The following is a 57,671-nucleotide window of genomic DNA, read 5'->3' on the forward strand; positions in this document are numbered from 1 at the left end:
TCTATTACAATAGGCATGGGCGGCTTTTCTAACGCAACTGAACAAACACGAGCTAAAATTGACGTTTTATCTCGTGTGGTAGATAAACAGAAAGAAAAGATTCGAGAACTTCAATCAGCGTATAATCGGGCCAAGGCGGAAGAGGGAGAAGCGAGTCAATCCGCACAGCGATATGCCGAGCAAATTCATCGGGCAACAGCTGAACTGAATCGGTTTGAAACGGAATTACAACAATCAAATCGAGAATTAGAGCAACAAGGCAATCGTCTATTGAACTTTGGAAACCGAATGGAGTCATTGGGTAATGATTTGCAGAATGCCGGTATGCAAATCGGTATGGTGTTTGGCGGAATGACGTATGCAATAGGTCGAGGGCTAAAATCAGCTGTCGAAGAATCGATGAACTTCGAGCAACAGATGGCTAACATAAAGGCAGTATCGGGTGCAACTGGACAAGAAATGAGTAAACTCTCTGAATTAGCTGTGAAGTATGGGGAAGGTACAAAATATTCGTCTGTTGAGGCCGGAAAAGGGATTGAAGAATTAATAAAAGCCGGCGTTAGTTTAACGGACATCATCAATGGTGGATTAGAAGGGGCTCTAAACTTAGCGGCCGCAGGTGAATTAGAACTAGGAGAAGCAGCAGAAATTGCTTCTACCGCCTTAAATGCATTTAAAAAAGATGGTTTAAGTGTTACAGATGCCGCTAACTTACTTGCAGGGGCCGCCAACGCTTCAGCCACTGATGTACATGAATTGAAGTATGGTTTGTCAGCTTCCGCAGCAGTTGCGGCTGGTGCAGGTATGACATTTAAAGATACAGCAACAGCTTTAGCCGTATTCGCTCAGAATGGGTTAAAAGGATCAGATGCAGGTACATCTTTAAAAACGATGCTTATGAGGTTGAATCCATCTACGAAAGAAGCGTATAACAAGATGGCAGATTTAGGTCTTATCACATATAACGCGCAGGCTGGATTTGATTTCCTCGTGAAAAATGGTGTTACGCCAGCATCTAGAAGTGTAGGAGACATCGAGGTTGCACTAGAAAAATATGTCATGCAAACGGAAGGTGTAACGAAATGGAATGATAAGTGTGATACAACATTCCGAGAGTTAGCTACCAGTTCCGCTTTCTTATCGTCAAAATTCTATGATCAACAAGGGAAAATTCAAAGCTTAGAACATATATCTGGCATTCTGAAAGAATCCATGAAAGATTTAACAGATCAGCAAAGAAGTATGGCGTTAGAAACATTATTCGGATCAGACGCAGTTCGTGGCGCAACGATTCTGTTTAATGAAGGATCACAAGGTGTAAATAAAATGTATACCGAGATGTCCAAAGTTACTGCTTTAGAGACCGCTAATACGAAAATGAACACGCTGAAAGGTCGTATCGAACAATTAAGTGGAGCGTTTGACACAATGAAAAAAACAATTGGTGATGCACTCGCTCCTGTGGTTAGTGCTTTTGTTGCTGGATTACAAAAGCTTGTGGATGGATTTAACTCATTACCAGGGCCAGTACAAAAGGCCATTGCCATTACAGGTGGTATTGTTCTTGCGATAACCGCTATTGTAACAGCGATAGGAGTATTTCTTGGAGTAGTGGGGATGGTTGTTTCAGGAATTGGAGCTTTATCTTTAGCCTTAGCGCCAATTGGTGGAATTGCTGGAGCGGCAGCTGGAGCAATTGGATTTTTAGGAAGTGCAATAGGGCTATTACTTGGTCCGGTTGGATTGGTAGCAGCCGCTCTCATTGGAACTGGAGTTGTCGCATATAAAGCATATCAGAAAGCGACTGAAGACAGTATTGCTTCAGTAGATCGCTTTGCTACGAATACCGAGGGGAAAGTAAGTTCTTCCACAAAGAAAGTGCTTGATGAGTATTTCAAGCTGTCTGATGGCATTAGACAAAAGTTAACTGAAATTAGATTGAACCATGAAGTGATAACGGAGGAGCAGTCACAGAAGTTAATTGGTCAATATGACAAGTTAGGTAACACGATTATAGAAAAAACAAATGCAAGACAACAAAAAGAAGTTGAGGGACTGAAAAAATTCTTTGCGGATTCTTATGTGTTAACCGCGGAAGAAGAAAATAAGCGGATGGAACAAATGAATCAACATTACGAACAAGAAAAGTTAAAAACACAAGAAAAAGAAAATAAAATCAAAGAAATCATTCAAACAGCAGCAAATGAAAAGCGTGATTTTACTACATCTGAAAGAATTTCTTTACAGGCTTTACAAGATGAAATGGATCGGACTGCTATCCAACATATGTCTAAAAATCAAATGGAACAAAAAGTTATTTATGAGAATATGCGTGTACAAGCGAGTGAAATTACAGCTAGACAAGCAGCAGAAGTTGTTGAAAATAGTGCAAAAGCAAGAGATAAAGTGATTGAAGATGCGAAAAAGACTCGTGATGATAAAATTGCGTATGCGATACGCTTGCGAGATGAATCAGGAACACTGAACAAAGAAGAAGCGAACGCAGCGATTGCGGAAGCGAATCGTCAATATGAAAGCACCGTTTCTACAGCGCGAGACAAACATAGAGAAATTGTGAGTGAAGCAAAAGCACAAGCTGGGGAACATGCAAATCAAGTGGATTGGGAAACGGGTCAGATAAAATCCAAATACCAAGTCATGAAAGATGATGTCGTTCAAAAGATGAAAGAAACCTGGTCAGGTATAACAAAATGGTGGGAAGAAACAAAAACTTCAGCCGACAACAAGGTAGAAGAAATAAAAAATACAGTTTCAAGAAAATTCGAGGAACAGAAAAAAGCTGTTAAAGATAAAATGTCAGAAATAAAACATGACATTGAAGAGAAATGGAATACAGTTGAAAAATTCTTCAGCACGATAAATCTACGTTCCATCGGTAAATCCATTATAGAAGGACTTGAAAAAGGGTTGGATGATGCGACAGGTGGTTTATATAGTAAGGCGAAAAGCATTGCTGGTGAGATTAAAAAGACTATTTCTGGAGCACTAGAAATTAACAGTCCGTCTAAAGTGATGATTCCAGTCGGCAGCGCAGTTCCAGAAGGCGTTGGAGTTGGTATGGATAAGGGGAAACGTTTCGTTGTGGATGCAGCGGAAAATGTAGTTGGAACTGTAAAAAAACAAATAAGTAATATGCCATCTGTTTTTGATTTTGGATTCCAAACTTCGCATTATAGTATCCCGCATAGTATACTGGGTGATTTCAATGGGTATACGCAACCACAATCACAATCACCTTATAACAACACACCTACAGCAAGAACTATGTTCTCGGATAGATTAGGTAGAGAACAAGAACTGAATGTAACGGTAAATATGACAAACGTTTTAGATGGAAAAGAATTAGCGAACGGAAGTTATGCATATACGACAAAACTTCAAGATCGTGAACAAAAAAGAAGAGCGGAATTTTAAGGGTGGTGAGCACGTTGGGGAAACTCAGTTTTACTTTTAATAAGATCAGAAAAGATTATATTCAAATGCTAGTTGGAAGAAAACGCCCTTCCTGGGCTCCAGTAAAAAGAAAGTTAGTAAGGGTCCCTCATCGCGCAGGGGCTCTTTTTCTTCATACAGAAACGGAGGAACGTCGTATTGATGTTCCTCTTGTCATTAAGGCAGCAAAAAATATGGCTGATTTGCAAAAGGTAAAAGAAGATTTAGCGGATTGGCTGTATACAGAGCAACCAGCTGAACTTATTTTTGATGATGAGTTAGACAGGACTTATTTAGCATTCATTGATGGTTCTGTTGATTTGGACGAAATAGTCAATAGAGGTAGAGGTGTTATTACTTTTGTTTGTCCAATGCCATATAAATTAGGAAAACAAAATACTCATGCGTTCTCTCAAAATGGTTCTACTGAAGTCACTGCTTCTTTTGTCAATCAAGGGAATATAGAAGCGCCTCCAATTATTGAAATCGAAGCACAGAAACCAAGTACATTTTTAGATGTGTGGTTTGGGGAGTATCCGTATAATCGAGATTACTTCAGAATGGGTTATCCTTTGAAAACAGAGCAACTACCTGTTGAAAGAAATCAAAGGCTTATATGGGATGAAATGGCTACCACTGTAGGTTGGAATAAAGTCAGTGCAATGGAAGATGGCAATCCAGTCGGTGAAATGAAATCAGACGGTTATCAATTCTATTGTTCTAATTATGGTACAGGTACAGGAAAAGGCTGGAATGGTGCAGCTGTTAAAAAAAATATACCTAATGGGCCCGTACAAGACTTTATTATGCAGGCTTATGTTACATGTAAAAGTAAACGAATTAATGAGATGGGCCGAGTGGAAATAGCGATATTAGATGAAAACAGTAAAGTGCTTTCGAAAATAGCTATGACTGATGTGTTTTGGCAAGCTGAACAAAACCTTGGAACAATGGTAATCGGTTATGATAATAAACCAGGAAGAAGAAGTTTAATTTATGAGAGTGGAGATTACCCAAACACTTGGAATCAATATAAAGGGCGATTGTGGATAGCTAGAACAGGAAATGTATGGGAAGCGTATATTTCGAAATTCCTTCCGGGGACGGAAAAAGATGATTCAGAACGATTTGTGCGGTGGACGGATGAAAATAACGATCACATGGAAAAAGCAGCACAAATCCAGATTAGTATGATGCAATGGCAAGATGTACCGCCAGTAGAAGCGATGACCGTTTCAGATTTGAAATTCTGGAAAGTGAATGTAAATACGCAAAATAATCCGCCTTACATTTTTGATACGGGAGATAAGGTTATAATTGATACAGAAAAAAGTCTTGTAACCATTAACGGTAAAAATGCGATTCATGTAAAAGACATTTTTAGTAATTTTCCCACTGTCATACGTGGTGAGAATCGTATCGATATCATGCCACCAGACGTGAAAGCGACCGTTCGTTATAGGGAGAGATATAGATGAGAACACCCAGCGGCATTTTGCATGTTGTGGATTTTAAAACAGATCAAATTGTTGCAGCTATTCAGCCGCAGGACTATTGGGATGATAAAAGGCAGTGGGAAATCAAAAACAATGTTGATATATTGGATTTTACTGTTTTTGATGGAACAACTCATTCGGCTACGCTACAACAACAAAATCTTGTTTTAAAAGAAGTTCGTGACGGAAGAATTGTACCATATGTTATTAGAGAAACAGAAAAGAATTCAGACAACCGATCCATTACCACATATGCTTCAGGAGCTTGGGTTCAAATTGCTAAGTCAGGTATTATAAAACCGCAAAGAATAGAAGGGGAAACGGTAAACAAATATATTGATATGGCCCTAGTAGGCATGAAATGGAAACGTGGGAAAACGGATTATGCAGGATTCCATACGATGACCATTGATGAATTTATGGATCCACTAACATTTTTAAAGAAAATAGCTTCTTTATTCAAATTAGAAATTCAGTACCGTGTTGAGGTTCAAGGATCACAAATCATTGGATGGTATGTTGATATGATTCAAAGACGTGGTCGAGACACAGGCAAAGAAATAGAGCTCGGAAAAGATTTGATAGGCGTTACACGTATTGAACATTCAAGAGATATTTGTACAGCACTAGTTGGATTTGTGAAAGGTGAAGGCGACAATGTAATTACCATCGAAAGTATCAACAGAGGACTTCCGTATATTGTTGATCATGATGCATTTCAACGATGGAACGAACGTGGTAAGCATAAGTTTGGTTTTTATACGCCAGAAACAGAAGAGTTACATATGACGCCACAACGTTTAATGACGTTAATGGAAATAGAATTAAAAAAACGTGTCAATTCTTCAGTCGCATATGAAGTTGAAGCGCAATCGATAGGACGTATTTTCGGACTAGCACATGAACTCATTAACGAGGGCGATACGATCCGAATTAAAGATACGGGCTTCACACCTAAGTTATACCTGGAAGCACGTGTAATTGCCGGTGATGAATCTTTTACGGATCCTACACAAGATAAATATGTGTTTGGTGATTATCGTGAAATTACGGATCCGAACGAGGAATTACGAAAGATTTACAATCGAATCCTTAGTAAATTCGGTGAAAAACAAGAAATGCTGGATCAGCTAGATAAATTGGTGAAAGAAGCGAATGAAACAGCAAGTAGCGCTAAGAAAGAATCAGAAGCAGCGAAAACATTGGCTGAAAAGGTACAAGAGAATATGAAAAACAATACTGTTGAAATGATAGAAGCTAAGAATTCGCCAACCACAGGGCTTAAACCTAATAAAACGCTTTGGCGTGATACGAGTAACGGAAAGCCCGGCATTTTAAAAATATGGACAGGTACAGCTTGGGAATCGGTTGTACCAGATGTTGAATCAGTTAAGAAAGAAACACTAACACAGGTTAATAAAGATATTGAGTCCACAAAAACAGAATTAAACCAAAAGGTACAAGAAGCACAGAATCAAGCTATAGGACAATTCAATAAAGTACAGGAAGGTTTACAAGGTGTCAGTCGTACCATTTCTACTATCGAAAATAAACAAGGTGAAATTGATAAAAAAGTAACTCAGTTTGAACAGGATTCTAATAGTTTTAAAACTTCTATTGAATCGTTAACGAAAAAAGATACTGACATTAGCAATAAATTACATACAGTTGAATCTACTGTAGAAGGTACAAAGAAGACTATTTCTGATGTGCAGCAAACAACAAGTGAGCTTAAGAAAACAACAACTGAAATGAAAGAAGAAGCAGGAAAAGTCACCGAGAAGTTAAGTAGTGTGGAGAAAAAGTTTGATGATATGAAGATTGGCGGACGTAACATTCTGTTAAGTACAGGTGACACACTTAAATCTGACACAGGAACAACAGTGTCTAATATAGTAAATAAGTCATTTAAAATTGTGCCGGATGGTTTATCGATGCTACAAGGGCAGCAGTTTACTATTAGTTTTAAAGCTAGAACTATTGGATATGAAAAGGGAACGCCGAATCCATGGGCTGGGGTAGAAGTGTGGATAAAGTATAAAGATGGTGAACAATTATGGCCTGGTGTTCGTTGCGAAAGTGATGTTAACGCAAATCAAGAATGGAAAACATATTCCTTTACTTATAATCTTAAAGATAAAGCAATTGAGGTTTTCAATCCACAAACGCTATTACGTAATGTTAAAGGCATGATCGAATTAAAAGAATGGCAAATTGAAATTGGAAATAAAGCAACAGACTATAAACCAGCGGCAGAAGATCAAGTAACAACCGATGAATTCACCAAGAAAACCACTGAAATTACAAAAAGTGTAGATGGTATCAAAGAAACAATAACAAAAGTGGAAAATAATCAAAGTGGATTTGATAAGCGTGTTGCGACTGTAGAAAAAGATGCAACTACTATTAAACAAAATGTCTCTTTCATACAAAATACGCAGACAGAACAAGGAAGACAATTACAAGAGGCGAAAGCTGGATGGGAAAATACTGCGAAAGCACTGCAAGGTAAAGTTGAGCTGAAACAAGTAGAGAATTATATTGCTGGGTTTAAAATCCCTGAGTTGAATCAAACAGTTGATAAAAATAAACAAGACTTGTTGGGCGAATTAGCTAACAAGCTAGCAACTGAACAATTTAACCAGAAGATGACTTTAATCGATAACCGTTTCACTATCAATGAACAGGGTATCAATGCAGCAGCAAAAAAGACAGAGGTATATACAATAGAGCAAGCAAATGGGCAATTTGCAAAAGATTCTTATGTAAGAGATATGGAAACCCGTCTTCAATTAACTGAAAAGGGCGTTAGTATATCCGTAAAAGAAAATGATGTAATTGCAGCATTCAATATGAGTAAAGAAAACATTACTTTGAATGCGAACAGGATTAACTTAAAAGGTTTTATTACAGCGAGTCATATTAAAGGACAGGTGTTAGAAGGAGTAACACTTAAAACGAGTGGAAATAGATTTGTTGAAATAAATAAGCAAGACATGAAGATTTTCGATTCGGATAAGCCACGTGGCTATCTAGGATTTATGGAAACAAATGATGGAAGTATTCAACCTTCACTCGTCCTTGGTTCTGACAATATTAAATACAGGGGTACAGGATCGTTTTATATTTATCAAGTCATGCCACGAATGAATGGAGTCGATCAACCTTCTAAAGCGTATGCAAAATTTGGAGTTTCTAAAGGAGAAAATGCAGAAGGGACTAATATTTGGTCAAATTATATTCAAATGCAGAATGACGGTGGACATCTGAGCGTTTATTCAGATGGACAATTTCGTTTTAAAAACTTGAATGATATTATTTTTGAATCTGAAGGATGGGCTTCAGGATATGGTCACTTCTTTGTAACGACAACTGAACCACATTCTTTTACAAATAATTGGGGGCAGTTTACTTTCAGAAGAAAAGGTAGTGACTATGAAATACATTTCGTAAACGGCGCCACCGATCATGATTTAATCATGGGTAATGCAATGATAAGATCCAGTTTTGTACAAGGTTATAACAACGGCTTACAGATTAAAGATATGATGGGCAAAGGATGGAAGGATATAGAGTTAAGAACCCTACGCGCACAAGAAAATATAAATGCCAATGGCCAAATGTGGGCAAAAGCATTTAATCCTACATCAGCTAGAAATATGAAAGAAAATATAAAAGATATTCCTTTCTCGGCTCTTGATAAAATTATGAGTTTAGCTATTAAACAGTACAACTTCAAAGACGATATGTATGATCTGTATCAAATGCGTGTGAACAAGCCGGAAGAACAAACAGAACCATATACAATGAAAGATATCGAAACGTATTTCGGCATGATTGCAGACGATACGGACGGTATATTTACAGATAAAGAGAAACGGGCCATTAATTTATATAATACTGTTTCTATTCTTATTGCAGCCTTCCAACAGCAGTATCAAGCATGTAACGAAGCGTTAACTACTGTTAAAGGTGAGAATAAACAACTAAAAGAGCAAGTTGCGACCCTAGCAAAAGATGTGTCCACATTAAAAGATGTAGTTCAAAATTTAATAAGTGAGAAACCGAAGCAGCTATAAGCTGTTTTTATTTGGCGCAACATACAGCAAGGGCATAAAAATGGCTACCATGCATTCACTATGAAAAAGGTTGTCTCATAGTATATAGAGATTGTCTTATTAAGATTTCAAAAAGGACGTGAATGCATTGGAAGATGTATATGCAAAAATCGATAGCTTAAAAGCAGAACAAAAAGAAATCATGCGAGATATACGAAATTTAGAGACGCGTACAACGATAAATGAAAAAGATATTTCAACGATTAATCAGCAACTAGAGAAAATTAGCATGAACACAACGTGGATTTTGCGTATTGTAATTGGTGCAGTTGTTATGGCAATTTTAGGATTGATACTAAAAGGTGGCATGTAAAATGTAAGATAGCTGTATGAGTGAAAGAGAGACAAGCGTCTCTCTTTTTCTTTTGGAAAGGAGTTGAAAAACATGACAATTGAAATAGGCGTGTTGATTGCAGTGCTATCACTCGCCATCAGCTATTTTGGCTACGCCCTGAATAAATCTAAATCCATCAAGGCAGATGGACAACAAAGTGCCGAGGTCAAAGCAGAACTTGGTTATATTCGAAAAGGTGTGGATGATATCCGGATTGATTTAAAGGCAAGTGAAAAACAAATGGTCGCACTAGGAGAACGAGTCACAAGGGTAGAGGAAAGTACCAAACAAGCGCATAAACGCTTGGATACAATCGAAAAGGAGAATGATTAGACATGACAAAAGAAAACATGCAAAAACGCTTACGTAACTGGAAAACATGGGTGGCACTCGCCTCCCTGTTGGGATTCATTTGTGCGAAGACTGGATTACTGGAGACAAAAAGTTTTATTGATGAGGTACTACCCTATATTTTCACAATTGGTGTCGCCTTAGGAATCTGGACCGACCACGAAGGAATGGTACAAACAGACAAATAAAAAACAAAGAGAACGCATCGCCAACCGGTGGTGCGTTTTTCTATGGGAGGAGAAACAAACATGAAACGATTACTAGGGATAATTGCAACATTATGTATAGTATTTTTACTGTCTACAAGCGTTTTCGCAGACAGAGTCCTTTTGATACCGGATGTGCCGAAAACACCCTACAGGGGCGGAATAGGGGCATATGAAGGAGTGGTTGCCCACAGTACCGCAACACCAGAAGCGCCAGCCATTAACATTCAACGTTATGAGACACGTACCTGGAGAAATGCATTCGTTCATTACGCAGTGGACTGGAATGAAACCATTCAGATTGCGGATACAAAATACATGGCGTACGGTGCAGGACCAGGAGCCAATAAACGATTTGTCCATGTAGAGTTATGTGAAACAGCCGATTACGCTAAGTTTAAAAGAAGTTATGAGAAATACGTAAAGCTGTTAGCAAAAATCTTACAAGATAACAATCTGTCAGTTGAAAAAGGATTGTGGACGCATAACGATGTGAGGAAGTATCTTGGCGGTACAGATCATGAAGACCCGATTGATTATTTACGTAGCCATGGTATGTCAGAATCACAGTTTAGAAGTGATGTGCAACGAGCATATAACAATTCTAGTGTTGAAGTTTCTGTTCCGTCTAAACCAGAGGAAGTACCAATAGCAGTAACAGATGAGATTGCTTATATGGAAGGCTACAACGTGAATTTACGTAAAGGACCAGATACGAGCTATTCAGTTATTCGTCAGCTAAACAAACCTGAAGCGTATCAAGTGTGGGGAGAGAAAGATGGATGGTTAAACCTTGGCGGTGACCAATGGGTGAAATATAATCCAGCGTACATCAGGTTTGAAAAGCAAGAATCCGTAAATCCGGTTGTAGGGAAACGTGTGGTTTCGAAAGTAGATAACCTTCGGTTTTATGATACACCGTCATGGCAGGATGAAGATGTAGCGGGTACGCTGGACGCAGGGGAAGGATTCATGATTGATGAGAAGGTAATTGTAGATGGGTCTCCACAAGTTAAGGTGCACAATAGCAAAGGGCGCACATACTATATGACATCAAACGAAGCCTTTGTGTATGTGAAATAGGGAAGAGAAAACAAGGAGGTTTTCGCCTCCTTGTTTTAAAAATATTGAGGTAATTGATTGAGTATTTTTTCAATTTGATTTGCAGTGTTTGTTAAGCTCATATCTTTTTTCGCACGGAAAAACAATGTTCGTAAAAAATTTTTGATATTTCCATATAAAATAGAAAATTGTGTTAGTGTAAGCCTTTCTTTCATTTGAGGAAGACGTTGGATTTTCTTAGTAAGAATTGATAGAAATTGTGTTTGTGGAAATTCATGCTGTAACATTGCTATGATTGGTGTAATGATATATTCGTCTTCGTTGTTATAGTAGAGGTGTTGGTAGTGAAATGCTGTATTCAGTAAGCAATGAACTACTTTTTCATAATGAATAGTTAAAATATTGGGGTTTTGAATCAGGGCATGTAGGGCTGATGAAGCATGTAGTATATGCCGTGTATATCCCTTGTCAGGCACGATCACCCGATAATCTTGTTCTAATTTAAAGTATTGGAGTATTTTTTCTAGAGCGTCTACTAGTTGCTTTTCTGTTAAAAAAGAGTGCTTTGTATCATATTGTATGATTAAAGTGAGCAGTGCAAGTGTGTAGGAACGAGTGAAAATGCCATCTGTTTGCGAAGAAGATATTTCAAAATATAAATAATCTGGATTGAGGCAGGAGGCTAGTAAAACTTCTAATTGTGCAATATCTAAAAGATTATGTTGTATAAAATATTGAAAACATGGATAAATGAGCATTTCTCTTGTGTAGGCATCGATTGTACCTATATGTTGCATCATGGTAGAGGTAAGTTCGTCTAAATTACATGTATACAAGTATAGATAATCATTTTGCTGTAGTTCCTCTAGTTGTTGGTGTAAATCTTGAATATTCAAATTAGCACCTCCTTTGTATAGTGTGTTAGTAAAAGGGTGGCTTTTGTACGCGTTCAGTGAAAAAGTGCATATGGATGAGACGAAAAGATATATTTTGTTGTATGGAATCATTTTAATATATGTAAAAAATGATAGCGCGCGACTAAAAATGAAAAGGCAATCCAGGGTGGTGAGTCTGGATTGCCTTTTCGTATAGAAAGAATCGTGTATAACATAACAGGAGCAGTTTAATATATGTAAAAATTTTTGGAAATATGTTTAAAATATGAGAGTCGCCTTCCCCAGCTGAAGGCGACTCTCACGTGGTGATTCTCTAGATGTCATTTACAGTATATCCAATATAAGCGGAGAATAGAACTTTTTATTGACTGATAATTCTATATGATCTATATTTTATATAGGTTCTCTAATCTATTGCACAACGAGGAATCCGTCTCCTATTGGAGGCGGATTTTTTGTGTTTACATCCAGAAATCATCAAAATCCACTCTATACCCTTTTTTCTTCAAAGCTTTAATAATCTTTTGGCCGTTACTCATCGATGGCTTATGCTCGTTTGATCTTGAAATTCGACTAAGTGTATTTTGATTTACTCCGCTCCATTCCTTCAAATCTGTCTGAGTAATATTATTTCTTCTTAAAAATTTACCGAACTTTGATGATGGTTTCCCTAACCCAAACACTTTAAACACTCCTATTCCTAGAGGTTTTGTTACTCACATTTTTACCAAAGCTTAATTTTTTTAAACAAAAGTGTTAATAAAGTCCAAGCCCTCCCCAATATGATGTACCAAGGTAAGAGAAGTTCCAGTTACCAAAGTAGCTATCAAGGTAGGAACAGGTGATTTTACCGAGTTGGTTACCATGGTAAGTTTTAGGTTTCTACCGTGGTAGCTGCCATGGTTCCTATCAAGGTAACGCTACCATGGTAATGGGTGCGTAAAGCTTTATTTCACTTGCATTTTATATTCTGTTTATAAAGGGGCGAAAGAAATGAACAGCAAGATGGCATCATCATACGAAGAAACTTGTGAGTATTGTAAATGTTTGTTATCCGGTTGGTTGTTTTGGAGGTGGAATGGAAAGAAGTATTGTTCAGAATCTTGTGCGGAATACGATAAAAAATAAATGAGGGAGATGAGCTTATGTGGGAGACAAAACAAATCATTCCCTTTCGTGATTTTATGAGTGGGTCGTACAAAAAGAAAGAGAGACAAATACAAAAATATCATGCAGGGAGTCCGTTGGCTTTTCTTCATATGTCCGATTCCATGATACATATGTATTTTGCGTTAGGAGTAATGGGAACAGTTTTAATCGGGGCAGTTCTGCTAGAAAAATATCTTGTGCAAAATGATTATGTATTAGCAGCTAAATTATTATCTGATGGCATTCATTATGGGGTGAGAATTGGGGGTGTGGGATTCATCGGCTATGTATTTCTTTGCATTGTAATCATGTTCTAGGAGGCTTATCATGGAAATCATAAAAGAATGGATGTATAAAAGGTCTTTAAAACATCAAATGATTAAGGTATTTCAGAAGGCTGGTTTATATATAGAACATCAAACACGTGGAGGGAAAGTGCCAATTTACCCTAAAATTCATGCAGTTACTTCTTTGAACCAATGTGTACAATATGTGTTTACCATTCCAAATGGGTTGGATCCGAAGATAATTGAAAAGAAATGGTTTTGCTTTCAGCAAATATTAGGGCGGAATGTAGTAATTGAAGGTGATATTAAAAGGTTTGTACTCCATGTATTTCATTCTGATGGTGGTTTAAAACCATACAACTACAGTTACAAGCAATGGCAGCCGTTATTAAAAGGATACCGTCTTCCTATTGTAGTAGGACGTGATCAGTTCGGAAAAATGATTACTTACGATATGGTGGATGCAAATACACCGCATCTTCTCATTGCGGGAGAAACAGGTTCAGGAAAAAGTAGTATGGTGCGAGTTATCTTGTCTACATTGATTCAAACCATGTCGCCCGATACTTTGCATTTGTACCTAGGCGATTTGAAAAATTCAGAGTTTCATTTCTTACGGCGAGTCAAACATGTAAAAGAAGTATGTATGGAGGAAATCGAAATGAAAATCATGCTTCAAAAGGTATGGAATGAAATCAGGGAACGCAGAAAGCTCATGGCAACATATGAAGTAGATCATATTGACGAATATAATAAATCACATCCTGACAAACGGAAACCCTATATGCTCCTAGCAATTGATGAAGTAGCGATGCTGCCAGATGAAAAAGAGTGTATGACGATTATAGAAAAAATATCGGCAGTTGGTCGGGCGTTAGGTGTCTTTCTTATGCTATCGATGCAACGTCCAGATGCAAAAGTGTTAGATGGTAAATTGAAACTAAACATGACAGTCAGAATGGGCTTCAGGTGTGCTGATAGCATTAATAGCAAGATCATGGGTACACCTGGGGCAGAACACTTAGAGCAATCTGGTCAGATGATTCTAAAATTACATGGGCTTAAGAAAGTGCAAGCTCCCTATTTAGAATTAAACAAAGCGAAACAAATGATTGAACCGTACCGTGTACCGAAAGATACAGTTGAGCTTCCGAGTCCTGAGCAAGAAAAACTACCTTTGTTTGGAGTGTTGAATCATGAAGAATAGAGATAAGGCAATCGTAAAGGATTTACAGCGATTTCGATGTATGTCCCGTGATGATATTATCGATTTGCATTTTCAAGGACGCAAGAAAGCTGTGACTTGTTGTAATACGGTGATGAAGCGGTTGAGAAGAGACGGAAGTGTGGATGCAAATGTATCACAGCAGCCATACATCTATTTCCCGCAACCGAGTACGATTCGAAAAAAAAGTCAAAAGATTCCGCATTTCCTTGCCATTGTAGACGTATATAAGCAACTTCTCCAGTACGAAAAGCCGAAATTATTTAAAGTTGAGCCAAAATACGGTAAAGCGTATATGGAACCTGATATATTTACCATATGGCGACAGTCTCCGTTTTTCATAGAAGTACAGAATTCAGTCTACAGCAAGAAAGTCATGCAAGAAAAAGTAAATCGTTACGAATTCTACTTTCATAGTTTGGAATGGCAGCAAGAACCATGGCAACCGAAGAAATCCAAATATTTCCCTTCACTACTCATCATTACGGATACACAATATGACAGCTACTCTCCCAATTTTCTCATATTCCAAACAAAGTCTATTCATGATTTCATGAATCAAATGGCGATTTGGAATTAAAATGATTCGCCAATCATCTTTAGAAATAACGTATTACGAGCAGAAATATCTTTCTTACGATTTGCAAGATTATGTATATCTCTAAAGCTATCGATATAGTTGTAGACCATTTGTTTAAACGTACTTGTAAAATAGCCAATCGGATTTTTCATTAATTTCCCGTTATGCTCGTACTTATGTGTTTTAGAGACCAAGACAGAAGAAGCATTCGCAAGAATGTTGTGGAATATATCTGTATCCGCAAGTAAATTAAATTGTTTTGCAGCTTCCTTTGCGATGTTTCTCGCATTTTTGAAAGATTCATTAATTACTTTAGGGTCAAAAGCAATTTGTAATTTCATACGCATAGATTGTGGTACACGGTAATCGATGAAATCTAAATTCTGTTGAAAAGATTGTGCAACGTTCTCTTTACGTTTATTTATATTTTTACTCTTTTGTTTTAAGGTTTTAGTAGTTGTTTTTGGGGTGTGACAAATTTCAGCATTTTTAGCTGGTTCAGGTGTGACAAGTTGTCCGTCTATATGAATAGGTTGAATCACAATAACATTACTCGTTTGTCTCCTATCACTCTTACGTTTCATTTCGAGTTGTTTAATAATACCAAGGGATTCTAAGTATTGGCATACACGAATAACTGTTCTACGGCTAATATGAAGTGCGTCCGCAATGTTATTTTTTGTTTTAAAAGAAACACCAAGGTATTTAGCGGAATAGTGGTGTAAATGATCGAGTACTGCCATTTGGTTTTTATTTAATTTATATTGTTTCTTATACGCTCGCACAGTGTCATTTAATTCCTTGAGAGTTTGAAAGGATGCTAAGTTTTCATATGTTTTTTCACTTGCAATAATTGAAATCACTTGTTTCTTTTTCATAAGGGCTCGTCTCCTTTGAAAATAAAAAAGCAACAGTATGCCACAAAATGTAAGCAAACTGTTGCGGAGGAACCCTTACGTACGGTAAAATGAGGTACATAAAGAGTTACAGCAAGTGTTTGCCTATCTAGGTTAGGCGGACGGTTAATAAAGTGTCTCACCACTTTATTAACACGCTGTGCTCTTTTATTTTTTTAGTTTTTATTTCGATTTTTTCGGTAACGGATTTGGTCACAAATAACCAGAAAGGTGTTGCCATTTATAAAATTAGGTAAAGCACAAAGCAGCGGAATATAGCAGTTTGTTGCGCTTTTAGGCAGTTTAAGTTTTATATATTAATGATTACTCTGATCATTATCCAGTAGAGGCGACTATTTCTATGAAGTAGTTTCAAAAAGTTTCTTCGTAAAGAAGAAACTTTTTTTATTTGCAAACAGGAAAATCACACTTTCTTTCCAATATGTATAAGACATATTGAGAAGAGGAGAGAAAAATGTGGATAGAGGAATTTTTAAAGAAGTTCCATTACCGTGTGCATTTTTGGATGAAATGGCTTTAGATAGAAATATTCAATCGATTATAGAGTTAAGTGGAAATAAAAAGATTCGTATAGCGAGTAAATCGTTACGCTCTGTTCCGATTATGCAAAAGATACTAGCTGCAAATGATCGATTTCAAGGTATTATGTGCTTTTCACCTAGAGAGATTTTATTTTTAATAGAACAAGGATTTAATGATTTATTGCTTGGATATCCTGCTTACGATGAAAGAGCTCTGTATGAAATTAGTTTGTTAACAAAGAAAGGTTTCATTATAACTTGTATGGTGGATTGTGAAGAGCATATTGTGTATTTAGAAAGCATTGCTGAGAAATCTAAAGGATGTTTTCGTGTTTGTTTGGATATTGATATGAGTAGTCGTTTCTTTCAATTTCATTTTGGTGTACAAAGGTCCCCAGTAAAAAATGTGCAGGATGCGTTGAAAGTAGTAGAAAAGGTGAGAAGGTCATCATATTTAATGTTAGATGGTGTAATGGGTTATGAAGCTCAAATTGCTGGGGTGGGAGATCATATACCGAATCAATGGTTGAAAAGTAAAATAATTTCATATTTAAAGCAGAAATCAGTGCTAGAAGTGAAAGAAAGAAGAGAACATATTGTAAAAGCAATACAAAACCTTGGTATTGAGCTAAGGTTTGTAAATGGAGGCGGAACAGGAAGTATAAAAACAACCGAGAAAGATAATTCAGTTTCAGAGATTACAATAGGTTCTGCTTTTTATTCTCCGAAGCTGTTTGATTATTATAAAGAGGTAAAATTTTATCCAGCGGTCGGATTTGCCTTACCAGTTGTGCGTAAACCAGCCCCGTTTATTTACACTTGCCTAGGTGGTGGATATATTGCTTCAGGAGCAGTTGGAAAAGATAAAGAGCCTGAAGTTTGGAGACCGAAGGGTGCAAAACTATTAGCTTTAGAAGGTGCTGGCGAGGTACAAACGCCAATTTTTTATAAAGGTGAGGAACGAGTGGATATAGGAGAGTCCATTTTGTTTCGCCATAGTAAAGCTGGTGAGTTATGTGAGCGTTTTCCCTTTTTGTATCGTGTTAAAAAAGGAGAGATTGTTGGGGAGTATTCAACATATCGGGGGGATGGCCAATGCTTTCTATAGAGGGACAAAAGTGGAGAAATTGGACAGGGAATGTAGAAGGAACGCCGCATTATACGATGTATCCAGAAAGTATACAAGATGTAGTAGAAGTTGTGGGACTTGCGCGAAAAAAGGGGAAGAAAATTCGTGTTGTCGGTTCAGGACATTCGTTTACACCCCTTGTGCAAACGGAAGAAGTTTTAGTTTCTTTAGATGAATTGAAGGGTATTGTGAATATTGATGCAGAGAAGATGGTTGCTGAAGTATGGGCAGGAACAAAGTTATATGATTTAGGGAAGTTACTTGAGGAAAAAGGTTATGCGCAAGAAAATTTAGGGGATATTGATTCGCAATCTATTGCAGGAGCGATTAGTACGGGGACTCATGGAACGGGTATTACCTTTGGGAGCTTATCAACACAAGTTATAGAGATTACGGCAGTTCTATCTAATGGTGAGAGTATAGTTTGTTCGGAAGCTGAGAACGTAGAATATTGGAGAGCGTTTCAGTTGTCACTTGGAATGTTAGGTATCATTGTAAAGATAAAATTGAAGGTTATTCCAGCGTATTCACTCGTTTATGAAAGTGAAAAACAGTCATTATCCACTGTAATGAACAAACTAGAAGAATATAAGAAGCATCGTCATTTTGAATTTTTCGTTTTTCCTTATTCTGATGAAGTACAAGTAAAACTTACGAACGAAACAACGAATCAAGGCAGTGATTTGAAATGGCATAAACTAAAGGTGGAGTTACTTGAAAATAGGATGTTCTCTTTACTATCTAAAGGGTGTAAATGGTTTCCTTCTATAAGTAAAGGAGTGAGTCGATTATCAGCTAAAGCTGTACCAAACACAAAAATAATTGGCCCGAGCTATGAAGTATTTGCTACATCACGTACGGTACCATTTTATGAAATGGAGTATAGCATTCCTTCAAAGTATATGAGGACGGTTGTAGAAGAAATCTCAAATCTTATTGAAAAGAAAAAGTATAAGGTGCACTTCCCGATCGAATGCCGCTATGTAAAAGGGGATGATATATGGCTTAGTCCAGCCTATGGAAGAGATTCAGCGTATATCGCTGTTCATATGTATAAAGGTATGAAATATGCTGCTTACTTTGGCGAAGTGGAAAAAATTTTTCTGAAGTATGAAGGGCGTCCGCATTGGGGGAAAATGCATACATTATCATATGAGCAATTACAAGATATATATCCAGAGTTTCATTCGTTTTTACAGGTGAGGAAATCTCTAGATGAACTTGGAATGTTTTTTAATCCTTATGCAGAAAAGTTATTTATCCCGCTATTTGTCGGGCAGTAAGACCCCCGCTGATTAAGGTTTCACATTATGTATATGAAAAAGCTGACAAATAATTATTTGTCAGCTTTTTTTAGTGTAATTGCATTTCTTGTATGACTAATATGTTCATAAAATAGTAGTTTATCACGGCTAAATACATGCAGTAAAACATGAATAATGAATAGGCCGTTAATGATAAATAGGAATAACAATGTAACGAGTAATACTAAAGGCTCTGTGTGATTTAAAATAGAGCTACTAGAAAGAATATAATTGATTCCGCCTAGCGCAAAATAAAATATACCGTAGCGAATAAATAGTTCTTTTAATGTAATACGATTTGATTTTCCTTTCACGTGAATGCGAAGCAATGCTTTCCCAATTGTTTTTCCATTCGTAAAGTATGGAATAATAATAAAGTAAATAAGGATTGAACACGTAATGAAAATGAGTTCATACATATTGGTGTAAGATTGCATATTAGAAACGAAGAAAGAATTTCCTTTGTTTTTAACGACAGGTACGACGATAGATAAGAAAATCCAATCAATTTGCATCGCGATAAGGCGACGAATGAATCCGACTGGTTTCGTTTCCAAATTAATATGACTATCTAACTCGTTTGTCTTCGGAAGGAAGTACGTAAATATTGGTGCAATGATAAAACCAATTACGCCACCTAATGTATTTAAAAACAAATCATCGATATCAAATAATCGGTATGCACAATTGTATATACCGTATAATCCAGTCACTTGTGTTAGCTCAAAAAATAGTGAAAGGAAAAAGGAAATGCAAATTGTTTGTAAGAAACTACGTCGGAAATAATAACGCAAGTAAATGCCGAATGGAACAGTTAATAGAACATTAAAGGCAACTTGTAAAAACGCAGACTCTTTTAATAAGTAGAAATAAGTAGTTGGTTTCGTTAAAACTGCCGATGTATGACTACTAATCTCTTGTATGAAATAAAATGGTGAGAGTTGCATGTGTTGTGTATTAGCCGGTTGTAGGCTACAAGTATCAAACGTTTGTGGCAACGGCAAAATAACAAGAAAATAGGCATTTAATAAGTAAAGTAATAATGAGTATAAAATAAATGAGCGCCATTTATTTAAATAACCGTATTTTCGATAATTAAATATTAAAAAAGGAATTAAAAGAAACATTGCTAAAAAGGGAAATAAAATAAATGCTGTTTTCACTGGAAATAAATATGCAGTCAAAGTAAAACTCCTTTCAATAAAAATTCGTTTATCATTATAGCGCTAAAACAAAGTTAAAATCTTTCGAAATAGAAATAATTACTAATTTTATAGGAATTAAGTTATAATAAATTTAATATGAGGATATTATGATTATATAAGTTGAGAGAGGGTACAAGAGATGCGATATGAACTTTTTTCTGTAAGTGGGGATCATATTACGACTTTTGAAAGTGCATGGCGTTTTCAGGAGGGAGAACAGATTTTTGTTCATGATGATCAAACAAAACGAAACTTTATTATTATTCGGCTGACGCATGATGTATTTCAACAAAATAAACATGTTATTCGTTTGTATTGTCAAGAGAAGAAAGTGTATGCATAAGAGAAGCCCTCTTACAGTATGAAAAGTAAGAGGGTCCTTACCTCGTTATTTGTGAACAGCCCAATTGATGAGGGCTGATTAAAGTTTCACTGTAACTGCTTAGTCTTTTAATATTGTTGATATTGATGAATTCATAGTTTAGCTTTTGTTAGTTTAGCCCATACTTCTCATAGGAATAGACGAAACGAGAGGTGAGCAGTGGTGACTATGGAACAAATTTGTCAGTCGTATCACATGGGTTTGGAAGCCATACAAAACCTTTTTATGGAGGAACATCTCAAATCAACCGTATACATCCAACAATTAGAAGCGGAAAACAAACAATTAAAGGAAACTGTTGCATCTTTGCAGATGGAAATTCAGAAATTACAAGCAACGTCTCAAAAAAATTCTTCAAATAGCCATAANTTTAGGTTTTCTCACACATGCGGATATTCCATTTGATAATAATGAAGCGGAGCGAGATATTCGAATGGCAAAAGTAAAACAAAAAGTATCAGGTACGTTTCGTACCGAAGATGGAGCGCGAATATTTTGTTTAACGAGAAGCTTCATCCAAACCGCACAAAAACAAGGTAAACCTGTATTCCACACAATAGAACAACTAATTCGTGAAGGAACGATGGATATTGCCTTTATCAACTAATTGGAGGAGAAATGTATAACAGACATTTCTTCTCTTTATCTTGCCTTTTTAAGTAGGCTAAACAGTTACATTTCACTTTATCATTTTGTCCCTCGTAAGGAATAAAAAGAGAAGGGTTAATGCACATAGGTAGCATTTGATTTGGAAGAAAGGATATAGCCTTGTATTTTGTGCTTCAAAGTTTCATTGCCTTCTTTTTGAGAAAGCCATGTATGGTAATCTTGTTGTGTTTTCCATAACATACGAATCATATATTCTGCCTTATCATTTGTACGATGAACATGTGAAAACTCTATGTTAATACAACCGTTCGTTCCAGGGGAAGGATAATATTGTTTAAGCCCATAAAATGGCTCATTTTCATATCCGTACTTAATGTGAATGAGTTTAGTAACTATAAACATATAAACACCTCTTTTACGATAATAGTAGGAAAGATAGAATTACTGTAATAGTGAACTTGAATAATATTATACTATTCAGAAAATTCAAAGTAAATGATAGGTTTTAACTTAATAAAGGTATAAAAAAGCGAGTCATTCTATTACACTAGATGACTCGCTTTCAATTTGTAAGTTTTACTTTATAAGAGGGTGTTGCAAAACTCATAAATATCCAAAAATGAATGCATAAAGAAACCCGTTTTCCTGGAAGAATGATAGTATCCTAAAACTATCTCCAGAAAGGACGGATTTACTAGTATGATAACCAATTTTGATCAAAATCAATCCATTTTACAAATTTTATTTGCCTACGTAGACAGTTTAACCATTGGAGGCGTTCCGCCTATGACAGGCCGCCCACCCATCTGTAGAAAAGCTTTACTCAAATGTTTTTTTATAAAAACGGTATTCCAGATCAATTCATTACGTAAGTTAACTCGTTTTTTACATCAATATCCTTCATTTCGTGTATCTTGTGGCCTTTCGCTTGTTCCTCATATATCTACTTTTTCACGTGTAGGCACTTGGTTTCGCAACGAAGAAATTCCGTTGCTTCATAAACAAATTCTTCAAGAAAAGAATTTAGGGTTAATTCCGTGCGTTTTAATTGATAGTACAGCCTTACGGAGTAGTTTATATGATTCTCAAGCGAAATGGGGAAAATCTACTCGCTATGGTTGGTATAAGGGATATAAAACTCATGTCTGTTCTACACCAGAAGGTGTTATATTGTCGTATGCATTTACAACCGCAAATGTACATGATAGTAAAATAGCTCCTGCATTGCTTCGGGATATACAAAACCAAAATGTGTTATTTTCCGTTGCAGATGCCGCTTATGATAGTCAGCACATTCATGAAATTGCCGGAGCATGTGATATCTTTGCGATCAATCCAATTAACCCGCGTAATAGCGGACCAATCAAAAGTACACATCGTCGTGTAGTGTCTCATTTTCTACAAACTACCTTTGGCAAACAGTTGATGAAAGAGCGTGGAAAAATTGAACAACAGTTTAGTCATCTCAAAGATAAAGGGCTGGAACAGCCACGTTGGTATGGTCAAAATCGCTATCTATTGCATGTTCAGCTAGTTTTTCTGATTCATAACATTGCATATTTATTTTAGTTTTGCAACACCCTCTTATAAGAAAATAAGAGTAAGTACACCTACGATAATACAATAGAAAGAGAAATATTTTAAATTTCCTTTTGCCATAATGTTCATAAACCATTTTAGTGAAATATACGTCATGATAAATGTTGCGATGAATGCAACGACATATGGTACGAATAATGTGTCTAGATTTGGATCATTTGCAATGTCTGTAATGCTTAACAACAAGCCACCTAAGCTAACAGGAATGTATAGTAAGAATGAGAAGCGAAGAGCTGTTTCTTGCTTCATACCAAGTAACATTGCTGCTACGATTGTGGCACCAGATCGGCTTATTCCGGGAATCAGTGCGCAAGCTTGTGCTAATCCGACGATGATTGCATCTTTCATAGAAAGGTCGCCATCATTTTTACGACCGCGTAAATTTCTAATAATCCAAAGGCCGACAGCAGTAATAAGAAGGGAAATCCCAACCATCTTCACACCTTTTAAGTACTGATCGATGTAATCTTTAAATAAAACACCAATAACACCTGCTGGAATGGTTGCAATAACAAGATAAATAATAAAGAAGAAATCTGATTTTGCGTCTTCTGCTCTTGTAAATATATAAGAGAGACCATTCTTCGTTAGACGAATTAAATCATTTCTATAAATAAGTAATACAGCTAATAATGAAGCTGAATTAACAAGTAGTTCGAAGCTAAACCCTTCTATTTTTAGTCCTAGCAAATGTTGTGCTAAAACGAGATGACCACTTGAAGAAATCGGAATTGGTTCTGTTAGTCCTTGGAACAGACCGAGAATTAAATATTTTAAAACGTAGTAAAATTGTTCCATAATAACCTCCTTGTTTATTAGTTGAAAGAAACAACTTTTCCATTATAACAAAGATATGGATGAATATTGAAAAGAAATAAATATTCAAAATAAAATAAAAATCCCTTATAGCAGTATAAGGGATTTTTATTTTTAATTAAGAAGTTACTGTTTCTTGAAGACTTTTAGACAATTGAACATCGACTTTTTCAGCATCATGAATATGATTCATAATAGTAGTATTTAATTTTTGGAACATTTGTTGTGTGTTAGCGAATTCTCGTAATATGTCATCATTACAAGACTTTTGGTTTTCGATAGCCTTAATAACATTTGTAGCACCATTTTGTAACGTTTGAATCATAACTAAAATATTTTCAATTCTAGCATTTGTATCGGCGCTCATTTCTACACCTTCATCGACTAAATGTAAATTATCTTTTGTGTTATCATATGCTTTTTCAATTTCTTCTTGAATTTTTTTCGTTAAGTTGCCGATGTTTTTTGTACTTTCTGCTGTACTTTCCGCTAGTTTTCTTACCTCATTGGCAACGACAGCGAATCCTTTACCGTGCTCCCCAGCACGTGCGGCTTCAATACTCGCATTTAATGCAAGTAAATTTGTTTGTGCTGCAATGTTTTGAATGACTTCTACAATTTGCTCGATTTCCTTTGAGCGTTCGCTTAGATGATTCATACTATTAGACGTGCGTTGAGATTGTTCACCTAATTTATTAATTACAATAAGTAAGCGGTGAACGGATTCTTTTCCTTCATTAGAGCAGTCAATAATTTCTGCAATAGACTGAATTAAGCTTTGTTCCTTTTGTAACATTTCATTATTTAACTCATTGGAATGTGTCGTACGTGTTGAAACATTTTCGAAACATGAACTTAATTGTTGAACTAAATTTTGAAGTGTATTGTGTTGGTTATTTACAAGTTGATGCTCTTGGACAACGCTTTGTACACGATCGTGGATAGTAGAAATAGTCTCTTGCTTTTCAATATCCTTTTGTTTTAATTCTAATTCTAATTCTTGTATACGCTCTTCTAATTGAGCAATTGTATGTTGGAGTGATTTTTTTTGAGTAAACATGTATTTATTTCAACCGCCTTCGAAAGTTATATTTTCTCTATATTTGGATTTTAGCATCTTTTGTATTTTTTAAATATAGGAATTGTTAAATATTTAAGAATCTATTACATTTTATTCATAATTCTCTTTTTTTCGTCACGAAAAATAAACTGTATTTAATCGTTTTGTAAACAAACTGTAAAATAAATCATGTATAACTGTATAAGAAGGGAGTCGGATTATGAACTATTTTAAGCGAATCAGCTGTCTAGTATTAGCAGGAATTATCGGTCTTTCTAGTACAGTCGCTGTTAAAGCAGAGTCAAACGACGAGAAACTTAACAACATGCAACAGCAATTGCAACAAAACGATGCAGAAATGCAAAAGAAAGAGCAAGAAAAGCAAGCTGTTAGTAAAGAAATTAAAGGTATCGAAAACGAACTACATAATTTAAATAATACAATTGCAAAAAATAAAGAGGATCAAGCTGCTATTCAACGTAAAATTGATGAAACACATAAGCAGATTGAACAAAAAAAGGAAGAAATTATCGTTTTAGAGGATAAAGTCCTTGCTCGTAAAGATATTATGAGAAAACGTATGGTTTCTGTTCAAAACAGTTCAAATACAAGTTTAGTAGTAGAAGTTGTAGTAGAGTCAAAAAACTTTGCAGACTTCTTACAACGTATGAACGCAGTTTCTACTATTCTAGAAGCTGATAAAGAAATTTTACGTCTACAAGAACAAGATCTTCGTCAAATTGAAGAGGACAAGAAAACAATTGACGAAAAAGAAGCATCTTTAGTAGTAGATAAACAAAAATTAGCAAAAGCACAAGCTGAACTGCAAGATAACTTGAAAAAACGTCAAGATAACTTGCAAACAGTTCAAGCTAAATATAATGAAGTGGCAAGCCAACTTAATTTAGCAGCGGAAGAGAAAGCTAAAATTGAATCAAATATGAAGGCAGTACAAGAAACAATTGCTCGTGAACAAGAAGCAGCAAGAATTGCGGCAGAAGAGCGTGCAAAAGCAGAAGCGGCTGCAAAAGCAGAGCAAGAAGCTTTAGCGAAAGCGCAAGCAGAAATTGCTGAAAAGCAAAAGCAAGAAAAAGCTAGTAAACCGGTTGAACCAGTAGCTAATAATAATTCGAAGGTAGAACCTGCACAACCTGAACCATCTTCTAAGCCAACTGCTGGTGGGAAAGAAATTTATGTAGAAGCTACAGCTTATACAGCTGATCCAGGTGAAAATGGTTATGCACCAGGTCAACAAGTATTTTCTGCATGGGGACACTATAACTTAACTGCAAACCCAGGAATGAAATTAATTGCTGTAGATCCAAAAGTTATTCCATTAGGCAAAACTGTAAATGTTGAAGGGTATGGAGTCGCAATTGCAGCAGATACTGGTGGAGCGATTAAAGGTAACAGAATTGATGTGTTAATGCCTGATAAAGGGTCTTCTAGTCAATGGGGAAGAAAAATCGTTAAAGTTACAATTTTAAACTAAAACGTAATCCAACTTTACAATACGTAGAGTTGGATTTTTTTATAATAATAATGTTAAGTTGAGTTTACATTTTGTTAAGGATAGCATACAATAATGGTGAGAGGTGGTAAATTTGACCATTTTAAACAGAGTAAAAGAATTAAGAGCTCGTTTTAACTTTACGCAAAGTGTATTAGCAGAAAAGGTTGGAGTAACGAGACAAACAATTGCTGCAATTGAAAAAGGGGATTACGTTCCTTCGTTGTTATTAGCACTTACGATTTGTGATGTGTTTCAGTTAAAGATGGAAGATGTGTTTGTTTTAAATAAGGAGGGGGAAGAGGATGAATAGAATTGTTTTTTCTTATATCATAAACGTGCTTTATACTGCTTTAGCATGCTGGACATTTGTTGAATTTTATAGTGTTATTACAGAGTTAGCAGATATAATTAAAAACGAGAAATTCCCATTTGAAGTATGGTTTAATGGAGTACCATTCATTTTATTATTTATTGGAGCAATTATAGTTACAATTTTTTATAGAATTCAAAAGAAAAAATATAAGAATTTATCTTTTTGGATGTATCCATTATTATTTCCGCTAGAAGATGAACGTGAAAAAGTGATTACGGATAAAGCTTGTCGAACAACATTTGTATCGTTATGGTTTGTGTTACCTTGTGCAGTTGGATTTTTAACTTTTTCGCCTATTATTAATGAATATCTTCCTGGATACCCATTATATATTCTATTTTCTATTTTCTTTATTCAAATGACAGTATTTCACGTATCACTATACAGAAATAAATTAGCTTAAAAAGAAACCTTCTTGCACTGGCAAGAAGGTTTCTTTTTAAGCTAATACTTGTACATATAGCGATATTATTTTATCATTTTATATAGAGTAAGATTTTGTAAGGGAAAGGAACTGTGTATGAATAAGCAAAGAATTTATAGTATAGTAGCAATTCTGCTATTTGTTGTAGGTGGAGTATTAATTGGAAAGCCATTTTATGATGGATATCAGGCTGAAAAGAAACAGACTGAAAATGTGCAGGCTGTTCAAAAGATGGATTATGAAAAGCATGAGACGGAATTTGTAGATGCTTCCAAAATTAATCAACCAGACTTGGCGGAAGTAGCGAATGCATCATTAGATAAGAAACAAGTAATTGGTCGTATTTCGATTCCAAGTGTTTCAGTAGAACTGCCTGTTTTAAAAGCTTCTACTGAAAAAAACTTATTATCAGGTGCAGCGACAGTAAAAGAGAATCAAGTTATGGGAAAAGGAAATTACGCATTAGCAGGACATAATATGTCTAAAAAAGGTGTTTTATTTAGTGATATAGCTTCTTTGAAAAAAGGCGATAAAATTTATTTGTATGACAATGAAAATGAATATGAGTATACGGTTACTGGTGTATCTGAAGTAACTCCTGATAAGTGGGAAGTTGTAGAGGATCATGGGAAAGATGAGATAACGCTTATTACATGTGTATCTGTAAAGGATAATTCTAAGCGTTATGTTGTTGCTGGTGATTTAGTAGGAACGAAGGCGAAGAAGTAAAAAAAGAAGGTGAACTCTTTAAAGAGTTCACCTTCTTTTTTTACTAATGTTGAGAAATAATAGAATATTTTGGTTTGTATTTAAACATTCTTCTATTTATGTATAATAAAGTTAGAATTCTATTTTTGGGAGGAACAAGAGTGAGACAACAGGTGAAGAAACTTCTTTTAACAACGAGTATAGCGTTATTGGTAGCTCCAATTTCAGCTTATGCACATCCAGGGCGTACAGATGCTAATGGCGGACATACGTGTCGTACAAATTGTGAGAAATGGGGATTACAGTACGGGGAATATCATTATCACAATAAACCAGCTTCTAGTAGTGGCGCAACGAGCCCAGCTCCTAGCCAGAATAATAATAGTGCTGTAGAAGCTGAGAGACAAGCAGAAGCACAGCGCAATACTGAGGCGGAAAAACAACGTGCTGTAGAAGCGCAACGCAACGCTGAGGCGGAAAAACAACGTAATGCAGAAGCACAGCGTAAAGCTGAAGAAGAGAGACAACGTGTAGCCGAGGAACAAAGAAAAGCTGAAGAGGCACGTAAGCAAGAGGAAGCGCAGCGCCAAGCTGATATGGAAAAAGGTCAACTTGAAGGTCAAAAGAATGGAGAAACTGATTTTAAAGCAGGAAAAAATGATGCAGAAGTGCATGTAGCTGGAAAATCTGATGCATATAAACAAGCGTTTAAAGCGACTTATGCAGCCGTATGGTCTTTAGAAGAGCAGAAGAAAACGCATTTTGAAAAAGGAAAAGAACAAGGTTTAGCACAAGAGACGATGGACGATAGTCAAGTTGCTCCAGAGTTTAAGGTAAACTTTGCAGACGGATTCAAAGTAGGGAATAAAGAAAGAACAGAAAAAATTGAAAAAGAGCAAGCTGAGTTAGGGGAAAAGACAGGGAAAGAACTAGCTGAAAAGAATCCTGGAAATAGAGAGAAAGAAGTATACGTGAAGGCATATGAAACAGCGTATGAAAAAGGCTATAAGTCTACAAAAAAGGCAGTAGAAAAGGCTGGCTATAAGTATGCATTTGAAAACTATGATTTAAAAGTTCCTGCTAAGTATGAAAGAAATGAATTGTTAAAGAAATGGTTTACTGAAGGATTTAAATCGAATAAAAAAGCAGCGGAAATTCGAGAAGAAGGGTATAAAAAGGGAGACAGCTGGTTCTCATTCTTCTATAAGAGTTTCGTACCAAGTGAATATAAAGAACATAAAGAGCTGTACGAACAAGCAATTGAAAAAGGTAAAACAGCATAAAAAAAGATGAGGAGAAATTCCTCATCTTTTTTAATCCATCCATTTCACTAATTTCTTAGAAATTAATAATAAAACACAACCTAGTACAATTGCCACAGCGCCAATAACTGTGAATACTTCAGCGTATCCAAGTGAAGTTGTGAAGCTTGCAAGTTGTCCGCCTAAAATGTTGGCGATACCTGAACTTGCTAGCCATACACCCATTAGTAAAGATGCTAATTTTACCGGAGCAAGCGCACTAACCATTGATAGTCCGACAGGTGATAAGAATAGCTCACCTAACGTATGGAAAAGATACGTAAAGACGATAAACAGTAAGTTTGCTTTTTCTGTAATGTTATGTTCATCACTACCTGTTTTTAATGTAGCGATAACGAGAATGATATAACCGATACCGAGCAAGATCATACCAAGTCCCATTTTAGTTGGGATTTTTAAATCACCCTGCTTGCGAGTTGCAAGTTTTGCCCATAATGCAGAAATGACTGGAGCAAGCAAAATAATAAATAATGGATTGACCGATTGGAACCAAGATGTTGGAACTTCCCATCCGAACACAGAGCGGTCTACAAATTTGTTTGTATATAATGTTAATGAGCTACCAGCTTGTTCAAAGCCAGCCCAGAAGAAGACAACGAAGCATGTTAAAATGACGATAACTGCGGTACGTTGTTTTTCTTTTTTTGTTAATGGTGTATCTCCTACTGATGGTTGTCCAGCAGCTGTTTGTAAATCGCGAGTTGGTTTTTTACCGATATTACCAAGGAAGCGATTTGATAGTGTTGTAAATAAAATTTGTCCAATAATCATTCCGATTGAAGCGGCTAAGAAACCGTAACGGAATCCGTAATGTACAACGCCATCAACTGTTGTTTTGAATAAATTTTCTGATAAAAATCCGCAAACGAGTGGAGCTAAAAATGACCCGACGTTAATACCCATATAGAAAATGGTAAATGCACTATCACGTTTTGGATCGTTCTCTTCGTATAATTCCCCAACCAGTGTAGAGATGTTCGGTTTGAAGAATCCGTTACCGATAATAATAAGCGCTAATCCGAGGTATAGGCCTAATTGGTTTTGCAAGGCAAATAGTGTAAGGTTACCGATTGCCATTGTTATACCACCAATTGTGATTGCTTTTCGTCTACCTAGAAAACGGTCTGTTAAGTATCCACCAATCATTGGTGTGAAATAACAGGCTCCAGTGTAAAATCCGTAAATAGAGAGTGCCCATGCGGGACTAAACCCAAGACCACCGCTTACTAAAGCTGTCGTTAAATATAATGTTAATAATCCTCGTAATCCATAGTAACTAAATCTTTCCCACATTTCTGTAAAGAAGAGTAAGTATAAACCTGGAGGATGTTTCTTTTTTCTTTGTTGTTCTCTTTCTAGTTGTATCGCTGATTCCATGTTATTTTCCTCCTGACACAAACAAAAACAAAGTTAATAATTTTGTACATTTAATATTTTACCTTATTAACTATTATAAGTCAATAAAGGTTGATTTTTCAGAAGAAATTGGAAAAGAGGAATAGCTATAGAATGGGTGTTTCTTTTGTGATAGACTATGGACTATGTTTTCTTTGTAAGGAAGCGGGTTATTGTACTTTTTTATATGTGAAATTGATTTCATAAAAGATGAAATTAAAGAAGGAGAAAGAAATGAAATTGTTACAGAAAAAAGAAATTTTACTTATTAGCCTTATGTTATTCTCTATGTTCTTTGGAGCAGGGAATCTTATATTTCCACCTTTCCTTGGGTATGAAGCAGGAGAACATGTTTGGATTTCATTAGTAGGGTTTATTATATCAGCAACAGGTCTTCCTATATTAGGTGTTATCTCTATTGCAAAAGCAGGAAGTTTTCAAACGTTAGCGGGTAGGGTTCATTCTTCATTTGCAATTATTTTTCCATGTATCGTGTATGTATTTATTGGACCTGGGCTTGGTATACCACGTGCGGGAAGTTTAGCTTTTGAAATGGGGCCAGGTCAGTTATTCCCTGAAGCAGGAAACGGATTATTATTGTTTTACACAGTTATTTTCTTTAGTATTGTTTACTGGTTAAGTTTATCCCCATCTAAATTAATGGGGTTGTTTGGAAAAGTCTTGACGCCGTTATTATTATGTATGATTGCACTCATTTTTATAAAGAGTATGTTTACAACGGTAGGAGATATGAAAGAACCAATAGGGAACTATGGACAAGCTCCTATGTTTCAAGGGTTTTTAGATGGATATTTAACAATGGATGCGTTAGCTGCTTTAATCTTTGGAATTGTTATTGCAAATGCATTACGTGCAAAGGGTATTGAAGATGATAAAGGTTTAGCGAAATATATGAGTATTGCTGGAATTGGGGCAGGACTATTATTATCTATTATTTATGTCATCCTTGGATATGTGGGGGCAATTAGTGGCTCATTAGGAACATTTGATAACGGTGCGAAAGTGTTAGCACAAGTTATGATTACATTATTTGGACAGGGCGGAGTCGTTTTATTAGGTCTTATTTTTACTATCGCGTGTTTATGTGTTTCAATTGGACTTGTTACGTCTTGTAGTCAATTTTTTGCGAGTGCATTTCCGAAAGTATCTTATAAAGTGTGGGCATTTATAGTAAGCGTTGTTAGTATGATCTTAGCTAATTTAGGATTAACGCAAATTTTAAAAGTATCAGTACCAATTCTTGGATTTATTTATCCAATTGCATTAACGCTTATTATTCTAGGGTTATTCCATAAGTATATTGGGAAGTATGCATACGTATATGCAGTAACTGTTTGGATTGTAGCAATATTTAGTGCAATTGATATTTTAAATAAAAATGTAATGATGAATCAGTGGACGTCAGTATTAAAATACATTCCGTTTTATACAGAAGGTGTTGGGTGGATTGTTCCAGCTATTATAGGCATGTGCCTTGGTTTCATCGTTAGTATTGCTTTAAATAAGAATAAATGAGTAAAAAGGTGTTTTCCTATTTTGGGAAGACACCTTTCTTTTTTTGGAAAAATACTATTGAAAATGAATAGACTAAGAGTATGATAAAGATAATTGGTAATATATAGGTTTAATGAGAGTTACGAATAAGGGGGTAGCATATGAAGAAGGATTTGGATAAGAAAATAGAAGCACTCGAAACGGCAATTGAAACGATTCAAGAAGCACTTGCTGAATTAAAGGTGAAGCAAAGGGAAATAGAAGTAGAAAACGCTCAGCAACATGTTAGTAAGGAAAAGAAGGAATATATTGAAACGGTAATGGAGGAAAAGCCAAAAGAAGAAATAGTTACGATAAAAGAGCCTGTGCAAGAACGTGAGGTAAAACAAGTAGATATATCTGCTTTTAAACCAGAGCCATTTAATATTATTAAGTTTTGTCAAACGTGGTTACCTCGTGTATTTGTCGGTATTATGTTGCTTGGAGTGATCTGGTTATTTAAAGCAGGGGTAGATGCTGGTTTATTAACACCAGCGATACGAATTGTGTTTGGTATCGCATTATCTATCGGGTTGTATTATATAGGAGATATTCAAATTAAAAGAGAGCGGCAAGCGTTAGGATTAGTATTAGCTGGAGGAAGTATTACCGGGATTGTTCTAACGACGTTTGCAGCACATTATTTGTATGCATTTATTCCGGCAAGCGTCGCGTTTCTCTGTAATATTGCATGGGTTATTTTAGGTATTTATTTAGCGAAAAGATATCAATCGGAATATCTCACTATTTTCGTAGCGGTCGGTGCGTTCTTCGTACCATTCTTGTTAAATAGTACGACTCCGAATCCTTATATTTTCTTTGGATATGAGACAGTATTAACACTTAGTTTATTATGGTATGCGTTGAAAAATCGTTATAAATACTTATATATGATTTCTTACGCTGTTGCTGCCATTGTCCTTTTCGTTTTCTTTGCTGTTATGTCAATGTTAGTAGAGAACTTGCAAATACAGTTAACGATTGTATATGGTTTGATTCATTTACTATTATTTTGGCATATGTTTACGGAGAGAAGTTTTATACTAGAGCCACGTTTGGCGATATTTAGTGCGAATGCAGTGTTCTTTATACTAGCTATTTCAAAAATACCTGATTTTACAACATGGGGATTGATTATTAGTGCATTCGTACATGCCGCTATGTTCGTATGTGAATATAGGAAAAATAGACATTCTACATTTACAAATCTCTTATTTGGTTTCGCAATGGGAGCATTTAGTTTAGCGATTTTATACGAGTATAGTTTAGTGAATGCAGCGATTGTACTATTATTACAAGGTTTCCTTGGCATGGTCACTTCTATTAAAGTAAAACAACAGATAAAATTGTATGTTAGTGCGACGGTTTACGCAATTGGAATGATACAGACTATTTTTAGCCCGTTTGATCAATTTATTTCGGCAGGCTTTGTTGCTCATCTTATTTTAATAGGAACGTTCTATTATTGCATGAGAGAAGCGAAAGAAGTATTAGCGAGCTTCGGCAAATATATGTATTCTATAGTGCTCTATTGGTTTATGATAATTGTATTTATTACAATTACGAGAATCGGTGAAGTTTTATCTACAGATGGAAGCGTAATTAGTGTATCAGTATCGTTATTATGGATGGTATATGCATTATTTGCGGTTTGGTTTGGAAGAAATAGAAATATGAATGAAATATTATATGCTGGTTTAGTCGTTTTAGTCGTAACGGTAGGGAAGTTATTCTTACTTGACTTACCAGAGGTATCGATGATGATTAGGGCAGTGTTATTCCTAATCGTCGGTAGTATAGGTATCGTTATTTCAAGAATGTTTTTCTCGAAGGAAGAGAAGTGAGAAGAAGGCAATCCATGTATGGATTGCCTTTTTTATTATTTCTTATTAATCGTTACAGTTTCATTATATTTCGTTGTTGTATTTTGGCGTAGACGAAGCGTTGCTTGTCCAGTTGTATTTGAATCAATCTGTACATTTACAACTTTCTCAGCAGAGCCTAAGCTGTTTGTTGTGAAAGAAAATGCACTACTATATCCGAAAGTAGATGGCCAAGTGCCGTTTGCATTTTGTACTTTAGCCACTTGTGTTCCACCAGTAGTGAAGATACCTAAAGAATAGTTGTTATACGTTGTATTAGGTAGTAAGTTATTTACTTGAATCTTCATTTGGAAAATTTCATTGTTTGGTAGAATGCTAGGGTGTGTAACGACGTAGTCGCTTGTTGTTACCGCACCGTTATAACCGTATGAACCTGGTTTAAAAGTATTTGTATTAAACCATTGATAACCTGCATTTGGTGCACTCCAAGGTTCAGGTTGTGGTTCTGTTGATAAGTTTGGCTGTTCAAATGTTTGTAGAGCTGTAGGTGAATCAAGTTGTAAACCATTTACTTGATCTAAACTTGTAAATGTCTCTTTATTTGATAACCAATTTACGATGTTTTCTAATAAAATCGCATCGTTTTCTTCTTTATAACCATCGTAAGTTTTCTTTGTTTGACCAGAATCTTCACGAACGTATTTTGGCGTAGCATCTTCAACAGGAGAAGAGTCACCAATAAAGGCAGCTTTTCCAAGTCCTACTTTTGCGATAGCAGCATATGGGCCTTCTGCAATACCACCGCCATTATAAACGCCACTATCAACAGCGTTATTCCATTTTGATGGATTTTCTGGAAGGTAAACAAGTCCTTTTGCTAGTTTTGGGTTTGTAATTGCTAGAGTAGAACCAGCATGCATTGCTACAGACGAAACACCTTTTGTAATTCCGAAAGATTGTTCAGGCGATACAATTGTTTTCGCTGAAACATCACCAAGTGCATTGTAGCGGAAGCGAATACCGAAGTTGTCAGAGAGCCAATCAGAGCTTTCTACTCCTTGCATAGCTTGTGAATTTGCTTCTTCATTAGACATTCCTTTTGCTGGATTATCCCAAGCACCGCGTCTATATCCATTAAATACTTCAGAAGAGTCCCAGCGATTTTTATTACGATCTGCATTGTAATGATCAGCAATAAAGAAGATACTACCACCATTTTTTACATATTGTAACATAGCGTCCTGCTCAGATTTTTTGTAAGGAATATTAGCTTCTGGAACGATAAATACATTGTAATCTTTTAAGTCTTCGTACGTAATAGGTGTTGATTTACGAAGTTCCTTTACGTGATATCCGTTTTTTGCAATGCCGTTTCCGAAGTCAGAAAAGCCGCCGTCAATAACCCAGTCAGCTGTCCCAGCAGTTTGACCGTGTGTATTATCGAATAATACTTTCTTCCCATTGTTTTGATTTACAACTTTTGCAGCAATTTCAGGAGCTGGGTCTACAGAGCTTTCGGCATAAGTAGACGGTATGAACGAGGTCCCTATACTTAGTGTAATTGCTGTTGCTAAAGAAAATGTAATCCATTTTTTATTCTTCATAGAAGAATCCCCCTAATAATAAATATATGTGCTTTAATAATGTAATTTATTTTTCTGTAAAAATAAAGACGGAAAACATAAAAAATATTAAAAAATTGTAAAAATACCGTGAATTTTGTTGAGAAATATTTATATAGATATAAAAACATCCCTTCCAAGTAATAAGGAAGGGATGTTTTGCTTAACTAATTTTTGAGTTAGGTGTTTCATCAATCTTATGAAACCCTTTCATGTAATATACGATTGCTAAGCCGATAAGCCAAATTGGGCCGACAATCAATGCAATTCGTGTATCTTCTGAATACGCCATTATACCTAATACTAATACAAGGAAAACGAGTGAGAAATATGAGCTTAATGGGTATAAAGGCATTTTATACGATAACTTTTGTTTATTTTGAGTAGGCAAGCTTTTACGGAATTTAATTTGAGCGACTAATATAATTCCCCAAGTCCAAATTGCACCGAAAGTTGAAATGCTAGTAAGCCATGTAAATACCTTTGCAGGTACGAGATAGTTTAATATAACACCAATTAGTAAAACGATAGCAGTTGCTACAATTCCTTGGCTTGGAATGCCATTTTTATTTAAACGACCAAATCTTTCAGGAGCTTTTTTCTGCTGAGCTAATGTATATAGCATACGGCCTGTACTAAATAAACCACCGTTACAAGAAGAAAGAGCTGCTGTTAATACGACAAAGTTAATAATACCTGCTGCTTTTGCGATACCAATTTGTTGGAATGTTAATACGAATGGACTGCCTTTCTCACCAAGTTCGTTCCATGGATAAATTGCCATCATAACGAATAATGCCCCAACGTAAAAGAGTAGAATTCTCCAAAATACGTTATCGATTGCCTTTGCGAGTGTTTTCTTCGGATTTTGAGCCTCACCAGCTGTAACACCGATTAATTCAACGCCTAAATAAGCGAATAGTACCATCTGCATGGAGAGTAGTAACCCAGAAAATCCATTTGGGAACCAGCCACCATGTGACCAAAGATTTGAAATACCAGTAGCGATACCACCGTTTCCGAATCCGAATAAAATAATACCAGCTCCGACTACTATCATACAGATAATTGTGACAATTTTAATGAGAGCAAACCAAAACTCAAGTTCTCCAAATACTTTTACCGATAAGAAGTTAAAAGCGCTCATTAATAATAGAGCAAGTAATGCCCAAATCCAGCGCGGGATATCTGGGAACCAGTACTGCATGTAAATACCAGCTGCTGTAATTTCAGCCATACAAGTAACAACCCATAAGAACCAGTAATTCCAGCCAGTAATATAACCAGCGAGTGGTCCAATATAATCATATGCATATTTACTAAAAGAACCAGCAACAGGTTGTTCAATTGCCATTTCCCCAAGCGCTCGCATAATGAAAAAAATAACGAGACCGGCAATCATATAGCCTAGCAAAATAGAAGGACCTGCTAGTTTAATGGCGGAAGCGGATCCTAAAAATAGTCCAACGCCAATAGCTGAGCCCAGTGACATTAAAGTAATATGTCGTTCTTTTAAACCACGATTTAAAGTTCCAGATTTGTTTGTGTGCTGCATAAGAAGAATCCCCCTTGTAGAGTGAACGATATTTGAATGCGTTTACTAAATATTTAACTATTTCAAATTATAAAACATTTCTATCTGTTATGCTACAAAAATAATCATAATGAACTGTACTACATCTGTACTTGTCAGACTTAAACTTAAAATTCGAACTATTAGGGAATATATTGACTCTTCTTTTTATTGATTGTTAAGATTAAGTATTATATTTTCTCACATACTAGTAAGAAAAAGAATGTGTGATAATAATTCAGGTGTAGGAAGGGTACATAAGCATGTTTCAATTACAAAAATATAACACTTCTGTGAAGCAAGAGTTTTTAGCTGGCATCACAACTTTTTTTACATTTGCGTATATTCTTGTCATCAATCCAAAAATATTATCTGATGCAGGTGTACCATTTGACCAAGCGTTTACAGCAACAATTATTGCAACCGTTGTTGGAACAGTAGGTATGGCGATTTTCGCGAATTATCCGATTGTTATTGCTCCAGCTATGGGAATGAATGCATATTTTGCTTATTCTGTTGTACAGAAGGCAGAAGGGATTACATATGTAGTTGCCTTTTCAGCTGTATTTGTAACGGGGATTATTTTTCTTTTATTATCTTTTACTTCGTTTAGACAAAAGTTAATTTTAGCAATTCCTGATAGTTTAAAGCATGCAATTGCAGGTGGAATTGGACTATTTATTGCTTTTATTGGATTGCGCCTTTCTGGAATTATCGTGGATCATCCGTCTAATTTAGTTACGATTGGTGATTTTCATTCTCCAGCTGTTATTTTAACTTTAATTGGTTTAATATTAGCGGCGGTATTAATGACATTGCGTGTGAGCGGTGCATTATTTATTAGTATGATTGTGACAGGAATTATTGCCTTCTTTACAGGGCAATTGAAGTTTGCTGATAAAATTGTGGCGATGCCTCATTTACCAGAGGGTATCATCGTTTCAAACCCAATCAATGCCTTTTCAGATGTAATTGAATACGGATTATACGGCGTTGTATTTTCATTTTTACTTGTACTTTTATTCGATACAACAGGTGCATTACTTGGTTTAATTAAACAAGCAGGTTTAATTACAGACAATACAGAGAAGCGTTTTGGTAAAGCGTTTATTGCAGATGCGATTGGCGGGACTACAGGTTCTATCTTTGGAACAAGCCCAACAGCAGCGACGATTGAATCGTCAGCAGGTATTGCTGCAGGTGGTAAAACTGGATTAACAGGGATTGTAGTTGTTGGTCTAACAATTATAACGGCATTTTTTAGTCCTGTTATTGCTTCTTTATCAAGTGTAGCCGCTATTACAGCTCCTTCATTAATTATAGTAGGTAGTTTAATGGCACAAAGCATTCGAGATATTAATTGGAATGAATTTGAAGATGCGTTACCAGCATTTTTAATTTTTATAGGTATTCCGTTAACATCTAGTATTGCAAATGGAATCGCAATTGGATTTTTAGTATATCCAGTCTTGAAAATTGTGAAGGGTAAAGGGATGGAAGTACATCCATTACTATACTTATTTGCATTCTTATTTGGGTGTCATTTATTCTTATAATATAAATATAGGAGAGGGCCTTCTTATGGGAGGCTCCCTTTTTGTGTATAATAAAGTGAAACTATAGGCAGTAGGAGATATCCTCACTGTGTATTAGCCAGCACCAATTGGGATAAGGTGAAAACTTAATTGATTTCGTAAAATATAAATTACTTAATGGAATGTATATGTTACAATAGAGGTAGAGGAGGAACATGAATGGCTGTAAGTAAAATAAAAGTCGCGCGTGTTCAGTTAGATTTAACACAGCAACAATTAGCAGAAAAAGTAGGCGTTACAAGGCAAACGATTAGTTTAATTGAGAAGGGGAAATACAATCCATCTTTAGATTTATGTTTAAAAATTTGTTATGCAGTAGATAAAACGTTGAATGATTTGTTTTGGGAGGAAAAGGAGTGGTAGGATGAAAATCGTGAAAGATGAACGTTTAATGATTGAAGGGTTAAAACATATTAGATTAGCTTTCATCTTACAAAATATCGTCATACTAGCTATCGTCTTTTACCGCTATGTCTTGCAAGGGGCAGGATATGAAAGTGTTTCGGATTTATTAATGGTATTTATGGGCGGGATAATAATTATTAACTTTTTAAATCTGAAAAATTCAGTGGAAGTGTATGAGCATACGGGCGGAGTGTCGCGTCGTTATTTTATGAAGCTATTATTCATTCCGGTAGGTATTATTATTGGGATTTTAGCTATTTGTATCGTTGTAACACCAGATATTTCGATAAAGGAAATTAGTATGACAGGACTTATTATGTTTGCTTGTTTTTTAGTTCCAAGTTTGTTTATATACATATATATGAAAAAAATAAAAAGAGAAGATTGAAATATAAGAAAGGCTTTCCCATATTGAGGAAAGCTTTTCTCATATTCTTTTATATAGTACTTTATGAAGGCCAATCGGTTCAATTTCAAAGATTTCACCATATTCCTGAAAGCCTAAGTGTTTGTAATAGTCAGCTACAGTAATTCGGCCATTACACCATAATATATTTGCTTGGCGTTCTTGCAAGATTTGTTCCGCCTTCTGAATTAAGGAGCTTCCAGCACGGTTGTTTCGAAATGCAGGTAATGTTGCCATTCCTCGTAGACGATAATGAATACCCGTTGGTAAGTCGGGATATATTTCTTTTGAGAAGGAAGCGATACTAATTAGTTCATCGTTTATAAATGCGCCTAAGTGGAAGGTGTCTGTTTCATAATCGGAAGGGTATTTACAATCTGCTAATGTTTGATTGGGGCGTAAAATTTTTTGACGTAATACGTAAGTTTCAGATCCCTCAATATTTTTCACGGTAATCATATTAACATCCTTTCTTATAACGCTTTTTCTGTTAATTGTATAAAGAAATAGGCAGGTGCGGCGAGAAGTCCGAGTATGCTAGCAGTTCCGAGAAGGAGTGAAAGTAGGAGGCAAGAATATTTTATTCCATTCGATTTTTTCCATCCGTAACTACAAATCTCAATACTAACACCGATGAGAATAATGGCAACGAGTATTTCGGCTAATAATAAGAGAGCTAAAGTTATAATAGACATAATGTAATCCATCCCCATAATATGTGATAGTAACATTTTACCATATGAAATGGAAAAAATGCCCCTCAATTATGTGAGGGGCATTTTTTTATTCTAATATGTTTTTTAGTGTATCGATATGTTCTTTTGAGCCTGTTACAAGTAATGTATCACCGTGTTGTAGTCTTGTATCCCCATGTGGGATTAATGCTTTATTTCCACGATAAATTTGAATGACTAGTACATCACCTAAAAACGGAAGGCGACGAAGTGCAACGCCGTTATATTTATTGCTCCGTAGTTCAACTTCACGGACTGTTTCGTTTGCTGTTGTAATTAAGCGAACGAGACTAGGTTTATCAATAAGCGCACGTAATAAAATACGTGTAGAGTTAATTGTTGAGAATACAGCGATATGTTCTTGCGTTGCTTTTTCTTGTAGAAGTGGATCTTCTACACTTGCAATAACATGTTCAACACCTAGCTCTTTTGCATGTTCTGCCAATAATAAGTTTTGTTCATCATCACTTGTTGCAACAACGACGCGATCTGCATCAAATGCTGTTTGTTCAGTTAATGATGCGATTGTGATGTCATCCAATTTCACGATAGGGAAGTCGTGCGATTTCGCTTCTTCATCATTTATTTTGTTTTGACGCATCATATATAGCGTTACGTCATAATCTTCTCGTTTTAAATCTAGTGATAACGGAAGGGTAATTCTGCTCGCGCCAATAATAGCTACTTTTGGTTTTGGTGTTTCTACTTTTGGGAACATTTTTTTAAACAATATAGGTGCAAAAATACAAGTAATAACTGCGCTTAAAATAAGAGAGGCAGATAAACTTGGACTGATGATCTCCAGTTTTTCACCAATTTGTGCAGCCGCAATAACTAAAGAAAGTGTCGATGTTAATAAAATTGCACTTCCAAGTACGATATTACGTGGATACCATTTTCTTAAGACGAGTGATGGTAAGAGTTTTGAAATAAAGAGTCCTACAATTAAGATTGGGATCATTAGCATGCTAGAAGGTTCTTTGAAAATAGACCACACCTCTAGATTTACACCAACCATTACGAAGAAAATAGGGATGAAGAAACCATAGCCGATAGAATCAAGTTTTTCCACCATATCTTCATTTGGTGATAATAACGATACAAGTACACCTGCTAAGAAGGCGCCTAAAATATTTTCTGCTCCAACAGATTCCGATAACCCAACTAAGATTAAAATGAGTGCAAAAACAGCTCGTGTATCAATTTGTACACTACCAGCTTTTAAACTATCTAAGTATGGAATGTTTTTAAAACGTTTTGCAACGAAGTAAATAACAATACCAGCGCCGAATAGAAGAAGAAGAAGCCACATGCTTTGGCCGCTTTCGGAATTTAATCCGACGAATACAGCAAGTAAAATCATTGTAACTAAATCCGCAATAACAGCAACTAATAAAATGATTTGCCCAATTGCTGTTTTTCCTAAGTTATTCTCTTTTAATGTTGGTACAACAACACCTAAAGAAATAGTTGAAATAATTAAAGTCATGAACATTGCATTATCTACGAATCCTAGCCATACGAATAGTAATGATAGGGCATAAGATAAGATGAAAATAAATAAGAAGATAATGCTTGCTGCCTGAAATGTATTTGGTTCGTTTGTCGTATTTTTTTTCCCTTTTTGTTTAAAGATAGAAAAATCAATTTCTAAACCGCTTAAGAACATGAGGAATATAAATCCTAATGTTGATAAAACTTGAAGCCATATATCTGGCTCAATAATATTAAACCCACTTTTACCTACAAAGATTCCTGCAATAATTTCTGCAACGACCACAGGAAGTGCTTTTAATTTAAAGCGTTGTAACAAAAGGGGAACGAAAAACGCGATTGCAACGACAACCATAAGTGATAGAACAGAAGTATGATGTTCCATTGCGTTCTCTCCCTTCAAATAAATATAGTACCTATTTAGCCATATAATAGGTAGAAAAGCAACGCATATGGATTCGATTTCATAAAGAAAGACTTTTCTTAACATTTGTCATAATAAGTATATTTTTCATGATTATGCTGTTAATTCCGTAATGTGGATGTAATAGAGGGGATAAAAAAAGACTGCTGAGGAATCTCAGCAGTCTTTTTCATGTACATTACATTGAGAAGAAGATCCATACAGTTAAACCAACCGTTGCAGTTGCAACGAAGAAACTGTATATCATTGTAAGAATTTGAACTCTTCCTTCTCCTTCTTTTAAATGCATGAACATAATTAATTGTAACAATGCTTGCGCAACAGCCATTATGATAATAGTTGTTAAGACTGTTGAAAGTGGCAATGTTGTGTAAAGTGCCACGTATAACGCTAGAAACGTTAATGCAAGCGATAAAATAAATCCGAAAACGTGTGACCAAGGGAATCCGCTATGCGCATGCCCGTTTGCTTGATTGTTGTTTTGAGCCATTTACGCCACCATCCCGTTCAAGTAAACTAGTGTGTAAATAAAGACCCAAACAAGATCAAGGAAATGCCAGTATAAGCTGATAATGAATACTTTACGAGCTGTAACTGGTGTTAAACCTCGTTTTAAAATTTGGATAATAACACAAGTTGCCCAAATGATACCGCCTGTTACGTGAGCTCCGTGCGTTCCAAGAAGAACGAAGAATCCAGATAAGAAAGCACTTGTTTGAATTGTTGCGCCTTCACCAATGTACATAATGAACTCTTCGATCTCGAAGAATAGGAAACCTGCACCTAAAAGTAATGTAAGGACGAACCATCCAAGCATCGCTTTTTGGTTATGCTTACGCATTTCATGAATTACGATACCACATGTGAAACTACTTGTTAAAAGTAGTAATGTTTGAATTAAAAGCGTTTTAAGTTCAAACAATTGCGCTGGTGTTGGGCCATCTGCCGTACGACCAGCAAGGACTAGATAAGAGGCGAAAAGTGTTGCGAACAGCATAATTTCAGCCCCAAGAAAAATCCAGAATCCTAGGATATTCAATCTGCTTTGTTCGGATTGATATTCCAAAGGTAAGCTTTTATCTAAAGCCGCCATGTCATTTCACCTCTCATGCTATATGTTCTGTTTTTTTAATTTCATCAACACTGATATAGTAGCCTTCATCATAATCGAATGAACGATAGATTAAGCAAGCTAAAATACCAATACCACCGATTGCTGCAAGCCAGAACCAGCTAAATACTAATGCGAAACCTGCAAGACCGAAGAATCCAGACGCAATAATAGGCACACCAGAGTTACTTGGCATGTGAATTGGTTTAATATCTTCTGCTGCTGGTGTAACTGTTTCTCCGCGTTTTTTCATGTACCAGAAAGCATCAGCTTCTTTAATTTCAGGAAGCTTCGCGAAGTTGTAATGTTGTACAGGAGAGTGAGTTGCCCATTCAAGTGTACGACCATCCCATGGATCTCCAGTTGTGTCACGTTCACCGTGACGTGCACTCCAAATTACGTTGTAGCAAAGAAGTAGGAAGCCGATACCCATCATTACCGCACCAACAGATGCGATTTGGTTTAGCCATCCCCATCCAAGACTTTCAGAGTAAGTGTACATACGACGAGTCATACCGTCTAAACCTAAGAAGTACATTGGGAAGAAACAGATGTTGAATCCGCTCATAAAGATCCAGAATGTCCATTTACCTAGGCGTTCATTTAACATATGACCAGTCATTTTTGGATACCAGAATGTGAATCCAGCAAGCATAGCGAATACTGTACCTGCGATTAATACGTAGTGGAAGTGAGCGATTAGGAAGTAGCTGTTATGGTATTGATAATCAGCTGCTGCCATTCCAAGCATAACCCCTGTAACCCCACCGACTACGAAGTTTGGAATAAATGCCAATGACCAAAGCATTGGAACTGTAAAACGAATACGTCCTTTATACAGTGTAAACAACCAGTTAAAGATCTTAACCCCGGTTGGAATCGAAATCGCCATTGTCGAAATCGAGAAGAATGAGTTAACCGCTGGACCTGCACCCATCGTGAAGAAGTGGTGAAGCCATACGACGAAACTTAGTAAAGAAATTGCAACCATTGAGTATACCATCGCACTGTAACCGAATAGACGTTTACGTGAGAATGTACTAATGATTTCAGAGAAAATACCGAATGCCGGTAAAATAACGATATATACTTCAGGGTGACCCCATACCCAGAACAGGTTGGCCCATAACATCGGCATACCGCCGCTCGCCATCGTAAAGAAGTGAGCATCGAATAGACGGTCAAATGTCATTAATGCAAGAGCAACTGTTAATACTGGGAAAGCGAAAATAATGATAATTGTTGTAATTAAGATTGACCAAGTAAACATTGGCATTCTCATTAAAGTCATACCAGGTGTACGCATTTTTAAGATAGTAACAAGGAAGTTAATACCGGTCATTAGCGTACCGAGACCTGAAATCTGTAATGCAATTGCGTAGTAGTTATTTCCTACGCCTGAAGTAAACTCTGTACCTGCCATTGGGAAGTAAGAAGTCCACCCAGCGTCTGGAGAACCACCGATTACGAAAGCGATGTTGAATAACATTGCTCCGACAAAGAATAACCAGAAACTTAAAGCATTTAAGAACGGATATGCAACGTCACGAGCACCAATTTGTAATGGTACTACAAGGTTCATTAATCCCATAACGAATGGCATTGCCATGAAAAGAATCATTACTGTACCATGCGTTGTAAAGATTCCGTTATAGTGTTCAGCGTTTAAATAAGTTGTTTCTGGGAATGTTAACTGTGCACGGATCATTAAACCATCCATACCACCACGGAATAACATGATAACCGCAGAAATAATATACATAGCTCCGATTTTTTTATGGTCAACAGTTGTTAACCATTCGTCCCAAAGCCATTTCCATTTTTTATACTTTGTTAGTACGAAAATGATTGCTAATGTCACAAGAACGATAGAAGCGTCTGCACCGTAAATAATCGGATCACCTGTGACAAAGAATTCATCAAGCTTCACTGTGTTCACTCCAATCTGTTGGAATAATAGCTATTATTTTTTGTTTTTGTAGTAGTTGTAATCACAATATTCAAGTGATTTTGGATCTACATAACTTAAGTGGTGACTAGAGAATGTCATACGACCAACTACACCAGGTTTAACAATTTCGTTGTACTTAGCTTCTGTTAGTTTAGGAGCAGTTTCTTGTACTTCTTTAACCCACTTGTCATATTTCTCTTTAGTTTTTGCTTCAACTTCGAACTCCATGTGAGTGAATCCTTCACCAGAGAAGTTCGCACTACGACCTAGGTAAGAACCTGGCTTATCAGCTTGTAAATAAAGATCCATAATCATGCCATCCATTGTGTACTTCATACCACCAAGTTCTGGTACCCAGAAAGCATTCATTGGGCCGACAGAAGTCAGTTTGAATTGAATTGGTACACCAGCTGGGATGTTTAAATAGTTAACGGTTTCAATTTTTTCCTCTGGGTAACTGAATAACCATTTCCAGTTTGCAGATGTAACATAAATTTCAACTGGTTTAATATGTTTGGACTCTTTCGGAACCTCTTCCGAAGCATAAGTTGCTTTTACTGTTGGAATCGATAATGCGATAACGATAATAACAGGAACAAGCGTCCAAATAATTTCTAGTAATGTGTTACCGTGTTGTTCAGGTGGCTCATAGTCCATATTCTCTGGTTTTTCACGATAACGAATCAAGATGACTGTAAACAGAATGAATACAATTGCGATAATTAATGACATAAGCAAGAATGACCAAACAATTAAATCATACTGTGCTTTTGCAACAGGTCCTTGCGGATTTAATACTGCGAGTTTTTTATCACAGCCACCGAGGAACAGAAGTAATGATAACGGAAGAAGTGAAGCCAACTTCCAAAACGCTTTCTTTAGTTGCACGATTGAAAATCTCCTTTCTCCTTGGATTGAAACTATGCCAATAAAACAATATAAACCTATTAATTTATAGAAGGCAATAGTTTTTGATATATTGTTAAAAAATAGACACAAATGCACACTTTTTAAGGTGAATATCATTTGTAACTTGATTACATTGTAAACTATTTTCCAGAGAAAAACGTGATTGTGAAAATTTTAAGATAAATAAAGTTATACCAGGATATCCAAGAAATAGAAAAAAGCTATCTTATGATAAGAAAGATAGCTGAATATTTTGTATATTTAGTTTATTTCTTGTGTGACAGTTCGTGGCTGTTCAAGTGTGACAATTTTTTTATATTTAACTTGGTATAAAATGTAACAAATAATCATAAATGGAATGCCGCAATAAAGAGCAATTCTTTGATCTGGAATGAAAGCCAAACTAACAAATGTAATGAAATTGAGCGAGAACGCTACGATTGGAACGAGTGGATAGAGCGGTGTACGATATTTTAAATCATTTATGTCGCCACCATTTTTCACGAAATTTCTACGGAAGAAAAACTGTGAAGCGGCGATTGACATCCAAACTACAACGGCAGCCATTGCTGCAATAGATGTTAAAACTAGAAAGACAGTATCTGCCGCAAATACACTTGTTAGTAAGGATAGGCTAGCGAAAATTAGGCTGAAAATTAATGCATTTAGCGGTACACCTTTTTTAGTTAATTTCGTAAATGCTGGACTTGCCATTCCTTGTTTTGCCATCGCCCACAGCATACGAGAATTTGCGTAGAGACCAGAGTTAGCAACGGATAATACAGCTGTAATAATAACAAAGTTCATAATGTCTGCTGCATATGGGACACCGGCTACATCAAATACAAGTACAAAGGGACTTTCGACTAGATTAGCCTCTTGCCATGGGAGTAAACCTACAACAACTGATATCGCTAAGACGAAGAAGAAGAGAGTTCGCCAAATTGTGTTTTTAATTGCTTTTGGAATTGTTTTTTCAGGATTTTCACTTTCGCCTGAAGCGATTCCGATTAATTCTGTTCCTTGGAAGGAGTAATTTACTGTAATCATCGTAAGAAGAACAGCTAATGCACCATTTGGAAATAGCCCGCCATTTTCAGTGAAATTATGAAGCATTGGAGCTGGCTTTCCATTAAAGTCTAGTAGACCGAACATAACAGCGCCGCCAAGTACGATGAAAATAACAATTGTTGCGACTTTTACACTTGCGAACCAAAACTCTGCTTCTGCATATGCTTTTGCTGATAAAGCGTTTACGAGGAAGAGTGCTGCTGCAAATGTAACGCACCAAATCCAGGAAGAAACGTCTGGAAACCAGCGTTTCATTAAAATACTTACAGTTGTTAACTCTACGCCAACTGTAACAGCCCAATTTAACCAATACATCCAACCGACAACAAATCCAAAACCAGGTGAAATGAATTTGCTTGCATAACTTTGGAATGAACCTGCTTCTGGCATAGCGACGGATAATTCACCAAGACATAACATCGTTAAATACATAACAAATCCACCGACTAAAAATGCAAGAATAGCACCACCAGGTCCGGCATTATGGACAATTTGACCAGATCCCATAAATAACCCGGTTCCGATAACACCGCCGAGTGCAATCATAAATAGGTGTCTACTTTTCATTGTTCGTTTTAAATCTGTTTGTTCAATTTGTTGATTCATATGCCCCTCACCCCGTATTTTCTTGAATGTGTGAACTTCGTTTTATTCTGAGTTTTTAATCATTAGTGGGGGATGCAACACACACTCGGTTTATTTGCTATGAAATGAATGGAGTATGTAAAAAAACGAACTATGACTAAATACTCTAAGAATGTTTGTTAACATGGTGATATCTTCACTATGTTAACAATTTTGATTTTAGCAAAATATTCTGTAAATGTATATTTATTTTTCTTTTTATTAAAAATAATTAGAATTTTTATAATTAATTCTATGATCGATAATTCACATGATCTTTCTAGCAAACTAGTAAGAAGAAGGGTACAATGATAAGAGGTGTATCTGTAAAATAATAATTAATGGAGTTTTGTTTATAATGAAAAAGTTAAAATATCTTTTTGTTTTTGGGATTATACTTGCTGCTGCATTTTTTATAGGAAAAGATAAAATCATGCAAAAGGCGCAAGTTCTACGCTTAGAGTTTCTATCTGAAATGAAAGAAGCAGCTATGATTGAAGATGTTCCGTTTATTAAACAATTACCAGAATTACCTAGAGGGTGTGAAGTGACAAGTTTAGCTATGTTGCTGCAATATAAAGGTGTACAAGTAGATAAGATGCAACTTGCTAGCGAAATTCATCGTGTTCCATTTGAACAAAATGGTTTGCGTGGAAATCCTTACGAGGGATTTGTGGGAAATATTTATACAAAGGCAGAGCCTGGGTATGGTGTATACAATAAACCAATCTTTGATTTAGCAGAAAAATATGTTCCTGAAAAAGTAATTAATTTAACAGGTAGAGACATGCAAGATATATATAAAGTAATTAGTTCTGGCTCTCCGGTATGGGTCATTATTAATACGACGTTTAAGCCGCTAGCTGAAAGTAGTTTTGAAACATGGAATACGAGTTCAGGCGAAGTGAAAATTACATATTATGAGCATAGTGCAGTAGTAATTGGATATGATCAAAACTTTGTATATGTAAATGATCCTCTTAAAAATAATCCACGTTTGGCTGTTCCGCGAGCAGAATTTGAGAAAGCTTGGGAGCAAATGGGAAAACAAGCAATTACTATTTTATAATAATGAAAAAGTCATCTTTGGGATGGCTTTTTCTTTTTGGTTTATTAACACTGAAAATTCAGAAGATTCTTTTAAAAATTAACAATTCACGTTATAATAACATTTAACTTGGTGAAGAAGGGGAGAAGAGAAATGGATGTTGCAAAGGAACTTGTTTTGTCAAAAAATCAGTTAGTTGAGTGGAGAAGGCATTTTCATAAGTATCCAGAGTTATCTTTTCAAGAAGAGAAAACATCGCAGTTTGTGTTCGATATACTTCGGAAATTCCCATATTTAGAAGTGTCACGGCCGACTAAATATAGTGTGATGGCAAAGTTAGTAGGTAAACATCCGGGCAAAACAGTTGCGATTCGAGCCGATATGGATGCTCTTCCTATTCATGAAGAAAATGAGTTTGATTTTATTTCTACATATAAAGGTGTAATGCATGCATGTGGTCATGATGGACATATAGCGATATTACTTGGGGTTGTATATAAGTTAGTAGAAGAAAGAGAGAAGATTCAAGGGGAGATTCGTTTTCTATTCCAACATGCTGAAGAGAATTTTCCTGGTGGTGCAGAGGAGATGGTTGCTGCAGGTGTAATGGAAGGTGTGGATTATATTATTGGTGCTCACCTTTGGGCGTCGTTAGAGGTTGGGAAAATAGGTGTTATTTATGGTCCTGCAATGGCTGCACCGGATGTTTTTAAAATTAAGATAGAGGGAAAAGGTGGACATGCTGGAATCCCTCATGAAACGGTGGATAGTATTGCAATCGGAACACAAGTCGTTTCGCAACTTCAGCAAATTGTATCTCGCCTCACGAATCCATTAGATTCTCTCGTAATATCTGTTACGCAATTTCATGCTGGGACAACTCATAATGTAATACCAGAGCAAGCCGAGATTGAAGGGACAGTAAGAAGTTTAAGACATGAATTACGAGGTGAAACAGAGAAGAAGATTGAGCGGATTGTGAAGCATATTACGGAATCTTACGGAGCGAAATATACATTTTCATATGAATATGGATATCGACCAGTTGTAAATGATTATGAAGCTACAGAGCTTATTGAACAAACGGCATTACAACTTTATGGAAGGGATAGGGTTGTTCGTTTACAGCCGACGATGGCTGGAGAAGATTTTTCAGCGTTTTTACAAAAGGCACCGGGGACATTCTTTTTTATCGGAGCGGGAAATAAAGAGAAAGGTATTATATATCCTCACCATCACCCTCGTTTTACGATTGACGAAGATGCATTACCGATTGGAGTGGAAGTCTTTGTATCAGCCATTATGAACTTTATAAGTAAAGGAGAATGAGATGAAGAAAATACACATTCTAGCGCTTATCCCAGTTCTTTGTTTAGTAGTTGGGCCAATATTTGCGAATTCAGTTACTCCTTACGTATTAGGGATGCCATTTTTATTATTTTGGGTATTATTATCAGTGTTTATTACATCTTTTTGTATGTGGCTTGTGTACGTGTTTGATCCTGCTAATAAGGAGGATGTAAAATGACTGCATTACTTATCATTATTTTATTTTTGTTTCTCGCACTATTTTTAGGGATTCGGGCACAACATGGAAAAGATATGAATTTAGAACAATGGTCAGTTGGAGGAAGAGGATTTGGCACTATTTTTGTTTTTCTCCTTATGGCAGGTGAAATTTATACGACGTTTACATTTTTAGGGGGAAGCGGCTGGGCGTATAGTAAAGGAGCACCTACCTTTTATATTTTGGGATATGGTGCTTTAGCTTATCTTTTATCGTATTTTTTATTGCCACCCATTTGGAAGTATGCGAAAGAGCATAACCTTGTTTCACAGTCGGATTTTTTTGCGAAGAAATATAGAAGTAAAGCGCTTGGACTTATTGTTTCGATTGTTGGTGTTGTTTCCATCATTCCATATCTTGTTTTACAGTTAAAAGGACTGGGAATTATCGTTTCAGAAGCTTCTTACGGAAGGGTGTCACCTGTTGTTGCAGTATGGATCGGTGCTATTGTTATAACTATATATGTAATGGTTTCAGGTATACATGGTTCGGCTTGGACGGCTGCTTTGAAGGATATTATGATACTGTTTATCGTTATGTTTTTAGGTATATATTTGCCGTATCATTATTATGGAGGATTTCAGCCGATGTTTGAGGCTGTAGAGGCAGCGAAACCGGGATTTTTATCTTTACCTGAAGAAGGAATGAGTATTTCTTGGTTTGTTTCTACTATTATATTAACGGCCCTCGGTTTTTATATGTGGCCTCATACATTTGCTTCTGCTTTTTCTGCAAAAAATGAAAAAGTATTTCGTAAAAATGCAGCAATTATGCCATTGTATTCTTTAGTTTTACTTTTCGTATTTTTTGCAGGATTTGCTGCTATATTGCAAGTTCCTGGGTTAAAGGGAGCGGATGTAGATCTTTCGTTATTCCGTCTTGCTTTACAAACTTTTGATCCTTGGTTTATTGGAATTATTGGTAGTGCGGGAGTATTAACGGCATTGGTTCCAGGGTCTATGCTTGTTATGGCGGCTTCTACACTGTTAGCAAAAAATATTTACCGAACGATAGTCCCGTCTGCTTCAGATAGACAAGTTGCTAAGATGGCAAAATTATTTGTGCCTGTAGTAACGCTCGTGGCAGTTTTATTTACATTTAAGGGAGGAGAAACAATAGGAGCACTTCTATTAATGGGATACAGTATCGTTACGCAACTTTTCCCTGCACTTGTATGTAGCTTGTTTCCACGTCAAATTATTACGAAGCAAGGGGCGATTGCAGGAATGGGAGTTGGGCTATTAGTGGTCGCATATATTACCTTATCTGGTTCAACTATAGCCACGATGTTTCCGAGTTTCCCGCAGTATATAAAAGATTTGAATGTAGGTATAGTCGCATTGTTAATTAATATAATTGTGATGTTTGTAGTTAGTGGATTTACAAAAGGTGTATTTATAAAGAAAAACACTATAATAGTAGAAAAGTAATTCGTTTATCCTGCATTAACGGGCAGTAAGACCCCCACCTCAAAATTCAGCGGAAGCAAAGAAGTTAGGTGGGGATTAAACTGTCCGTAAAAGCCCGATTGGTGAGGGTTGATTAAAGTTTTACTTTATTAGAGCTATCTTTGAAAAGAGATAGCTCTTTTTTTGTATATATTTCCTTCTATTAGCGGAATCTAACTAAAAACTTGTTGAAAAGGAAGCTAGGTGGGGAAATTGTTAGAGCTTGAAGGTAACTTATTTGAAGTTATGAAAGAAATTAGGGATGAGTTAGGTTCACCTAATGATTTAACAATTAGAGAAGTTGCTCTTGCTGGGAGTTTTACACGTTGTGCGGTTGTGTTTTTATGTGGATTGACAGATAAGGATAATGTTTATAAATATGTCATTCGCACACTGCAATACGAAGAAATTATAAATGAGGAAGCTGTTGTTCAAACGTTATTGGATCGTTTTATTTCTATCGCAGAAGTGGGTGTAAAGACGAAGTTTACAGATATTATGAATGCGATATTAGCGGGAGATACAGTTATATTAATTGATAATATTCAAACCGCTATCGTTATTAATAGTAGGGCCTGGGAGAAGCGAAGTTTAGAACCACCAGTGACAGAGGATTTAATACGCGGACCGAGAGTTGGATTAAATGAAGATATTAATGTGAATAAAATGTTAATCCGACGCAGTTTACGCGATCCAAAGTTGAGGTTCCAATCTTATATTATGGGGAAGCGATCGCAGAAAGAAGTAACCCTAGTATATATAGAGGATATTATTAATCCTCACATTGTAAAAGAGTTAGATCGCCGTCTTCAATCAATAGTGACAGATGTCGTTTTGGAAACAGGTACGATTGAACAATTAATTCAGGATAATAATTTATCCCCATTTCCACAGTTTTTGAATACAGAGAGGCCTGATAATATTATAGCCTCATTAGCGAAAGGGAAGGCGGCCATTTTAGTAGACGGATCCCCGTTTGCTCTTATTGCACCACTTGTGTTTGTTGATATTTTTCAATCTGTAGAAGATCATTACGAGCGCTGGGTGATTGGAACGTTATTAAGATTTTTACGTATGGGTTCAGGTATAATTGCGGTTTTGTTACCAGCTATGTATGTAGCACTTGTATCTTATCATCAAGGACTTATTCCTTCTAAACTGGCTTATTCAATTGCAGGTGCGAGGGAAGGTGTTCCATTTCCAGCATATATTGAAACGTTAATGATGGCCTTGACTATGGAATTAATACGAGAAGCTGGAATCCGATTGCCGAAACCGATGGGACAAACGATAGGGATTGTAGGAGGTCTTGTAATTGGAGAAGCTGCGGTAAATGCAGGGATTGTAAATCCGTTTTTAGTTATTATTATTGCAGTTACTGCGATTGCTACGTTTTCGCTTCCTGTATATAGTATTACGATTACGTTCCGAATTTTACTTTTCGTCTTTGTATTAGCTGCAACGGCTTTTGGGTTGTATGGGATCATTCTAGCTCTGATCGCACTTGCTATTCATATTACAAATTTAACAAGTGTTGGTATACCGTATACAACTCCAATTGCTCCTGCATTTTATAAAGATTGGAAAGAAGAATTTATTCGCATGCCAAAATCGATGTTGAAAGATAGACCAGAGTACTTACAAACAAAAGATTCTACAATACGTCCAAAGGAGCGAAAATAAGTGAAACCATTTGAGTATGGCGATGAAGAGATTGGATCTCGTGAAATTGGGTTTGCGGTATCATCGACCATTATTGGTATAGGGGCATTGTCTATGCCAAGAGATATCGCTAACCAAACTTTATTTTCGGACGGTTGGATTATCTTGCTTTTGGGTGGATTGATCTGCGCAGTTTTAGGCTGGTTTGTGACGAGAGTGGCTATCTTATTTCCAAAACAAAATTTTGTTCAATATACGAGTGCGCATTTGACGAAGCCTGTTGCATACACAATTAGTAGTATTTTAGTATTAACGTTTGCTGCTTTGACAGCATATGAATCGCGAATGATTTCAGTTATTTCTCAAACGTATTTATTTAGTGATACACCAATACAACTACTGTCTTTCTTCTTCTTATTAGTTGTTATTTATGGAATAGCAGGATCAAGAGCAGCCTTATTAAGGTTAAATGTTTTATTCTTACCTATTGTTTTAATTGCGATAGTACTTCTTTCTTTATTGAATATAAATTTAATGGAAATAAATAATTTACTACCAGCTTTTCAAACGAAAGTAAGTCAATATGCTGTTGGAGTTAAAAATTCTATTTTTACGTTTATTGGATTTGAAGTAGCGTTATTTTATGCGGTTTTGCTGAATGATAAGACAGCGAAAAAAGCGCCAATGGCAGTCGCGAAAGCGGTGATGGTAAACGTGCTGTCATACATTTTAATTTATGTAACTTGTATTAGTGTTTTTACTTATATGACAACACGTGGATTGACATATCCAACAATTGAATTAGGGAAAGAAATTGAAATTGGTGGAGGATTTTTAGAAAGGTTTGATGCGATTTTTTTTACGACTTGGATTATTACTATTTATAACACTACAGCAATGTATTATGACGTCGCATCTTTATTGTTTTGTGCTATGTTTCCGAAAGTGAAGAAACAAATTTTTATTTTCGTAAGTGCCCCTATTATTTTTATGGTGAATATGATACCTAGTAGTTTGAATACTTTATCAAGTTATGGGACTTATTTAGCTTGGATAGATATGGGGTTTGTTTTGTTAGCTCCTTTGCTCGTTTTGATTGTATATAAAATAAAAAGAAGGAATGGTGGAAATGAAACACCTTCTTAAAATTATAATGGTTATGGCTTTAACTGGATTTATGAGTGGGTGTTCTGAGTTAGAAGAGATAGAAGAAAGAGGATTTGTAGTAGGAGCGGCTTACGATATTGTGAAGGAGAAGAAAGCGAATCCAATTATGAAAGGGACCTATCAGATGGTACTCCCCAGTAAATTGTCTCAACAGGGTGGACAAGGGGGTGGGGATAGCGAAAATTATATTAATGTTAGTGCAAAAGCAGATAGTGTATTTGAACAAATAAGAATAATCGCCAAAAAAATTAGTCGTACATTATTTTTCCCTCATATACAGGTGATTATTTTCTCTGAAGAATTACTTTCACATCCATACATTTTACAAAATACGTTAGATGTATATATTCGCGATCATGAGATGAGAAGAAATATTCGTTTGTTCGTTTCTAATAAAAATGCCGAAGCTATTTTAAAACAAAGTGCCAAGCCTGAAAATTTACCGGCGCAGTATATTGATATGTTAGCTGAACACCCTCCGAAAAATGCCCAAATGATTGAGGCTGCAAGAATTGGTGAGGTGCAGGAAAAGATGATCTCTAACCGAAGTTTTGTATTACCTATTCTGGAACTAACAAAACAAGGAGTACAAATGAACGGTGCAGCATTGTTTCGTGGAAAGGATAATAAGTGTGTAGGCAATTTGAGTGGGGAAGAAACAGTAGGGATGAATTATATAATAGGTAAAAAAATTGGAGGTTTTTTTACCATCCGTAAAAAGAATCAACTTATTACATATGAAATTCATAAGTTACGTCGAAAAATTAAAGTATCCACAACGAATGCTACAAAACCGAAATTTAATATTCATTTATTTCTGGAAGGTACAATAGCTGAGTTGAACTTTAGTGATCATAAAAAGGTTTTGAATGAAAAGAGTTTAGAGAAGGATATATCGGAAGAAATGGAGGAGCGTATTCAAAAATCGATTAAGCTTGTTCAAAAAAAATATAAGGTAGATGTATTAGAGTTAGGGGAAGTGTATAAGCGACATAATTATAAAGAATGGACAAAAATAAGTAAGAATTGGGATCAAGGCGAAAATTACTTTAGTAATGCTGAAATTACTGTTCATGTTCATCCAACAATTGAACATTCAGGTTCAGCTTTACCGAAAAGAGTGAAATAAGGTGATGAAAGTTGTTTACTGGATTAGGAATTAGTTGCACGATATTAATGGCAGTTCTTCCAGGAACTATATATTTTATTCATAAAAAACTCACAACGTATGGAGCACAGCCGTGGAATACTGATGTGCAAAAAAAGAAACCTGAATAATTTCAGGTTTCTTTCGTGCAAAGCATATGTGAAGGGGGATACCTTCTATGTATGCTTTGCTTTATACAAGCCCTAACCAATGTACCAATTGTGTAGAGAGGAATGTAACAACAATGGCGATAACGGTAGGGATTGCAAACGATAAGAATGTCCATTTTGCACTTTTTGTTTCTTTGTATATGTTAACTAGTGTTGTTCCGCACGGGAAATGAAGAAGTGAGAACAACATTGTGTTTAACGCTGTTAACCAAGTCCAACCATTTTCTAGGAATAGATTTTTAATTTGATTAAAATCATCTATTTCAGTTAAGGCCCCAGTTGATAAGTAAGACATTAATAAAATTGGGATTACAATTTCATTAGCGGGTAGTCCAAGAATGAATGCAGCTAGAATAAAGCCGTCAAGTCCTAACATTTTAGCAAATGGATCTAGGAAGTTTACAAAATACATAAGTAAGCTTGTGTCACCAATAAAAATGTTAGCAAGTAACCAAGTTAATGCAGCCGCAGGGGCAGCAACAACTATAGCTCGTTTTAAAACATAGATTGATTTATCGAGTGTTGCGCGAACAATTATATTCCAAACTTTTGGCTTGCGGTACGGAGGTAACTCAAGTGTGTAGTGAGTTGGAACCCCTTTTAAGGCTGTTTTTGATAGTACCCAAGAAACAGTTAATGTCATAATAACACCAATTACAACCATTCCGACTACAACGCCAGCAGTAACCAATGTTTGCATACTGCCTGTATAACCAGCAGCCATAAATAGTGAAGCCATTAAAATTAACATAGGCCAGCGACCGTTACAAGGAACGAAGTTGTTCGTTAAAATTGCTAGCATACGTTCACGTGGTGATTCAATGATACGTGTTGACATAATGGCTGCTGCATTACAACCAAATCCCATTGCCATTGTTAAAGATTGTTTCCCGTGTGCGCCGGATCGTTTGAATAAGCGGTCCATATTAAACGCGACACGTGGTAAGTATCCGTAGTTTTCTAATAGCGCGAACATAGGGAAAAAGATTGCCATAGGTGGTAACATAACGCTAATAACAGCACCGATACCACGGAACAAACCAAGTATTAAAATGCCATGTAACCATTCAGGTGCATGCGCAGCTTGGAACCAAGATGTTAAATATCCTTCGGCCCATCCGAAGAATTCGGCAATCATATCAGATGGTACGTTAGCGCCTGCAATTGTAAGATAAAAAATAATAGATAAAATACCGAGCATAATTGGGAATCCCCAGATTGGAGATGTGAAAATTTTATCTAGTTTTTCGGAACGATATAATTTATCAGTATTTGTATATTGGACGGATTCTTTACATATGCTTGCAGATGTTCGGTAAATATCTCCGACTATATCATCTCGTATATCTTCTTTTGAAAGTGTTTGTGCATGTTGAATAATATAGTCTAATGGAAGAGCTTTACTGGCTGAGTGAGATTCCATTAATTACGACCTCCCTTACAAGTGGTTCATTATGGTGTTTTTGAAGTGTAGTTAAGAAATTTTTATCTCCATCTAATATACGTAACGCAATCCAACGTGCTGGATACGTATCACCGAACACTTTATAAATTTGTGGTTCTAATTCCTGAATCATATTTTCGAGTTTTTCGCTGTAAGTAATTTTAATTGGTGCTGGAATTAGTTTTTTATTTGCTACTTTTGCAATAACATTTAGCAAATGACCAATACCTACTCGGTTACGTGCTGAAATTTTAACGACAGGCACACCAAGTGATTTTGCTAATTTCT

53 protein-coding genes (2 of these 53 cut by a window edge) are annotated in these 57,671 nt (G+C 36.0%); 33 read left to right on the top strand and 20 right to left on the bottom strand.

What is annotated here, in order from left to right:
* The 7 genes from V6946_RS03455 to V6946_RS03485 form a co-directional block, all read left to right on the top strand.
* Positions 1-3,435 carry the 3' portion of a phage tail tape measure protein gene (locus V6946_RS03455; protein ID WP_406622228.1) on the top strand. The gene continues 423 nt to the left of window position 1, outside the view, so 3,435 of the gene's 3,858 nt are visible here — the last part of the coding sequence; its start codon lies beyond the left edge, outside the window; it ends in the stop codon at positions 3,433-3,435.
* A gap of 14 nt (positions 3,436-3,449) precedes the next feature.
* Complete coding sequence (locus tag V6946_RS03460) at positions 3,450-4,931, top strand: distal tail protein Dit (RefSeq protein WP_406622229.1); 1,482 nt, start codon at positions 3,450-3,452, stop codon at positions 4,929-4,931.
* Positions 4,928-9,028 carry a phage tail spike protein gene (locus tag V6946_RS03465; protein WP_406622230.1) on the top strand — a complete coding sequence of 1,367 codons (4,101 nt, stop codon included), beginning with the start codon at positions 4,928-4,930 and terminating at the stop codon, positions 9,026-9,028. Before V6946_RS03460 ends, V6946_RS03465 begins: the two co-directional genes overlap by 4 nt.
* 127 nt (positions 9,029-9,155) lie before the next feature.
* The gene (locus V6946_RS03470; RefSeq protein ID WP_327895431.1) at positions 9,156-9,380 is read left to right on the top strand and encodes a hemolysin XhlA family protein; all 225 of its coding nucleotides are present in this window, start codon (positions 9,156-9,158) and stop codon (positions 9,378-9,380) included.
* A 72-nt stretch (positions 9,381-9,452) separates the two neighbouring features.
* Entirely contained in the window at positions 9,453-9,734 is a 282-nt protein-coding gene (locus V6946_RS03475; protein WP_366987173.1) for a hypothetical protein, read from the top strand.
* Positions 9,735-9,736: 2 nt separating this feature from the next.
* Positions 9,737-9,940: a hypothetical protein gene (locus V6946_RS03480; protein ID WP_406622231.1), complete on the top strand. Its 204-nt coding sequence runs from the start codon at positions 9,737-9,739 to the stop codon at positions 9,938-9,940.
* Positions 9,941-10,000: 60 nt separating this feature from the next.
* The gene (locus V6946_RS03485) at positions 10,001-11,041 is read left to right on the top strand and encodes an N-acetylmuramoyl-L-alanine amidase (RefSeq protein ID WP_406622232.1); all 1,041 of its coding nucleotides are present in this window, start codon (positions 10,001-10,003) and stop codon (positions 11,039-11,041) included.
* Between the two features lie 35 nt (positions 11,042-11,076).
* Here V6946_RS03485 and V6946_RS03490 read toward each other — a convergent pair whose 3' ends face one another.
* Both V6946_RS03490 and V6946_RS03495 read right to left on the bottom strand, forming a co-directional pair.
* Positions 11,077-11,916 carry a DUF2785 domain-containing protein gene (locus V6946_RS03490; RefSeq protein WP_406622233.1) on the bottom strand — a complete coding sequence of 280 codons (840 nt, stop codon included), beginning with the start codon at positions 11,914-11,916 and terminating at the stop codon, positions 11,077-11,079.
* Positions 11,917-12,377: 461 nt separating this feature from the next.
* Complete coding sequence (locus V6946_RS03495) at positions 12,378-12,599, bottom strand: helix-turn-helix domain-containing protein (protein WP_030022691.1); 222 nt, start codon at positions 12,597-12,599, stop codon at positions 12,378-12,380.
* 462 nt (positions 12,600-13,061) lie between these two features.
* Here V6946_RS03495 and V6946_RS03500 point away from each other — a divergent pair, with 462 nt between their 5' ends.
* From V6946_RS03500 to V6946_RS03510, 3 genes are read left to right on the top strand one after another with little or no spacing between them, the layout of a single operon-like run.
* A complete protein-coding gene (locus tag V6946_RS03500) occupies positions 13,062-13,382 on the top strand; it encodes a hypothetical protein (protein WP_406622234.1) in 321 nt (106 codons plus the stop codon).
* A 10-nt stretch (positions 13,383-13,392) separates the two neighbouring features.
* Positions 13,393-14,559, top strand: a complete 1,167-nt coding sequence (locus V6946_RS03505; RefSeq protein WP_406622235.1) for an FtsK/SpoIIIE domain-containing protein — start codon at positions 13,393-13,395, stop codon at positions 14,557-14,559.
* Entirely contained in the window at positions 14,549-15,157 is a 609-nt protein-coding gene (locus V6946_RS03510; protein ID WP_406622236.1) for a replication-relaxation family protein, read from the top strand. Before V6946_RS03505 ends, V6946_RS03510 begins: the two co-directional genes overlap by 11 nt.
* Here the strand turns inward: V6946_RS03510 and V6946_RS03515 are convergent.
* The gene (locus V6946_RS03515; RefSeq protein ID WP_406622237.1) at positions 15,154-16,035 is read right to left on the bottom strand and encodes a cytosolic protein; all 882 of its coding nucleotides are present in this window, start codon (positions 16,033-16,035) and stop codon (positions 15,154-15,156) included. The two genes, V6946_RS03510 and V6946_RS03515, sit on opposite strands and share 4 nt — an antisense overlap.
* A gap of 495 nt (positions 16,036-16,530) precedes the next feature.
* Between V6946_RS03515 and V6946_RS03520 the strand changes: the two genes are divergently transcribed.
* On the top strand, positions 16,531-17,703 hold the full coding sequence (locus tag V6946_RS03520; RefSeq protein WP_006920837.1) for an amino acid deaminase/aldolase: 1,173 nt from the start codon (positions 16,531-16,533) through the stop codon (positions 17,701-17,703).
* Positions 17,691-19,007, top strand: coding sequence for a D-arabinono-1,4-lactone oxidase (locus V6946_RS03525; protein WP_006920836.1), 1,317 nt, complete (start codon positions 17,691-17,693; stop codon positions 19,005-19,007). Before V6946_RS03520 ends, V6946_RS03525 begins: the two co-directional genes overlap by 13 nt.
* Positions 19,008-19,060: 53 nt before the next feature.
* On the opposite strand, the gene V6946_RS03530 is transcribed toward V6946_RS03525, so the two are convergent.
* Positions 19,061-20,212 carry a VanZ family protein gene (locus V6946_RS03530; protein ID WP_000128028.1) on the bottom strand — a complete coding sequence of 384 codons (1,152 nt, stop codon included), beginning with the start codon at positions 20,210-20,212 and terminating at the stop codon, positions 19,061-19,063.
* 160 nt (positions 20,213-20,372) lie between these two features.
* Here V6946_RS03530 and V6946_RS03535 point away from each other — a divergent pair, with 160 nt between their 5' ends.
* Together V6946_RS03535 and V6946_RS03540 are read left to right on the top strand one after the other, a co-directional pair.
* Entirely contained in the window at positions 20,373-20,576 is a 204-nt protein-coding gene (locus tag V6946_RS03535; RefSeq protein ID WP_001268332.1) for a hypothetical protein, read from the top strand.
* 337 nt (positions 20,577-20,913) lie between these two features.
* Positions 20,914-21,222, top strand: a complete 309-nt coding sequence (locus V6946_RS03540; protein WP_406622238.1) for a transposase — start codon at positions 20,914-20,916, stop codon at positions 21,220-21,222.
* A 116-nt stretch (positions 21,223-21,338) separates the two neighbouring features.
* Here V6946_RS03540 and V6946_RS03545 read toward each other — a convergent pair whose 3' ends face one another.
* Positions 21,339-21,626 (bottom strand): hypothetical protein, encoded by a 288-nt coding sequence (locus V6946_RS03545; protein ID WP_366981888.1) that lies wholly within the window; start codon positions 21,624-21,626, stop codon positions 21,339-21,341.
* A 297-nt stretch (positions 21,627-21,923) separates the two neighbouring features.
* On the opposite strand from V6946_RS03545, the gene V6946_RS03550 reads away from it, so the two are divergent.
* Positions 21,924-22,793, top strand: coding sequence for an ISNCY family transposase (locus tag V6946_RS03550; protein ID WP_023520903.1), 870 nt, complete (start codon positions 21,924-21,926; stop codon positions 22,791-22,793).
* A 15-nt stretch (positions 22,794-22,808) separates the two neighbouring features.
* Here V6946_RS03550 and V6946_RS03555 read toward each other — a convergent pair whose 3' ends face one another.
* The gene (locus V6946_RS03555) at positions 22,809-23,621 is read right to left on the bottom strand and encodes an undecaprenyl-diphosphate phosphatase (RefSeq protein ID WP_000434794.1); all 813 of its coding nucleotides are present in this window, start codon (positions 23,619-23,621) and stop codon (positions 22,809-22,811) included.
* A gap of 136 nt (positions 23,622-23,757) precedes the next feature.
* A complete protein-coding gene (locus V6946_RS03560) occupies positions 23,758-24,699 on the bottom strand; it encodes a methyl-accepting chemotaxis protein (RefSeq protein ID WP_000495036.1) in 942 nt (313 codons plus the stop codon).
* 220 nt (positions 24,700-24,919) lie between these two features.
* Here V6946_RS03560 and V6946_RS03565 point away from each other — a divergent pair, with 220 nt between their 5' ends.
* From V6946_RS03565 to V6946_RS03585, 5 genes are all read left to right on the top strand, one after another.
* On the top strand, positions 24,920-26,191 hold the full coding sequence (locus tag V6946_RS03565; RefSeq protein WP_006920835.1) for a 3D domain-containing protein: 1,272 nt from the start codon (positions 24,920-24,922) through the stop codon (positions 26,189-26,191).
* Between the two features lie 112 nt (positions 26,192-26,303).
* Positions 26,304-26,522 carry a helix-turn-helix transcriptional regulator gene (locus tag V6946_RS03570; RefSeq protein WP_000154019.1) on the top strand — a complete coding sequence of 73 codons (219 nt, stop codon included), beginning with the start codon at positions 26,304-26,306 and terminating at the stop codon, positions 26,520-26,522.
* Positions 26,515-26,988 (top strand): hypothetical protein, encoded by a 474-nt coding sequence (locus V6946_RS03575; protein WP_006920833.1) that lies wholly within the window; start codon positions 26,515-26,517, stop codon positions 26,986-26,988. Before V6946_RS03570 ends, V6946_RS03575 begins: the two co-directional genes overlap by 8 nt.
* 117 nt (positions 26,989-27,105) lie before the next feature.
* Positions 27,106-27,738, top strand: a complete 633-nt coding sequence (locus V6946_RS03580; protein ID WP_001041727.1) for a class A sortase — start codon at positions 27,106-27,108, stop codon at positions 27,736-27,738.
* Positions 27,739-27,878: 140 nt separating this feature from the next.
* Positions 27,879-29,000, top strand: coding sequence for a YHYH domain-containing protein (locus tag V6946_RS03585; RefSeq protein ID WP_152122655.1), 1,122 nt, complete (start codon positions 27,879-27,881; stop codon positions 28,998-29,000).
* Between the two features lie 30 nt (positions 29,001-29,030).
* Here V6946_RS03585 and V6946_RS03590 read toward each other — a convergent pair whose 3' ends face one another.
* Positions 29,031-30,416 (bottom strand): peptide MFS transporter, encoded by a 1,386-nt coding sequence (locus V6946_RS03590; RefSeq protein WP_000443143.1) that lies wholly within the window; start codon positions 30,414-30,416, stop codon positions 29,031-29,033.
* 252 nt (positions 30,417-30,668) lie between these two features.
* Here V6946_RS03590 and brnQ1 point away from each other — a divergent pair, with 252 nt between their 5' ends.
* Both brnQ1 and V6946_RS03600 read left to right on the top strand, forming a co-directional pair.
* A complete protein-coding gene (gene brnQ1, locus V6946_RS03595) occupies positions 30,669-31,970 on the top strand; it encodes a branched-chain amino acid transport system II carrier protein BrnQ1 (protein ID WP_000771695.1) in 1,302 nt (433 codons plus the stop codon).
* A 140-nt stretch (positions 31,971-32,110) separates the two neighbouring features.
* Entirely contained in the window at positions 32,111-33,832 is a 1,722-nt protein-coding gene (locus tag V6946_RS03600) for a DUF2339 domain-containing protein (protein WP_086384876.1), read from the top strand.
* 35 nt (positions 33,833-33,867) lie between these two features.
* Here V6946_RS03600 and V6946_RS03605 read toward each other — a convergent pair whose 3' ends face one another.
* Both V6946_RS03605 and V6946_RS03610 read right to left on the bottom strand, forming a co-directional pair.
* Positions 33,868-35,415: a DNA-binding protein gene (locus V6946_RS03605; protein ID WP_000791506.1), complete on the bottom strand. Its 1,548-nt coding sequence runs from the start codon at positions 35,413-35,415 to the stop codon at positions 33,868-33,870.
* A gap of 181 nt (positions 35,416-35,596) precedes the next feature.
* On the bottom strand, positions 35,597-36,988 hold the full coding sequence (locus V6946_RS03610; RefSeq protein ID WP_006919303.1) for an amino acid permease: 1,392 nt from the start codon (positions 36,986-36,988) through the stop codon (positions 35,597-35,599).
* Positions 36,989-37,269: 281 nt separating this feature from the next.
* Here V6946_RS03610 and V6946_RS03615 point away from each other — a divergent pair, with 281 nt between their 5' ends.
* The 3 genes from V6946_RS03615 to V6946_RS03625 all read left to right on the top strand — a co-directional run bounded on the left by V6946_RS03615 (position 37,270) and on the right by V6946_RS03625 (position 39,394).
* Positions 37,270-38,562: an NCS2 family permease gene (locus V6946_RS03615; protein ID WP_000487191.1), complete on the top strand. Its 1,293-nt coding sequence runs from the start codon at positions 37,270-37,272 to the stop codon at positions 38,560-38,562.
* A gap of 198 nt (positions 38,563-38,760) precedes the next feature.
* Positions 38,761-38,964, top strand: coding sequence for a helix-turn-helix transcriptional regulator (locus tag V6946_RS03620; RefSeq protein ID WP_000301183.1), 204 nt, complete (start codon positions 38,761-38,763; stop codon positions 38,962-38,964).
* 1 nt (position 38,965) lies between these two features.
* Positions 38,966-39,394, top strand: a complete 429-nt coding sequence (locus V6946_RS03625) for a hypothetical protein (protein ID WP_000706629.1) — start codon at positions 38,966-38,968, stop codon at positions 39,392-39,394.
* A 39-nt stretch (positions 39,395-39,433) separates the two neighbouring features.
* On the opposite strand, the gene V6946_RS03630 is transcribed toward V6946_RS03625, so the two are convergent.
* The 8 genes from V6946_RS03630 to V6946_RS03665 all read right to left on the bottom strand — a co-directional run bounded on the left by V6946_RS03630 (position 39,434) and on the right by V6946_RS03665 (position 47,712).
* Positions 39,434-39,871, bottom strand: a complete 438-nt coding sequence (locus V6946_RS03630; protein ID WP_000633767.1) for a GNAT family N-acetyltransferase — start codon at positions 39,869-39,871, stop codon at positions 39,434-39,436.
* A 14-nt stretch (positions 39,872-39,885) separates the two neighbouring features.
* Positions 39,886-40,143, bottom strand: a complete 258-nt coding sequence (locus V6946_RS03635) for a DUF4022 family protein (protein WP_000926991.1) — start codon at positions 40,141-40,143, stop codon at positions 39,886-39,888.
* A gap of 52 nt (positions 40,144-40,195) precedes the next feature.
* A complete protein-coding gene (locus V6946_RS03640; RefSeq protein WP_000399965.1) occupies positions 40,196-42,025 on the bottom strand; it encodes a monovalent cation:proton antiporter family protein in 1,830 nt (609 codons plus the stop codon).
* Between the two features lie 217 nt (positions 42,026-42,242).
* The gene (qoxD, locus tag V6946_RS03645) at positions 42,243-42,554 is read right to left on the bottom strand and encodes a cytochrome aa3 quinol oxidase subunit IV (protein WP_000068425.1); all 312 of its coding nucleotides are present in this window, start codon (positions 42,552-42,554) and stop codon (positions 42,243-42,245) included.
* Positions 42,555-43,157, bottom strand: coding sequence for a cytochrome aa3 quinol oxidase subunit III (gene qoxC / locus V6946_RS03650; protein ID WP_000729318.1), 603 nt, complete (start codon positions 43,155-43,157; stop codon positions 42,555-42,557). It lies immediately after the preceding gene.
* A gap of 13 nt (positions 43,158-43,170) precedes the next feature.
* On the bottom strand, positions 43,171-45,105 hold the full coding sequence (gene qoxB, locus V6946_RS03655) for a cytochrome aa3 quinol oxidase subunit I (protein WP_000762366.1): 1,935 nt from the start codon (positions 45,103-45,105) through the stop codon (positions 43,171-43,173).
* A gap of 33 nt (positions 45,106-45,138) precedes the next feature.
* Complete coding sequence (locus V6946_RS03660; RefSeq protein ID WP_001176165.1) at positions 45,139-46,014, bottom strand: cytochrome aa3 quinol oxidase subunit II; 876 nt, start codon at positions 46,012-46,014, stop codon at positions 45,139-45,141.
* 282 nt (positions 46,015-46,296) lie between these two features.
* A complete protein-coding gene (locus tag V6946_RS03665) occupies positions 46,297-47,712 on the bottom strand; it encodes an amino acid permease (RefSeq protein ID WP_001075749.1) in 1,416 nt (471 codons plus the stop codon).
* Between the two features lie 376 nt (positions 47,713-48,088).
* On the opposite strand from V6946_RS03665, the gene V6946_RS03670 reads away from it, so the two are divergent.
* The 8 genes from V6946_RS03670 (at position 48,089) to V6946_RS03705 (ending at position 55,900) form a co-directional block, all read left to right on the top strand.
* Positions 48,089-48,799 (top strand): C39 family peptidase, encoded by a 711-nt coding sequence (locus V6946_RS03670; RefSeq protein WP_000734488.1) that lies wholly within the window; start codon positions 48,089-48,091, stop codon positions 48,797-48,799.
* 132 nt (positions 48,800-48,931) lie between these two features.
* On the top strand, positions 48,932-50,107 hold the full coding sequence (locus tag V6946_RS03675) for an amidohydrolase (protein ID WP_006919290.1): 1,176 nt from the start codon (positions 48,932-48,934) through the stop codon (positions 50,105-50,107).
* 1 nt (position 50,108) lies between these two features.
* A complete protein-coding gene (locus V6946_RS03680) occupies positions 50,109-50,306 on the top strand; it encodes a DUF3311 domain-containing protein (protein WP_006919289.1) in 198 nt (65 codons plus the stop codon).
* Positions 50,303-51,775: a sodium:solute symporter gene (locus tag V6946_RS03685; protein WP_000125937.1), complete on the top strand. Its 1,473-nt coding sequence runs from the start codon at positions 50,303-50,305 to the stop codon at positions 51,773-51,775. The genes V6946_RS03680 and V6946_RS03685 overlap by 4 nt, the downstream gene beginning before the upstream one ends.
* Before the next feature lie 222 nt (positions 51,776-51,997).
* Complete coding sequence (gene gerLA / locus V6946_RS03690) at positions 51,998-53,476, top strand: spore germination protein GerLA (RefSeq protein ID WP_366981890.1); 1,479 nt, start codon at positions 51,998-52,000, stop codon at positions 53,474-53,476.
* Positions 53,477-54,601, top strand: a complete 1,125-nt coding sequence (gene gerLB / locus V6946_RS03695) for a spore germination protein GerLB (RefSeq protein WP_000802009.1) — start codon at positions 53,477-53,479, stop codon at positions 54,599-54,601.
* Positions 54,585-55,751, top strand: coding sequence for a spore germination protein GerLC (gerLC, locus tag V6946_RS03700; protein ID WP_366981892.1), 1,167 nt, complete (start codon positions 54,585-54,587; stop codon positions 55,749-55,751). The genes gerLB and gerLC overlap by 17 nt, the downstream gene beginning before the upstream one ends.
* A gap of 11 nt (positions 55,752-55,762) precedes the next feature.
* Entirely contained in the window at positions 55,763-55,900 is a 138-nt protein-coding gene (locus tag V6946_RS03705) for a hypothetical protein (protein WP_000493997.1), read from the top strand.
* Between the two features lie 61 nt (positions 55,901-55,961).
* Here V6946_RS03705 and V6946_RS03710 read toward each other — a convergent pair whose 3' ends face one another.
* Together V6946_RS03710 and V6946_RS03715 are read right to left on the bottom strand one after the other, a co-directional pair.
* On the bottom strand, positions 55,962-57,362 hold the full coding sequence (locus V6946_RS03710; RefSeq protein WP_366981893.1) for a nucleoside recognition domain-containing protein: 1,401 nt from the start codon (positions 57,360-57,362) through the stop codon (positions 55,962-55,964).
* On the bottom strand, positions 57,340-57,671 hold the 3' portion of the coding sequence (locus tag V6946_RS03715) for a FeoB small GTPase domain-containing protein (RefSeq protein WP_366981895.1). Its footprint extends 391 nt past the window's final position; 332 of the gene's 723 nt are visible here — the last part of the coding sequence; the start codon falls outside the window, past its right edge — the gene reads right to left on this strand; its stop codon occupies positions 57,340-57,342. The genes V6946_RS03710 and V6946_RS03715 overlap by 23 nt, the downstream gene beginning before the upstream one ends.

Origin of the sequence: Bacillus sp. PPSBB_2 (genome assembly GCF_045291115.1) — a bacterium.
Lineage (GTDB): Bacteria > Bacillota > Bacilli > Bacillales > Bacillaceae_G > Bacillus_A > Bacillus_A cereus.

Coding starts and splice junctions, on each gene's coding strand:
- V6946_RS03535 (WP_001268332.1), top strand. CDS start 20,373: ATGCGATATGAACTTTTTTCTGTAAGTGGGGATCATATTACGACTTTT.
- V6946_RS03505 (WP_406622235.1), top strand. CDS start 13,393: ATGGAAATCATAAAAGAATGGATGTATAAAAGGTCTTTAAAACATCAA.
- V6946_RS03675 (WP_006919290.1), top strand. CDS start 48,932: ATGGATGTTGCAAAGGAACTTGTTTTGTCAAAAAATCAGTTAGTTGAG.
- V6946_RS03670 (WP_000734488.1), top strand. CDS start 48,089: ATGAAAAAGTTAAAATATCTTTTTGTTTTTGGGATTATACTTGCTGCT.
- V6946_RS03575 (WP_006920833.1), top strand. CDS start 26,515: ATGAATAGAATTGTTTTTTCTTATATCATAAACGTGCTTTATACTGCT.
- V6946_RS03610 (WP_006919303.1), bottom strand. CDS start 36,988: ATGCAGCACACAAACAAATCTGGAACTTTAAATCGTGGTTTAAAAGAA.
- V6946_RS03550 (WP_023520903.1), top strand. CDS start 21,924: ATGATAACCAATTTTGATCAAAATCAATCCATTTTACAAATTTTATTT.
- V6946_RS03685 (WP_000125937.1), top strand. CDS start 50,303: ATGACTGCATTACTTATCATTATTTTATTTTTGTTTCTCGCACTATTT.
- gerLC (WP_366981892.1), top strand. CDS start 54,585: ATGAAACACCTTCTTAAAATTATAATGGTTATGGCTTTAACTGGATTT.
- V6946_RS03475 (WP_366987173.1), top strand. CDS start 9,453: ATGACAATTGAAATAGGCGTGTTGATTGCAGTGCTATCACTCGCCATC.
- V6946_RS03555 (WP_000434794.1), bottom strand. CDS start 23,621: ATGGAACAATTTTACTACGTTTTAAAATATTTAATTCTCGGTCTGTTC.
- V6946_RS03580 (WP_001041727.1), top strand. CDS start 27,106: ATGAATAAGCAAAGAATTTATAGTATAGTAGCAATTCTGCTATTTGTT.
- V6946_RS03560 (WP_000495036.1), bottom strand. CDS start 24,699: ATGTTTACTCAAAAAAAATCACTCCAACATACAATTGCTCAATTAGAA.
- V6946_RS03545 (WP_366981888.1), bottom strand. CDS start 21,626: ATGTTTATAGTTACTAAACTCATTCACATTAAGTACGGATATGAAAAT.
- V6946_RS03485 (WP_406622232.1), top strand. CDS start 10,001: ATGAAACGATTACTAGGGATAATTGCAACATTATGTATAGTATTTTTA.
- V6946_RS03515 (WP_406622237.1), bottom strand. CDS start 16,035: ATGAAAAAGAAACAAGTGATTTCAATTATTGCAAGTGAAAAAACATAT.
- V6946_RS03500 (WP_406622234.1), top strand. CDS start 13,062: ATGTGGGAGACAAAACAAATCATTCCCTTTCGTGATTTTATGAGTGGG.
- V6946_RS03615 (WP_000487191.1), top strand. CDS start 37,270: ATGTTTCAATTACAAAAATATAACACTTCTGTGAAGCAAGAGTTTTTA.
- V6946_RS03625 (WP_000706629.1), top strand. CDS start 38,966: ATGAAAATCGTGAAAGATGAACGTTTAATGATTGAAGGGTTAAAACAT.
- V6946_RS03510 (WP_406622236.1), top strand. CDS start 14,549: ATGAAGAATAGAGATAAGGCAATCGTAAAGGATTTACAGCGATTTCGA.
- V6946_RS03620 (WP_000301183.1), top strand. CDS start 38,761: ATGGCTGTAAGTAAAATAAAAGTCGCGCGTGTTCAGTTAGATTTAACA.
- qoxD (WP_000068425.1), bottom strand. CDS start 42,554: ATGGCTCAAAACAACAATCAAGCAAACGGGCATGCGCATAGCGGATTC.
- V6946_RS03665 (WP_001075749.1), bottom strand. CDS start 47,712: ATGAATCAACAAATTGAACAAACAGATTTAAAACGAACAATGAAAAGT.
- V6946_RS03600 (WP_086384876.1), top strand. CDS start 32,111: ATGAAGAAGGATTTGGATAAGAAAATAGAAGCACTCGAAACGGCAATT.
- V6946_RS03525 (WP_006920836.1), top strand. CDS start 17,691: ATGCTTTCTATAGAGGGACAAAAGTGGAGAAATTGGACAGGGAATGTA.
- V6946_RS03465 (WP_406622230.1), top strand. CDS start 4,928: ATGAGAACACCCAGCGGCATTTTGCATGTTGTGGATTTTAAAACAGAT.
- V6946_RS03640 (WP_000399965.1), bottom strand. CDS start 42,025: ATGGAACATCATACTTCTGTTCTATCACTTATGGTTGTCGTTGCAATC.
- qoxC (WP_000729318.1), bottom strand. CDS start 43,157: ATGGCGGCTTTAGATAAAAGCTTACCTTTGGAATATCAATCCGAACAA.
- V6946_RS03680 (WP_006919289.1), top strand. CDS start 50,109: ATGAAGAAAATACACATTCTAGCGCTTATCCCAGTTCTTTGTTTAGTA.
- V6946_RS03635 (WP_000926991.1), bottom strand. CDS start 40,143: ATGTTACTATCACATATTATGGGGATGGATTACATTATGTCTATTATA.
- V6946_RS03480 (WP_406622231.1), top strand. CDS start 9,737: ATGACAAAAGAAAACATGCAAAAACGCTTACGTAACTGGAAAACATGG.
- V6946_RS03590 (WP_000443143.1), bottom strand. CDS start 30,416: ATGGAATCAGCGATACAACTAGAAAGAGAACAACAAAGAAAAAAGAAA.
- V6946_RS03605 (WP_000791506.1), bottom strand. CDS start 35,415: ATGAAGAATAAAAAATGGATTACATTTTCTTTAGCAACAGCAATTACA.
- V6946_RS03565 (WP_006920835.1), top strand. CDS start 24,920: ATGAACTATTTTAAGCGAATCAGCTGTCTAGTATTAGCAGGAATTATC.
- brnQ1 (WP_000771695.1), top strand. CDS start 30,669: ATGAAATTGTTACAGAAAAAAGAAATTTTACTTATTAGCCTTATGTTA.
- V6946_RS03630 (WP_000633767.1), bottom strand. CDS start 39,871: ATGATTACCGTGAAAAATATTGAGGGATCTGAAACTTACGTATTACGT.
- V6946_RS03710 (WP_366981893.1), bottom strand. CDS start 57,362: ATGGAATCTCACTCAGCCAGTAAAGCTCTTCCATTAGACTATATTATT.